This is a genomic window from Desertibacillus haloalkaliphilus (genome assembly GCF_019039105.1).
Lineage (GTDB): Bacteria > Bacillota > Bacilli > Bacillales > KJ1-10-99 > Desertibacillus > Desertibacillus haloalkaliphilus.
The window spans coordinates 247,204-304,874 of sequence record NZ_JAHPIV010000003.1; the positions used below are offsets into that span (position 1 = coordinate 247,204).

The 57,671-nt window shown below is 42.1% G+C and carries 42 protein-coding genes (2 of these 42 only partly in view); 35 read left to right on the forward strand and 7 right to left on the reverse strand.

Going from position 1 to position 57,671, the window contains the following annotated elements:
- The 7 genes from KH400_RS05030 to KH400_RS05060 all read left to right on the forward strand — a co-directional run.
- Positions 1-912 carry the 3' portion of a polysaccharide deacetylase family protein gene (locus KH400_RS05030; RefSeq protein WP_217222522.1) on the forward strand. 228 nt of this gene lie to the left of the window's left edge, so the window shows 912 of its 1,140 coding nt (coding positions 229-1,140); the start codon falls outside the window, past its left edge; the stop codon is at positions 910-912.
- A gap of 200 nt (positions 913-1,112) precedes the next feature.
- Entirely contained in the window at positions 1,113-2,477 is a 1,365-nt protein-coding gene (locus KH400_RS05035; protein ID WP_217222524.1) for a TolC family protein, read from the forward strand.
- Between the two features lie 187 nt (positions 2,478-2,664).
- Positions 2,665-4,065 (forward strand): efflux RND transporter periplasmic adaptor subunit, encoded by a 1,401-nt coding sequence (locus tag KH400_RS05040; RefSeq protein ID WP_217222526.1) that lies wholly within the window; start codon positions 2,665-2,667, stop codon positions 4,063-4,065.
- 1 nt (position 4,066) lies between these two features.
- Complete coding sequence (locus KH400_RS05045) at positions 4,067-7,180, forward strand: efflux RND transporter permease subunit (RefSeq protein ID WP_217222528.1); 3,114 nt, start codon at positions 4,067-4,069, stop codon at positions 7,178-7,180.
- Positions 7,161-7,733 carry a TetR/AcrR family transcriptional regulator gene (locus KH400_RS05050; protein WP_217222530.1) on the forward strand — a complete coding sequence of 191 codons (573 nt, stop codon included), beginning with the start codon at positions 7,161-7,163 and terminating at the stop codon, positions 7,731-7,733. Before KH400_RS05045 ends, KH400_RS05050 begins: the two co-directional genes overlap by 20 nt.
- 130 nt (positions 7,734-7,863) lie before the next feature.
- Entirely contained in the window at positions 7,864-9,600 is a 1,737-nt protein-coding gene (locus KH400_RS05055; RefSeq protein ID WP_217222532.1) for a copper amine oxidase N-terminal domain-containing protein, read from the forward strand.
- Between the two features lie 268 nt (positions 9,601-9,868).
- Positions 9,869-13,039, forward strand: coding sequence for a carboxypeptidase regulatory-like domain-containing protein (locus KH400_RS05060; protein ID WP_217222535.1), 3,171 nt, complete (start codon positions 9,869-9,871; stop codon positions 13,037-13,039).
- A gap of 528 nt (positions 13,040-13,567) precedes the next feature.
- Here the strand turns inward: KH400_RS05060 and KH400_RS05065 are convergent.
- Together KH400_RS05065 and KH400_RS05070 are read right to left on the reverse strand one after the other, a co-directional pair.
- A complete protein-coding gene (locus KH400_RS05065; RefSeq protein ID WP_217222537.1) occupies positions 13,568-14,044 on the reverse strand; it encodes a copper amine oxidase N-terminal domain-containing protein in 477 nt (158 codons plus the stop codon).
- Between the two features lie 348 nt (positions 14,045-14,392).
- Positions 14,393-15,580, reverse strand: coding sequence for an acyltransferase (locus KH400_RS05070; protein ID WP_217222539.1), 1,188 nt, complete (start codon positions 15,578-15,580; stop codon positions 14,393-14,395).
- A gap of 367 nt (positions 15,581-15,947) precedes the next feature.
- Here KH400_RS05070 and KH400_RS05075 point away from each other — a divergent pair, with 367 nt between their 5' ends.
- The 3 genes from KH400_RS05075 to KH400_RS05085 all read left to right on the forward strand — a co-directional run bounded on the left by KH400_RS05075 (position 15,948) and on the right by KH400_RS05085 (position 22,359).
- Complete coding sequence (locus KH400_RS05075) at positions 15,948-18,224, forward strand: S-layer homology domain-containing protein (protein ID WP_217222541.1); 2,277 nt, start codon at positions 15,948-15,950, stop codon at positions 18,222-18,224.
- A 215-nt stretch (positions 18,225-18,439) separates the two neighbouring features.
- Positions 18,440-20,314 carry an S-layer homology domain-containing protein gene (locus KH400_RS05080; protein WP_217222543.1) on the forward strand — a complete coding sequence of 625 codons (1,875 nt, stop codon included), beginning with the start codon at positions 18,440-18,442 and terminating at the stop codon, positions 20,312-20,314.
- 179 nt (positions 20,315-20,493) lie between these two features.
- Entirely contained in the window at positions 20,494-22,359 is a 1,866-nt protein-coding gene (locus KH400_RS05085) for an N-acetylmuramoyl-L-alanine amidase (protein WP_217222545.1), read from the forward strand.
- Positions 22,360-22,433: 74 nt separating this feature from the next.
- On the opposite strand, the gene KH400_RS05090 is transcribed toward KH400_RS05085, so the two are convergent.
- Together KH400_RS05090 and secA2 are read right to left on the reverse strand one after the other, a co-directional pair.
- Entirely contained in the window at positions 22,434-23,345 is a 912-nt protein-coding gene (locus KH400_RS05090; RefSeq protein ID WP_217222547.1) for an accessory Sec system S-layer assembly protein, read from the reverse strand.
- The gene (gene secA2, locus KH400_RS05095) at positions 23,345-25,720 is read right to left on the reverse strand and encodes an accessory Sec system translocase SecA2 (RefSeq protein WP_217222549.1); all 2,376 of its coding nucleotides are present in this window, start codon (positions 25,718-25,720) and stop codon (positions 23,345-23,347) included. Before secA2 ends, KH400_RS05090 begins: the two co-directional genes overlap by 1 nt.
- Positions 25,721-26,102: 382 nt before the next feature.
- Between secA2 and KH400_RS05100 the strand changes: the two genes are divergently transcribed.
- The 7 genes from KH400_RS05100 (at position 26,103) to KH400_RS05130 (ending at position 37,119) form a co-directional block, all read left to right on the forward strand.
- Positions 26,103-26,840, forward strand: coding sequence for a WecB/TagA/CpsF family glycosyltransferase (locus tag KH400_RS05100; protein ID WP_217222551.1), 738 nt, complete (start codon positions 26,103-26,105; stop codon positions 26,838-26,840).
- Positions 26,837-28,408: a putative polysaccharide biosynthesis protein gene (locus KH400_RS05105; protein WP_217222553.1), complete on the forward strand. Its 1,572-nt coding sequence runs from the start codon at positions 26,837-26,839 to the stop codon at positions 28,406-28,408. The genes KH400_RS05100 and KH400_RS05105 overlap by 4 nt, the downstream gene beginning before the upstream one ends.
- Positions 28,409-28,412: 4 nt before the next feature.
- Entirely contained in the window at positions 28,413-30,374 is a 1,962-nt protein-coding gene (locus tag KH400_RS05110; RefSeq protein WP_217222555.1) for a DUF5693 family protein, read from the forward strand.
- On the forward strand, positions 30,371-31,441 hold the full coding sequence (gene csaB, locus KH400_RS05115; protein WP_217222558.1) for a polysaccharide pyruvyl transferase CsaB: 1,071 nt from the start codon (positions 30,371-30,373) through the stop codon (positions 31,439-31,441). The genes KH400_RS05110 and csaB overlap by 4 nt, the downstream gene beginning before the upstream one ends.
- 532 nt (positions 31,442-31,973) lie before the next feature.
- Entirely contained in the window at positions 31,974-33,020 is a 1,047-nt protein-coding gene (locus KH400_RS05120) for a glycosyltransferase family 4 protein (RefSeq protein WP_217222560.1), read from the forward strand.
- 282 nt (positions 33,021-33,302) lie between these two features.
- A complete protein-coding gene (locus KH400_RS05125; RefSeq protein ID WP_217222563.1) occupies positions 33,303-35,156 on the forward strand; it encodes an FAD-dependent oxidoreductase in 1,854 nt (617 codons plus the stop codon).
- 127 nt (positions 35,157-35,283) lie between these two features.
- Positions 35,284-37,119 carry an LTA synthase family protein gene (locus KH400_RS05130; RefSeq protein WP_217222565.1) on the forward strand — a complete coding sequence of 612 codons (1,836 nt, stop codon included), beginning with the start codon at positions 35,284-35,286 and terminating at the stop codon, positions 37,117-37,119.
- 283 nt (positions 37,120-37,402) lie between these two features.
- On the opposite strand, the gene KH400_RS05135 is transcribed toward KH400_RS05130, so the two are convergent.
- Both KH400_RS05135 and KH400_RS05140 read right to left on the reverse strand, forming a co-directional pair.
- Entirely contained in the window at positions 37,403-38,368 is a 966-nt protein-coding gene (locus KH400_RS05135) for an LCP family glycopolymer transferase (protein ID WP_217222567.1), read from the reverse strand.
- 147 nt (positions 38,369-38,515) lie between these two features.
- Positions 38,516-39,157 carry a YigZ family protein gene (locus tag KH400_RS05140; protein ID WP_217222568.1) on the reverse strand — a complete coding sequence of 214 codons (642 nt, stop codon included), beginning with the start codon at positions 39,155-39,157 and terminating at the stop codon, positions 38,516-38,518.
- Between the two features lie 176 nt (positions 39,158-39,333).
- Here KH400_RS05140 and KH400_RS05145 point away from each other — a divergent pair, with 176 nt between their 5' ends.
- The 18 genes from KH400_RS05145 (at position 39,334) to KH400_RS05230 (ending at position 57,146) form a co-directional block, all read left to right on the forward strand.
- A complete protein-coding gene (locus KH400_RS05145) occupies positions 39,334-40,467 on the forward strand; it encodes a sensor histidine kinase (protein WP_217222570.1) in 1,134 nt (377 codons plus the stop codon).
- A gap of 146 nt (positions 40,468-40,613) precedes the next feature.
- Entirely contained in the window at positions 40,614-41,318 is a 705-nt protein-coding gene (locus KH400_RS05150; protein WP_217222572.1) for a response regulator, read from the forward strand.
- 273 nt (positions 41,319-41,591) lie between these two features.
- Positions 41,592-42,440: a DegV family protein gene (locus KH400_RS05155; RefSeq protein ID WP_217222574.1), complete on the forward strand. Its 849-nt coding sequence runs from the start codon at positions 41,592-41,594 to the stop codon at positions 42,438-42,440.
- Positions 42,441-42,513: 73 nt separating this feature from the next.
- Positions 42,514-44,016: an ATP-dependent helicase ComFA gene (locus KH400_RS05160; RefSeq protein WP_217222576.1), complete on the forward strand. Its 1,503-nt coding sequence runs from the start codon at positions 42,514-42,516 to the stop codon at positions 44,014-44,016.
- Positions 44,016-44,738 carry a ComF family protein gene (locus tag KH400_RS05165; protein ID WP_217222578.1) on the forward strand — a complete coding sequence of 241 codons (723 nt, stop codon included), beginning with the start codon at positions 44,016-44,018 and terminating at the stop codon, positions 44,736-44,738. The genes KH400_RS05160 and KH400_RS05165 overlap by 1 nt, the downstream gene beginning before the upstream one ends.
- 98 nt (positions 44,739-44,836) lie before the next feature.
- Positions 44,837-45,277 (forward strand): TIGR03826 family flagellar region protein, encoded by a 441-nt coding sequence (locus KH400_RS05170; protein ID WP_217222580.1) that lies wholly within the window; start codon positions 44,837-44,839, stop codon positions 45,275-45,277.
- Between the two features lie 173 nt (positions 45,278-45,450).
- Positions 45,451-45,711, forward strand: coding sequence for a flagellar biosynthesis anti-sigma factor FlgM (flgM, locus tag KH400_RS05175; protein WP_217222582.1), 261 nt, complete (start codon positions 45,451-45,453; stop codon positions 45,709-45,711).
- A gap of 28 nt (positions 45,712-45,739) precedes the next feature.
- Positions 45,740-46,237 (forward strand): flagellar protein FlgN, encoded by a 498-nt coding sequence (locus KH400_RS05180; protein WP_217222584.1) that lies wholly within the window; start codon positions 45,740-45,742, stop codon positions 46,235-46,237.
- Between the two features lie 21 nt (positions 46,238-46,258).
- The gene (gene flgK, locus KH400_RS05185) at positions 46,259-48,235 is read left to right on the forward strand and encodes a flagellar hook-associated protein FlgK (RefSeq protein WP_217222586.1); all 1,977 of its coding nucleotides are present in this window, start codon (positions 46,259-46,261) and stop codon (positions 48,233-48,235) included.
- A gap of 22 nt (positions 48,236-48,257) precedes the next feature.
- Positions 48,258-50,033, forward strand: a complete 1,776-nt coding sequence (gene flgL, locus KH400_RS24000; RefSeq protein ID WP_246589371.1) for a flagellar hook-associated protein FlgL — start codon at positions 48,258-48,260, stop codon at positions 50,031-50,033.
- Between the two features lie 19 nt (positions 50,034-50,052).
- Positions 50,053-50,607, forward strand: a complete 555-nt coding sequence (locus tag KH400_RS05195) for a DUF6470 family protein (RefSeq protein ID WP_217222588.1) — start codon at positions 50,053-50,055, stop codon at positions 50,605-50,607.
- A 117-nt stretch (positions 50,608-50,724) separates the two neighbouring features.
- Positions 50,725-51,177, forward strand: coding sequence for a flagellar assembly protein FliW (gene fliW / locus KH400_RS05200; RefSeq protein WP_217222590.1), 453 nt, complete (start codon positions 50,725-50,727; stop codon positions 51,175-51,177).
- Complete coding sequence (gene csrA, locus KH400_RS05205) at positions 51,178-51,423, forward strand: carbon storage regulator CsrA (protein ID WP_217222592.1); 246 nt, start codon at positions 51,178-51,180, stop codon at positions 51,421-51,423.
- Positions 51,424-51,534: 111 nt separating this feature from the next.
- Complete coding sequence (locus tag KH400_RS24005; RefSeq protein WP_246589372.1) at positions 51,535-51,987, forward strand: coiled-coil domain-containing protein; 453 nt, start codon at positions 51,535-51,537, stop codon at positions 51,985-51,987.
- A 322-nt stretch (positions 51,988-52,309) separates the two neighbouring features.
- Positions 52,310-54,442 (forward strand): YecA family protein, encoded by a 2,133-nt coding sequence (locus KH400_RS05215; protein WP_217222594.1) that lies wholly within the window; start codon positions 52,310-52,312, stop codon positions 54,440-54,442.
- A gap of 173 nt (positions 54,443-54,615) precedes the next feature.
- Positions 54,616-55,566, forward strand: a complete 951-nt coding sequence (gene hag, locus KH400_RS05220; protein ID WP_217222596.1) for a flagellin Hag — start codon at positions 54,616-54,618, stop codon at positions 55,564-55,566.
- A gap of 385 nt (positions 55,567-55,951) precedes the next feature.
- Positions 55,952-56,638 (forward strand): hypothetical protein, encoded by a 687-nt coding sequence (locus tag KH400_RS05225; protein ID WP_217222598.1) that lies wholly within the window; start codon positions 55,952-55,954, stop codon positions 56,636-56,638.
- 139 nt (positions 56,639-56,777) lie between these two features.
- Positions 56,778-57,146, forward strand: coding sequence for a DUF8042 domain-containing protein (locus KH400_RS05230; RefSeq protein WP_217222600.1), 369 nt, complete (start codon positions 56,778-56,780; stop codon positions 57,144-57,146).
- 444 nt (positions 57,147-57,590) lie between these two features.
- Here the strand turns inward: KH400_RS05230 and KH400_RS05235 are convergent, their stop codons facing one another.
- On the reverse strand, positions 57,591-57,671 hold the final stretch of the coding sequence (locus KH400_RS05235) for a response regulator (RefSeq protein WP_217222602.1). The gene runs 630 nt beyond the window's last position; the window shows 81 of its 711 coding nt (coding positions 631-711); its start codon lies off the right edge, out of view — the gene reads right to left on this strand; its stop codon occupies positions 57,591-57,593.

Here is a 57,671-nt window from a genome sequence, read left to right on the forward strand (position 1 = left end):
TATTTAGAAAAAGAAGATCGAATCCTTACAGTGGATCATACAACCAATGAATTGACGACTGATGATGGTGAGACGCTAAATCAACATATTTTTATAACGGATGGACGAACGGTCGCACCGTATCGTGCGATTTCCGAGTATTTTGGTTATCAAGTGTCATATATTCCCGAAGGCTTAATTGCCCGTGTAGCAAGCCCGGAGGCAGAGCTTTCAAATGAGCAATTATACATAAAATATGAAGAGGAGATTGATACGGCAAAGGAGGCATATCAGGAATCACTTCGTCCGAAAAAGGTCGCCTACTTAAGCTTTGATGATGGACCGAACCGATATACGAGAGAGATCCTAGATTTGTTAGAAGAGTATGACGTACAAGCTACATTCTTTATGATGCGTAATCATATTTATAATTACACAGCAGATGTCCAGAAGATGGCTAAAGACGGCCACGCTCTAGCGTGTCATGGTGTCACCCATAATAAATCAAGTTTCTATCGCTCAGCACAATCAGCCGCCGATGAAATGACAAGCTGTCAACAGGCAATCAAGGATGTCACCGGTGAAACGTCGAAACTTATTCGCGTTCCATATGGCAGTGTCCCGCATTTAACGACGGCACAGTATCAGGCTTTTGAAAATCGAGATTATAAGATGTGGGATTGGAATGTTGATAGTGAGGATTGGAAATATTCTAATCCAAAAGCATTAGCGAACGACACGATTGCAAAAATTAAAAATCTTGAAAGCAGTGGACAAGCGCCTGTCGTCCTCTTTCATGACCGCAAGCCAACCGTTGCTGCACTCGACGAGGTTCTCAACTATTTAACCACCCACGGCTATGAACTTCTCCCATTAACAGAAGAGATGAGACCATTTAACTTTTGGGATCGTTATTGTATTGGCTGTGAATGAATAAATAATGCTCCTATTTAGTAGGAGTATTATTTTTGTCCAAGCAAAGAGGTGAAGGGTGAAACATTCATGCCTGTAAAAATGTATAAATTGTTGATGTCACCAGTTCGACATGGTGTTTATATTGAGCAATTAAGATAACCCATGGTATAGTAGGAATTATTAGGCAGCAAAGGAATGTGCATAAGGAGGAGAAAACCATGAAGAAGTTAGCAACTATCGCTTTAGGTACAAGTTTATGTTTTTCTAGCATGCAGTTAACGACGTTGGCCGATGGAATTGACGATCAAATTTTAGATGAAGAGATACAGGAAGTTGATGGAGAGCAAGAAGGAATGGACGGTGAAGAAGTGAATGAGGAGGTCGAAGAAGAGTTACTCGAGGAAGTTACATCGTTATCGCTAGAAGATGTAATTGAACGTGGCTTGGAAAACAATTCAATGCTTTTGCTACTCCGCTATGAGCAGGAGCGTTTGGAAAATCAAGACGGTCAAACACGTAAGGACTTGCGTGATGCAAAAAATGATATTGATGATGCTGAAGACGCCTGGGATAATCTTAATGAGATGAGAAGGATGTTAAATCGGCTGTATACAGAAGATAGAGAAGGATTTCAAAGTACACATGGAGATTTTGGGGAAAGTAGACAAGAGCTTCACCAACAGCGTGAGGGGATTGAGAATCAACTTGAGCAGCTCGAGGACTTAATTGACCAATTAGAGCTTGGTTTAGAACAAATTGAATCAGGACAAATTCAATTAAACTACCAAAAAGAAGAAGCGGAACTTATGATGAAGTTAATGTTAACAGCTGACTATGTTGAACTTGTTTCATTAGCAGATCAAATTGCTTTCTTAGAAAATAGCTTGAAGCTACTACAGAATGATATTGAAAGAACGAATCGACAATATCAGCTTGGGCTTGTTTCACGGGATGAGCTATCTAAGCTTTACCGTGATGAAGAAAGTCAGGATGTAGAATTAGAGCAGCTTAAAAAAGATTACCAAAATAAACTTGCGAGATTAACACTTGATATTGGAGTAATGTACAATCCTGAGATTAAACTTGAGCCAATTCCAGTCAATGAGGTTGAAGCCATTGAGCGAGACGAAGACATTGACGAATTAATCGAACAATCATATGAAATGAAGAAAGCAGAAGAGCACTTACGTTTAGCTAAAATTGAGCGAGAAGACGTGTATGAGGATGAAGATGCAAGTCAGTATCAAAGAAATCAAGCAGATATTGATGTCGATATTGAAATAGGGAATGTTGAAGAAACACAAGTAGAATTAACGCAAGCAATTAATGAACTTTATTTTAACCTTGATGAGGCAGTACAATCGGTTAAGGACGCCGAGCGTGAATTAAACTATACAATCGAGGATCACGAGAAGCTTAAGTTACAGCATCAGCTTGGACTAATCTCCACATTCGATGTTAATCAAGCTAGTTTCCAAATAGAGCAAGCGCAATTTGAACTAGAAATGTCAAAAGTGAGCTACTTCATGGTTGCTGAACAAGTCAAGGCGATGGAGGAAGGATTAATACAAGTAAATAGCTAGTAGATTAGGAGGGTGTCTAGATTTGGTGACATCCTCCTTTCTACGTTCACATAATAGCCATAGTGGAATCATAGTTTAAGATTGACTAGACCATTGTACTCAGATTAAAATAAGGTTTGTATACTCAGAACCGACCGGTCAGTCGGAGTGGCCGTTTAAGGATGAAAATATCGGAGGGAGAAGTTGGATGGATCTTGTGAAATCTAAGTCTATGAAAGTAGTATTTTTTACCGTAGTTGCACTCGTTTTTGCGGCTGGCTGTAGTCAGACCGAAGAAGTTGTTGAAACTGTGCATGAAACACCTGTAGAGGTAGCGGAAGTAGTAACAGGAGCATTAAGTGGCAGCAACCAATTTACCGGCACAGCGCATGCAGGTTCAGATGTTCAAGTTATACCTAAAGGATCTGGTGAACTTGTCGATGTCCAAGTGAGTAAAGGTGATAACGTCGAGAGAGGACAAGTGTTAGCGCGAATCAACGATGAAGATCAACGTATTGCACTTCGCCAAGAACAAGCGACATTAAGACAAGCACAGTCAGGCTTGCAACGTGCTGAAAATGGCTTAGCACAAGCAAAAGGTAATTACAATCAAGCGGTAGCAAGCTTAGAGCAAGCAGAGGCTGGATTGAAAGAAGCAAAAGAATCAAGGGACTTTAACCTAGAAAACCTTGAATATGACCTTGATCTAGCCAAAGATCAATTAGAAGAAGCGGAAAAGAATCTGGATCGAATGGAGCAACTCTATAATGAGGGGCTGATTTCAACGGTTGAGTATGACGAGGCAGTTAATGCTGAAAAGCAAGCTCGCTCCGCTGTTGAGCAATTAGAGGTAAATAAGCGTCAAGCCGAAAGTGAAACTAGTCTATTATCATTACAATCTTCAGTCGATCAAGCTCAAATCGGTGTTGATTTAGCTCAATCAAGTGTTCGTGATGCTGAAATCGGTGTAGAAGATGCAAAGATCTCAGTTGAACAAGCAAACATGGCAGTCGAAGCAGCACAAAAGCGTGTCGATGATATGGTGATTAAAGCGCCAGCCAGTGGCGAGGTCGTTTCACTTGAGTCTGACCTTGGTGAGATGGTAACGAATCAAAGTCCGTTTGCACGATTAGTGACGTTAGATAAAGTGAAGGCAACTGTCAATGTATCAGCCGAGCAGTTAATTTTATTTGAATATGGCGATGAAATTGAAGTTGATTTTTCAGGCCTTGAAGAGACAAGAACTGGTACCGTATCTTATATTTCTCCAACAAGTAATGATTCAGGCTTATTTACAGTCGAAGTTGAAGTTAATAATTCTGAACGAGAGATTCGTCCAGGTATGGTAGCAACTCTTGTTATTGAAGAAGTTCTTGTAGAAGATAGTATGATTGTGCCAACAACAGTAATCATCGAGCGTCAAGATGATATTTTTGTCTATATCGTTGATGGCGATCAAGCGGTACGTAAAGATGTTGAAGTCATTCGCTACGATACAGAATTTTCTGCTGTCGTTGGTGAAATTAATGAGGGAGATGAGGTCGTTACAAGAGGACAGAACCTCCTTAGTGACGGTGATTTAATCCGAGTGATAAAGGAGGACGACTAACGTGAAGCTAGTTGATGTTTCCGTAAAACGTCCAGTCGGCGTCATCATGATCGTCATTGCGGCGTTAGTCCTCGGTGCGATCTCATTGAAAAACCTAGCGATTGATCTATTTCCAGAGATGGAAATTCCAGTCGCAGTTGTAACGACAAACTATGATGGCGCTGCTCCACAAGAGGTTGAGCAGCTTGTCAGTCGGCCAGTTGAATCTGCGGTCGGTGGCATTGAAGGGGTGACATCGGTTGAATCCGTATCTTCACCAGGGTCGTCACTTGTGGTTTTACAATTTGATTGGGGAAGAAATATTGATGAATCGATGAACGATATCCGTGATCGCATCGACCAAGTAGCTGGGATGTTGCCTGATGGCGCGGACAGACCATCAATTTTACGCATTGATCCGCAACAGATGCCAGTGATGTGGATTGGCTTATCAGGTGCGGACCCACAGCGCCTCACAGAAATTGCTGAAGATGAAGTTGAACCATTCTTTGAACGTGTCAGCGGGGTCGCCTCTGTAGGTCTTGAAGGCGGGCAACAGCGTGAGATTCAAGTCGAGTTAAATCGAGCTCAACTCCTAAATTACGGTTTAACAGGCTCTCAAGTTGTCCAAGCAATTAATACTGAAAACAATGCAACCTCAGCGGGCAATTTAACAAGAGGTTCGCAAGATTTACAGCTACGAATTGACGGTGAGTTCACCTCAATTGAAGATATCGAAAAAACACCGATCCCCCTACAGCAGGGCGGTAGTGTCAAAGTTTCAGATGTTGCGATCGTCAATGATACGTATAAAGATGTAACTTCGAAATCACTCGTTCACGGTGAGGAAGCGATCGTTCTTTCCATTATGAAACAATCTGATGGTAACACCGTTGAAGTGTCAGATGCGATGTATGGTGCGATTGAGGCGATGCAAGCAGAATTAGAGGCTGAGGGAATATCGCTATCAATCATCATTGACAGTGCTGACTTTATCCGTGATTCGATTGATAGTGTTATCAATAATATGCTTATTGGTGCAGTAATGTCGATTGCGGTTCTTCTCTTGTTTCTACGAAGCATTCGCACGACACTTGTCATCGGGATTACAATTCCGATTGCGATCATCTCAACATTTACACTTATGTATTTTACAGGCGAGACGCTAAACATTCTTTCGATGGGTGGTTTGGCGCTTGGGTTAGGGATGATGGTCGATAGTGCGATCGTTATAATCGAAAATATCTTTAGTAAACGACAGCAAGGCTATTCGATCATGGAGGCAGCGAGAGAAGGGGCTTCAGAGCTTGGACCGGCCGTGCTTGCGTCAACATTAACAAGTGTTGCCGTGTTCGTACCGATTGTCTTTGTCGAAGGACTGGCAGCCGAATTGTTCCGGCCGCTCGCCTTAACGGTGGCATTTGCCTTGTTTGCTTCACTCATTTGCGCTTTAACGTTAATTCCGATGCTCTCTTCGAAGATGCTCGGCAATTCAAAGGCATTGGAGGAGGAAGAAGAAAGTCGTGGTTTTAATAAGTTACTTGACAAGCTTAAAGCTACTTACAAAAAAGTACTTGAACGCGCATTGCGCCTTCGCAAAACGGTTGTTGCCGTAACAGCAGCGCTTGTTGTAGGTAGTTTAGCGTTAGTACCGTTTGTTGGCTTTGAGTTTATTCCAGGAGCCGATCAAGGACAGCTTGAAATCCGTGTAACGACGAATACGGGAGCGAATTTAGAAGAAACGGAATCTGTCGTTCATCAAGTTCAAGCAGAAATTGAGCCGTATAATGATATTGTCCAATCGAACTATGTTTCGATTGGTGGCGGTGGCGGAGCGCCAGGGATGGGTGGCAGCTCGAATGAAGCAACTTTTACCATTCAACTTGTCAGCCCTTCCGAACGAGAAATGACAACAGATGAGTTTGTAGCAGCGATTGAAGAAGGAACCCGTGACATTGCAGGTGCTGAAATTGCAATTGTGGGCATGGAAGCTGGTATGGGGGCCGGATCACCGATTCAGTTAAACATTGCGGGTCCTGATCTAGACGTCTTAACTGATTTATCTTATCAAGTGATGTGGCTGTTAGAAGAAATTGATGGTACGACAAATATTGATAGTACCGTGTCAGAAGGACGACCTGAGCTTCAAGTTGTCGTTGATCGCGACCTAGCAGGGCAATATGGTCTCTCTTATCAACAAGTCATGACTGAAGTGTCACTTGCCTTTGAAGGTCAACTAGCGACGCAATACCGTACGGATGGTCGTGAATATGATGTACGAGTGATCTTGCCGGAAGATACACGGCAAACGATTCGTGATTTAGAGACAATGGCTGTTCGCTCCAATCATGGTGTTGACGTACCGTTATCGGCTGTTGCTGACTTTAAGCAAGTGCAAGGTCCGACAGAAATTAACCGTAGTAACCAGCAACGTGAAGTTCGTGTAACAAGTGATATTGCTGATCGCGACCTAGGGAGTGTCAATCAAGATATTCAACAGCGCCTAGCAAACGTCAACTTACCAGATGGTTATAGTATTTCCGTTGGTGGGGATGCTGAGGATATGCAGGAGTCGTTCTCGCAATTAGGTCTTGCGTTTATATTGGCGATTTTCCTTGTTTATCTTGTTATGGCTGTTCAGTTTGAATCATTTGTACATCCATTTGTCGTGATGTTTTCACTTCCAACGATGATTATTGGTGTATTTGTTGGTTTATTTGTGACCAATACTCCATTAAGTGTTACGGCGTTAATTGGGCTGATCATGCTTGCAGGTATTGTTGTTAACAATGCGATAGTTCTTGTCAGCTACATTAATATCCTCCGTGACAAAGGAATGGATCGTTATGAAGCAATTATTGAATCGGGTATAAGTCGTTTACGTCCGATCTTAATGACAACGATGACGACGGCTCTAGCGATGGTGCCTCTAGCGTTAGGCATTGGAGAAGGTGCAGAGATGCAAGCACCTATGGCCATCGTGATTATTTTCGGTTTACTCTTTTCAATGGTGTTTACATTAGTGCTTATTCCTGTTATGTATGTGATAGTTGATAACTTCTCGAGCAAAGTTAAGGGGTTATTCTCAAGAAAAAAAGATGCAGGGGCTGTTGAAATTGCAGACGAAAAAGAGTAAGCGTGAGCGAATCGTTGAAGCGGCCCTAGATGAGTTTTTAGAACTGGGGTTTGACAGGGCAACGATACAAGCGATCGCAAAACGAGCAGGGGTAGGAAAAGGTACAACCTATGAATACTTTTCTAGTAAAGAAGAGTTGTTTAGTGAAGTTGTTGAAACTAATGTTGATTATCTTGTTGCTGAACTCATAGAAGAATTGGATGATTCAGTGCCTTTATATGAAAGTGTACGACGATTTTACCAACGAAATTTGAATTTTGTTTTATCGGAGTCGAAATTTAAGCAAATTTTACTTCAAAATTTCGGTAAGATCCCTGAGGACTTGCAGCAACGTATGGTTAGTAAACAACAGCAGCTTACGATCAGCATTGAAAAGCTTTTAGAAAAAGCGATAGATCGAGGGGAGATTCGTGAGCTAAACCCTCGCGTAGGTGCTTCGATGCTCTTAAAGGGACTACAAGTAATCTATCATTATCAACCTAAACAGGGTGAAACTTTAGCAGAAGTGATTGAAGAACAATTGGAGATTATGTTCCGAGGTATGAGACCATAACTCTTCCCTATGAAAGCCTGCAGAATTGAATACTGCAGGCTTCTCAATTACACAAAATCATTGCCAAAGTTTGCTAATGCTAGTAAACTAGTTAAGAAAAATGTAAAAAATCCCGGAAAGGGGTGTGTTAATGCGTAATATATTGACGATTGTTGTCGTATTTTTGATGTTTTTCTCTTTTACAAGTATGTCATTTGCGAATCAAGAAAGAAAAGTTACGTTGCTTATACATACATCACAAATCTATGAAGGAAATTCTGTCACGCTAGCACAGGCTCCTCACATCATTCGCGATGGTGTCACATATGTGTCGATTCGCTCGATGGCCAATTATCTTGGTTATTCAGTGTCTTACGATCCATTAACAAAAGAATATGTGATTAGAAGTAATCAAGGTGAATTGAGGTTTATTCCAGATGGACAAACGTATCGCGTGGATGGCGAGCGTCACGCATTTTCACATGGCCGAGCGTTAATTGAAGATGGTTCTATGATGATACCGCTTCGAGTCGTTGCTGACCATGCTGGCATTAAACTGGTACCGAAAACAGCTGAAAATAAGGTTGAACTCATTTGGAGAGAAGGTGAGGCGTCACAGTCAGAGCCTGAGCCTGTTTTTGAAGCTAACTTTGTAACCGATAAAACAACGTATAAAATGGGTGAACCAGTTATCTATCGCGACATTAGTAAAAATGGGACGAGCGAAATCGTCCGACGTACGTGGCATAATAACGAATGGGCATTTTTTGAGCCAGGACCACAGACGATCATGTTAGAGGTTGAAAATAAAGACGGTGAGATAAGTACAGCTACTCGTACAATCACGATCACAGATGAACAGTTATATACGATTGAACAGATTAATAGTAGATTTACACCATTGGGTAGTAAATTCCCGATTGAGCGTGATTATGTATTGAGCTTCCCAACGGTTCCGTATGAGGTTGAAAATAAGGAGTCACCTGTCTTTCGAAGCAATAGCCCTGAACGAACGGTAAGTGAAGGTGTCTATTATCGTGATGAGGCTGAAGGTGATGTGCGTTTCATCATCCATAAGCAAAATGCAAGACCACAGCCTGTACAAGTTTATGTTGTCGCCCGAAATATCGGGGATCAAGATGCCACGGTAACAGTAAATAATGTTGGTGTTAGTGGACCGCGAAACTATGTATCTAGTGCTGGTCGTTCTGCGATCGCAGACTATTTACGATCGTATGCAAGTAACATTCCTGAGGGCGAGTTTACGATAAGGCCAGGTGAGACGAGAGCGGTCATACCGACAATTAGCGCCCAGACGCTAGCTCCAGAACAAATTTTGACGGCATATGCAGATCTTCATTCAGATGAAAACGTACGCTATGAAGTGATTGTCTTGGACGAAGAGAATACGTTATTAAGTACGCTACCGTATTTGCAACGTGTTTCAGCGGCACAAGATGGTATTCACATTCGTGGTACATTTGCTGAAGGTGATCGCCACATGCGTGTCAATGAACGAATCGGTGACGAGAAAAGTCGAATTGCGATTGGTGATGGTACAACTGATCCGTTTATTACCGGTGTCGATAAGCTAACTGGCAGTGAAGAAGTGAACCGTGGCAATTTTGGTGTGATGTATCACCTTGAGTTTGAGGAAGTTGCACCTAATACAGCAATTGTGGTCAATCCACGTGGTGGTCATTATGCCGGAGCATTTTTAGTAAATAACAACCTTATCTATGCGCCAGCTGCAGGTATTCTATCAGGCCCGACAGAAGCTGGAGTGATCTATCGCACAGGCAATCGTGCTGAAGAAGTGACGATTTCATTTAGTCCAGCAGCAGGAAGTAACCTACCAATTAATGTTGTGTTTATTCCATATCAATAAAAGTAATGATAGACGGTTATGCAATGATAAGTTGCTAGCCGTCTTTTTTATCCCCCTAGTCCAGTACGTGAATATCCGTGAGAGAGGTAAGATAACCTAGTCCTCTCTCTATTGGAAATGATAAGGTCTATTTACCAACACCCTCCTATAGCTTAGCGTTCGAAAATCTTATAAAGTATTACTTGTGAGACAGAGACAACAACGTCTTACAAAACAGTTTACTTCTATAAATACTTTATATATATATTCCAAGGGGGAAATTACATCAATGGGTTATCAACCAAAAAACTTTCGTAAATTTTTAGCAACATCAGTATCGGCAGCAGTCGTAGCAACAGTCGCAGCACCAATGGGAGCGGTACAAGTAGCAGCTGCAGAGAATCCTTTTTCAGATGTTGTTGAAGGTACTTACTACTATGATGCTGTTACAAAAATGGCTGAAGCTGGTTTTATTAACGGAATTGGAAATGGCCAGTTTGGTACAAACCTCGAACTAAAACGAGGAGATGCAGCAGTATTATTCGCTAACTCATTATTATGGGACACAGATAATGTCTCAGACAACCCATTTACGGATGTTGAAAATATTTACTACCATAATGCAATTGTTAAAGCACAAGAGCTTGGCGTGATCAACGGACGTACAGCAACAACTTTTGCTCCGCAAGATAGCTTAACTCGTGGTGAAATGGCAGCTCTTTTAACGCGTGCGTTTGATTTAGAAGCAGATTTAACTCAATCAGTACCATTTACTGATATTGAAAATGAATACTTTAAAGAAGATATTATCGCTGTATACCAAGCAGGTTTAACTGAAGGTGCTACTGCAACTACATTTAACCCTAAAGGCACAGTGACAAGAGCACAATTTGCAACATTCCTATATAGACATGCAACAGTACAAGAAAATGTTGAAGCACAAATTAATGTAGAAACACCTGAAATCACAAGCTTCAATGCGATCGCTAACGATGACCAAACAATCGTTGTTAACGGAGCTGCAACAGATGCAGAACGCGTAGAAGTAAGCCTTGATGGTGAAAACTTTGTTGAGGCAGAGTTAGATGAAGAAGGTAACTTCACATTCACTTCTGATCAATTAGATCCTGGCGTTTATTCAGTATCAGCGATCGCTTACAATGGCGAGGTTGCTTCTGAAGTAGCTACAGAAGATGTAACAATTGTTTCAGCTGAAACTGGAGTTGCAGGTTTTGTATCATTAAGTGGTTCAGGCGATGTTGACGGAATTACGGTTTCTGTCGATGGAAAAGAAGCAAAAACGAATAAAGATGGCTATTTTGCTATTGAAGGAATTACGGCTGGAGAGCATACAGTAACAGTTAGTAAAACTGGTTATGAAACAGAAGAATTAACAGTTAATGTCATTGAGGACAAAGCTTCAGCTATTTTCGTTGAATTAACTGCTTTAGCTAAAGCTGACATCGAAATTAACGCAACAGTTGTTGACAGCCAATCAGCTGCTCCAGTTGTCAATGCAGATGTTGTTCTAGAGCGTTATGACGAAGATGAAGACGAGTGGGTTGCAGTTGACTTAAATGATGCAGCAGAAACTAATTCAAATGGTCAAATTGTGATTGCTAATAATGCAGAAACAAATGCAAATGGCGCACTAAACTATGGTGACGAACTTCGTTTACAAGTAAGCAAAGACTACAACGATGGAAACCTTGATGGTGCATATCATGCAACAGACTGGATCGAGTTCTCATTACCAAAAGACCGCAATGTAACAACAGTTCTTGATGGAATTGAAATGGATGCTGTTGAAGCATTAACAATTGACGGTACGGTATTAAATGCTGAAGAAGACGCTGTAGCTTCACAAACAGTTCAATTATTTGACCAAGGTGGAGAAAATCTATTAGCGAATGTCGACACAAACGCTGAAGGTGAATTTGAATTTGACGGCTTAACATTACCATCAGGCACTTACTTTGTAAAAGTTGATACAGGTAGTGCAGAAGACGCAATCTACACAGCTGAGCTAGAAGTTGTTGAAGGTCAAGATGTAACAGCTGACATTAACCTAGAAGCTGGTTTCGATGTTGATGTAACAATCGGTGCAGCTGGTGTTGCGAATGAATTAAAAGCTGATGACACGTATAAAGCTCAAATCGTATCAAATGGTGTTGTTGTAGCTGAAGACGAAGCAGAGATCGCGCTAGATGGTGATGCTAGATCATTAGGATTCAACTTTGATCGTATCCCATCAGGAGACTACACAGTTCGTGTATCAGGCGACTACATTTTACCAACTGAGTTCACTGTAACTGTTGATGGTGATGACGCAACAGCAGAAGGTAATGTAACAACTGCTGGTGTGATCGAAGGTTCAATCTCAGGCGTAAGTGAAGATGCACTAGTTTCATTAGTTGATGCAGACGGTGAAGTAGTTGATACAGTTGAAACTACTGACGCTTACAAGTTTGCTAGCGTAGCAGCTGGAGACTATACAGTCGAAGTCAGCAAAGCTGGTTTTGAATCAAAAGCATCTGATGAATTTACTGTAGAAGCGAAACAACAAGTAACTGGGGTTGACTTCACATTAGAAGCAATTGAAGAAGTAACTTCAGCAACTATCTCTGGTTATGTTCGTACTGAAGGTTCTCTAAATCCAGCAGCAGGCGCTTCTTTATCATTCTACGCAATTGCTGTTGAAGATGAAGAGCCAGGTGCATATGTAGATTCAGTAGCTGTTGAATCTAATGGTTCATACAGCAAGGAACTAGAAGAAGGAACGTACCAAGTCGTTGTTCGCGATGGTGGAAACCACGAAACATTTATGACAACATTAAATGTAACTGCTGATAGAGACCGTGAAAATGTTAACTACACATTAGAAGCTGGTGGCGAAGCTAGCCTTGAGTTAACATTAGTTGACGAAGATGGTGAAGAATTAGATCCAACTAACATCACATTTGACACATTAGCTCTATATGATTCAGAAGCTGATGCAAGTGATGAGTCAACTGACCCAGCTCTAACAGTAAATAGTGCTGATGTAACAGAAGAGACAATTACGTTTGCTGATCTTTCAGCTGGAACGTACACATTAGTATTAGAAGCTGATGGCTACAATGATGTTTCTCGTTCAGTTGAAGTTACGAAAAATGACGATGCAACTCTTGAAATCTCATTTACAGAAGTAGTTGAAGCTGAGGAGCATTCAGTAAGCCTACGTGCGATCCATGCAGACAATAATGCAAACTTTGATGGTGCTACAGTATTAGCATTTGATAAAGATGGTGAAGTTGCTGCACGTACAACTACTGACGCTTCTGGTGAAGCAGCATTATCACTAGTTGATGGAGCGTATACAATTGCTGTAATCGCTGATGGTTATGTTGTTTCAAAACAAACAGTAACTGTTGATGGTGATGATGTAACAGCTGCTTTAGTACAATTAGCTCAATACTAAGACTCTTTGAAATAAGAGAGAGCATTTGAGTGATTAAGATTATAGAAAGCCCTTTGGAGCAATGTCTCCGAAGGGCTTTTTAGTTGTAAAGGGTACGGAGTGCGCTAGCAAGGGTGAATAATCAGTGAAGTGGGCTTACTCACGCCGCCTTGGATTGGAATATGGGTGAGAACACACTGGTGAGAAGAAGTGTAATCAATGAGGGTGGTAAAGGGTACGGAGTGCGCTAGCAAGGGTGAATAATCAGTGAAGTGGGCTTACTCACGCCGCCTTGGATTGAAGGAAGAGGGAGAGCGCCCTGAAGAGGAGGAGTGTATTCGATGAGGGTGGTAAAGGGGCCGGAGTGTGCTAACAAGGGTGAATAATCAGTGAAGTGGGCTTACTCACGCCGTCTTAAATTGCAGAAAGAGAGCGAGTGATCGGGAAAAGAGAAGCAGGTTCAAGGGGGGTGAGTTTATTGGGTAGCAAAAAAGAGGCTAGAATAAAAGGTTGAATTTTTTACCTTTTATCCCAGCCCGTTTTTCGTAGTTACCAAATATCAATTACTTCTGGAGCAAGTCCTTCATCTTCTTCCTCACTAATTACTGTTTCAATCGTTACTGTTTGCGTTTGTTGATTCCAGCTTACATCGGCTCCGGTTGCTTCACTAATAAAGCGGAGTGGGACGAGAGTTCTTCCTTGTAAAATCTGAGCTGGGACATCTAATTGCTGCGCATCACCATTTACATAAGCGGTTGTTTGATTGATCGTTAAGGTGATGTTCGTTCCAGGCATCTCACCAGTAACTTTTTGCGTAGCTTGTTCCCAACCTACAGACATACCGAGTGCTTCAAAGATGGGGCGGAATTCAACGATTGTGCGGTTATTTTCTAATAGTGGATCATTTGTAAATTCTAGTTTTTCTCCATCAACAAAAACTGTTATCGGAGACGATGCATCAGCTTGTACAGGTGCAATCGATAGAATCAGAGCGAAAGCAAGCATCGTCAATATTCTTTTCATCATAGTGATTTCCTCCTCTAGCATAATTAACCTCTATTAGAGTATATCATCATTTGTAAGGTTAGTGGTTAATTGTTTCAGTGGGACCCTAGGTGCGCTATTTTTGAACAAAAGAGTGTTTATAGGGAGGAAGAGGACAGAGGGTTCGCTAATGGCCCGAGATGAATTGGAAAATGGGTTAGGAATAGCAAATAACGGAATGAGAGTCCATATAGCCTCTAAAAAGTGCTAGATTTGGGGAAATAGCGGATCTAGGGTCCTCATCTCTCCTCGCCTCTCCAGGCTTGTCTTTTTCAACGCAAAAAAAGGACCAAATCGCCACCGATTTGATCCTTCCTTATTCCCAAATCATCACCCTGATAATGTGTTTGATTGGTTTTGGTCTTGATATGGGTTTCTTTTTTCGACTTCTCGGTACGGTACTTTCTTTGGTGCTGCTCCGAAAATCATCCATGAGCCTTTAACGTATTTTAATGTTAAACCTACGACGATCCATGAGATGAATAGTGCGGCTAAAAATCCACCAACAATCCAAGCGTGATAGATGATTGGGTTTCCGCTTACCTCCATGCGACGGTAATAGAAGAGTACGAGTGGATGGAACAAATACACACCAAACGATGCTACTCCTAAGTGAATCATCGCATTAACGATACGTGCGGACCATTTTTCATAGATCCAATACGATAGCTGCATGAGCACGAGTGCTGAAGTGATCGTATGAACATTCCATAATCCCGTATAGAGCCTTGAATCTGCCCATAAACCAGTCGTTCGTGTCCAATAATAGAGATAGACGTGGGCAAGTCCGGCCCCAATCCAAACGATCCAGAGTAGAACCCAGAACAAGCCTTTCTTTGTCATAAAGTTTTCCTTCTTCACTTTCAGCCAGTCAATCGCTGTGTTGTAATGAATGCCAAGGAATGCCCCTAGGAAGTAGTAAGACATATACGAAATCGAAAGACTTCCAGTTCTTGCATAGCCAATATAGAGGTTGTTGATAATAACGAAGCCCCATTGCAATACAAATCCAATCAAAATCGAATAGGTGACGAATTTTTTACTCGCTTTAAACACCCATAGAAGCAGTGGGAACAGGATGAAAAATTGAATACTGATAAATACAAAATAAAGATGCGTATATGCACTTCCTGTTAAAAGCTTTTGTGTAAAATCAAAGAATCGTTCGCTATACGTGTAATGTCCATAGTAATAGTAAACAAGGATGCTGTAATACAAGATTGAGAACAGCAAGTACGGAACGAGAATATAGAGCAGACGCTTTTTGTAAAACCGTTTAATCAACGATTTGTCTAGTGGTCGGTTGAAATAGTTGTAAAACAAGACAAAACTGCTCAGTAAAATGAATGTCGGTGTACCAAACTTAAAAAAGATATTTATAAAATTATAGAGTGGATAATAGGTAGAACTTTGATCAAGGTCAACGACAATTTGTGAGGTTGAGTGAACAAGCAACACACCTAAAATCGCGAGCGTACGGACAATATAAATTTCATTGATTTGATTGTTGTTTGCCATTCCGAGTCCTCCTTTTAGAGTCTGTTCAAAAAGGGGTGTTTCTTCCCGTTTGAAAAGACTTAAAGCAATGGGCAGAGCCGCTGCAGGCGTGCAGCGAGTGGAGCCATTGCATAACACTTTTTAAATACGCTTTTTTAGAGGTTCTTTTATATCAATCTACAATATTACTATTATAACGAGCGCCACTGTCGAAAACAAAGGTATTTTTTGCTGGTCTAGGAAAGCGTACTAGAAACTATTGATTTACCGCTTGTCATTACGACAGCGTAATCAATTTGTAACCTTATTCTTATGTGCAAGTTTGCGTTTTTCTTGTAGAATAAATAAAGTGATTGACGTATGTTGTAAGAATATAGGAGATGAACATATGAAAGCTTACCAGTTTACTAGAGTTTTATCACTCGTGCTTGTTTTGACACTTGTTTCGATGCCGTTATATGGTACGGGTGCTGCAGCATCAACGTATGGCGATCAAGATTCGCTCTTTACGTCTGAGTTGTCACCAGGCGTCAACTATGAAAATGACTATTACCGAGGAGGGAGCATACAGCGATCGGTTCACCAGCTCACTGTCGATATGAATCATGCGGATACGAGCATCGCTCTTGGGATACCGTCACCGCTTAACCGCTTAACAACGACAACTCAACAAGCGGTAGCCAATACATATGAAGGTCATTATGTCGTCGGCGCGATTAACGGAGGTTTTTTCAATCCGACATCACGCTTTCCTTCAAGCATTGTCACAGTGAACAATCAACTCCGTTATTTTGGGCTAGCATCAGAAGATGATGATGGACCGATCCATCAGTCGGCTGCCTTTGGGATGAAAACCGATGGTACAGCGCTGATTGATAACTATGATGCAAGTCTCTCAGTATCTATCAATCAAGTCGACTTGCCAGTGACGACGATTAATCACGAGCGTTTATATGGTGAAACAGTCGTTTACACACCAGATCATTCAGAATCAACGGTAAAGGCTAACCAATATGTGACCGATGTTGTGATTACCGGAGCTTCAAAAAATCCAGCAGAGCTTTCATTTGGTGATACGATTACAGGAACTGTTGCTGAAATTGCTAGATTTGGTGAAGGTGTTGATCGTTCGATTCCTGAAGATGGATTTATTATTTCATCACATGGACAGGTGTTATCTGACCAGCTTGAAAACGTAGAAGTTGGTGATACAGTCACACTTACTGCAGAAATCGATGATCAGTGGAAACAAACCGAATTCATGATTGCAACAGGGCCAATGCTTGTAAAAGATGGGAACGTAGCGATTAGTATGAATACAGAAAGTTCATTTGCCCAGAGCCGCCACCCACGTACAGCCATTGGCGTTTCCAAGGACGGTTCAGAGCTATTCATGGTCACAGTTGACGGCCGTCAAACAGGGTTTAGTGATGGAAGTAGTTTACGAGATCTAGCAAACTATTTAATCGAGCTCGGGGCTGATCGCGCGATTAACCTCGATGGTGGTGGATCAACGACAATGGCAGCGCGCCTCCCGAGGCTTGCGTATCCAGTAGTCGTTAACAGCCCATCAGATGGACGAGAGCGTGCGGTTTCAACGACGCTTCAAGTCGTAAGTACAGAACCACCAGTTCGAGTTGATGAGGAAATGATCATTATTGACGAATTTGAAGATGTGAGCGATTGGCGTGCGGATACGGCACGTGCATCAGCGACACTTGAGAGAAGTGGAGCTTATGATCCCGTACGTCTTGGAAACTATTCCGCGAAACTTGATTACGACTATTCGACAGGTGATGAGGGAACTGCAGCAGCTTATGTAGCAGCAAGAGATTCTCAGTATTTACAAGGGCAACCAGTCGAGATTGGTGCTTGGGTGTTCGGTGATGGCAATGACCACTGGCTTCGTGGTCAAATAAGCGACCGTACCGGACAAAATCATACGATTAACTTCACCGCTGAAGACGGAATGAATTGGAGTGGCTGGCGCTACGTAAGAGCAGATATTCCAGCTAACGTTCCACATCCAATTTCATTTAATCAAATTTATGTGGCGCAACCAAATGCAGATAAGCAAGGAAAAGGGACGATTTTTATCGATCAAATCGAAGCGATCTATGACTCAAGCTATCATGTCGAGCGCTTTAGTGATATTGATAGCGAGCATTGGGCATACGGTGGTGTGATCGCTCTCAACGATCGCCATATTATTACCGGATTTACTGATGGTTCGTTCCAACCTGGTGTAAGCATTACTCGGGCACAGGCAGCTACGATGTTAGTGCGAGAGCTTGGGCTTGATACAGAGAATCGCCCGGCGCCTGATTTTAACGATGTCCGTGCGACGTCAGGTTACTACGATGTGATCGCAACGGTTGCTGATGAAGGTTTACTAACCGGAAAAGCGGAGAAAACCTTTGCCCCAAATGAGTCATTAACACGTGCGGAAATGGCCGTGATCATGCAACGAGCTTACAACCTAGTTGGTGAAACTGAAGAGCAGTTTAGCGATGTGAACACGGAACATTGGGCACATGGAGCAATTAACACGCTAGCGGCTAATGACCTTGCTGGTGGATACCCAGATGGCACATTTGGTCCGAGCAACGAGATTACTAGAGCTGAGTTTTCTGTATTGATGTACCGAGTCATTGATGATCTATAACAGCACTAGGGAAAAAGGTAGAAATTGCGACAAAAATACCTATGTTCACTGAGTGCATTCTGCTACAATAAGTAGTAGTTTGATATTTTTATACAAATGAGTACAAGCGTATACATATAGGCCGTTCCGTCATTATAGGTGAGGGTATTGGGCCTGTATGTAAAACGTAGAATTATAGATCGTCTGAACCTTGATTTGTGAAGGGAGTTTTTAATGTGAAAAAGGTTATCGCCTTTTGTTTGATCGTGGCACTCATTGTAGCAATGCCATTTTCAGTAAGTGCTAACCAAAACGATGATCTCGTTGACCACTCGCTAGAAGAGGAAATGAGATCAGTGATTGATCGTGGCATTATGAGAGGCTATCGTGACGGTGTCTATGGGCCGGATGATTCGATCACACGTGCGCAATTTGCGACATTTATTGCCCGGGCACTAAATCTACCAACAGGATCATCTGATTTTGATGATGTTGCTGATGATTATCTATTAAGAGGTGGGATATCAAGAGCAGCATCAGCTGGTATCGTTGGTGGTTACCCCGGTAATGTCTTTCATCCTGATGAAAACATTACGAGAGAGCAAATGGCTGTCATGATTGACCGTGCGTTAGAGTATCAAAATGTTTCACGAAACACGGTTCACCTGTCATTTACCGATGTCGACAACATTCATCCGATGTATCGCACAGCGATCGCTCATAATGTTTACTTTGGAATTATCCAAGGAATGCCACGCGGCGATGGCACATATCAGTTTGGACCAAAAGATCATGCGACACGCGCCCATGCGGCAGCGTTTATTGACCGAATGTTACATGTTGCGGAAAATGATGGGGAACGAATCGTCCATTATCAGCTTGCGACGATTGATCAACAAGGAAATGTTCAATTTGCACCTCAGCAGTATACAAGTTTTGACGATGCGAACAATCAACGTTCGAATCAACAAGTGATTTATTTGGGACAAGACATGATTAAGATGAATGATGGAATCGTGACCGCAGCACCGTCAGAAGGGAACTTCATTGTGATTATTTATGATGAAGATCGAAAAACTCAGCTGGCTTATGTAAATGCTGGTGCTGAAATGGAGTACCTAGATGCTGATGAAGATTTCGTAAAAGTTCAGTTTGCTGATGCGGTTGGCTATGTTGAGCAAACGGAAGTGATGCTCACACCGACAGCACTACTAGAAGGTCAATCATATTATAAAAATGTTGATGGTGACCTTTTACACTATATTTATAACCCGCTAACGAATCGTTACGTATCTTATATGTATGGACCTGCTCCTTCATTTTTAGAGGAGAACCAAGAGTATACGAGCATCAATGGTTGGGAGTTTTATAATCGTGCGAACCAAAAGGTAGGCGAAGCACGTCAATATTTTAATTACTTGCCACTACGAACAAAAACTAATTATTCAGCAGAAGAGTTGAACGAGTATATCAAAGCCGTACGTCCTGACAGTCCATTAGCGGAATTAGGGCATGTCTTTAAAGAGGCAGAAGAAGAGTATGAGCTCAATGCACTATACTTGCTAGCAAAAGCGATCCATGAAAGTAACTATGCTCAAAGTCAAATTGCACAAGAAAAGTACAACCTATTTGGCTTACGTGCAACGGACAGCGATCCACTGCGTAATGCAGAGACATTTGATAGCTTTGAAGATTCAATTATGTATATCGCTGATTATGTATCACAGCGTTATGTCGATCCAAATGGATGGTATTTTAATAGTGCCGTTCTTGGTAACAAGAGTATTGGCTTGAATGTTAGCTATGCTTCTGATCCATTCTGGGGTCAAAAGATTGCTGGTCACATGTACCGTGCCGACAAGTTTTTAGGTCAAAAAGATCTAAACTACTACACTATTGGCAAAACAACTAGTTTTTTAAATGTTAGGCATGAGCCAAATACAAACATTGCAGCACAGTTCACATATCCGAATCCAGGCGTGTATCTTGCCATACTAGAAGAAAGCACGCAAGCGGATGGAACGTGGTACAAAATTTATTCAGACCATATGGATTTTACACATGCACATGTTCATGGTGATTATGTAACTGAAATTACAACGGTGAGATAAGAGAGATCTTGTATTTGTTCATTGTTTTAGTTTTATAGAGGGAATGCACTGCATATGCAGAGGTGTTTCCTCTTTTTCACTTATAGATTCTGTTCAAAAAGGGGTGTTTTCTCCGTTTGAACAGAATCTATAAACAAGCTCTTATATAGTAGTTACAATTTTATTAAGGAGGGATTCATTTGAGTGTCAGGAAGGTTTTGCTGCTAACTCTTAGTGTGTTGCTGATATTGTCCACCTTTGCCCTACCATCGGTTCTAGCAGCAGACAAAGGTAAGGTGACAGGCAGCAGTTTAAATGTTCGTTCGGCACCTGATACAACAGCTGAACGTGTCGGAAGCTTAAGCCATGGCGCTACCGTGACGATTACAGATGTCGTTGATGAATGGTATGAAATTGATTATGACAATGCGAGCGCCTTTGTTCACGGTGATTTTGTTGAAGTAGCACCACAAGCAAATCCATCGAATGAAAACGCTACGAATGAGCGCAACACGATTAAAATTTTTGTTGATGAAGTTCAAGTGGAGCTTCCATTTGATGAGCCACCAATGGTTGATAATCATTTATTAGTGCCATTCCGTGCAATTGGTGAAGCGTTAGATATTGACGTTCGCTGGATGGGGGAATCTAAACAGGTATGGTCATCGAATACAACAACAGAGGTCCTATTTACGATTGATGATGAGATCACTAGAGTAAATGGTGATTTTATCTCCGTAAGTCCGGCACCACGTATTGTTGAAAGCAGTACCGTCATTCCGCTTCGCTTCTTTGCAGAAACATTTGATGCTGACGTGAATTGGAATCAAAGCACACGTGAAGCGCATATTAATAGCCCTGCAGAAGTGAAGGATGAGTCAACCGAGGAAGTTGTTGAAGAAACGGAAGAAGAACAGCGTGATGAAGAGAAGGTAGACGAGCCGCCAGTTGCTGAGGGCCCAGAGGTTGACATTGAGGACCTTCCTGAGGTTGAGGCTAATGGTGAGTATGCAGCTGTTGTTAATGCATCTCCACTCAATGTGCGAGCTGGACCTGGGACAGATTATGAATCAGTTGACCGTTTGACAAGAGGGGATCAAGTCATTGTTACAAGCTTTAATAATCGCTGGGTAAATGTTGAATATGATGAGGGCAAGGAAGGGTATGTCCAATCATTGTATTTAGATCTGTATAAAGATGATGAGGTTATTAAGCTCCTTGGTGAGCCTACGGTTGAACAAGCGGAAGGTCAGACGACGATCACACTGCCGAAAATTGGTGGAAGTATCCGTTCATCTGATCGAGAAGTTGCCGATCAAGTCTATCAATTATCTGTATCAGCATCAGAAACATTTGAATTTCCTGATCGAGTTAGAGGACTTGAACGAACACAATATGTAGAAGAAGGTCACCGCACTCACATTTATTTATACATAGAAGATGATTATCACCCGGTCATTCAACATTCGGATGACGATGTGATCATTACACTAAGCCATGGTGATTTCACTGAGGCTCCTAATCTTGGAGGTCAGAAAATTGTGATTGATGCTGGTCATGGTGGTAAGGATCCAGGCGCCATTGCCAACGGATTAGAGGAAAAAGAAATTGTTCTAGATGTTAGCTTGCGCGTTCAGCGATTGCTTGAAGCGGCTGATTTCGATGTTACGATGACTAGAACAGATGATACGTATTTAACATTGGCAGAACGAGTACAAATCGCTCATGACGTTAATGCAGATTCATTTGTAAGTATTCATGCGAATGCAGCAGAGAATACAAACGCTTCGGGAACGGAGACTTACTGGAATGCCACGCATTCGAGCGAAAATAGTCACGCTCTTGCTGAAGTGATTCAAGAAAAGTTACTTGAAAAGCTCGACACAAATGACCGTGGTGTCAAAGACGGTTCGTTCTATGTGATCCGTAATGCGAAGATGCCAAGTATCCTCGTTGAATTAGGGTTTATGACAAACCTTGGGGATGCTGAGATCTTAAGGTCCGATCGTTACCGCGAGTATGCGGCTGAGGCGATTGCTGAAGGATTAATAGAGTATTATGAGTAGGTAATTAAAAAGGCTGAAGTGACTGCTATCTCGTTTAATGAGATGACTGTCACTTCAGCCTTATTTTTTGCACTTTATTTCTTTTGTTCAGGTGGATATGCTTTCCACTTACTTAAATCAATTGATTCTTTTGTAATTAAGGATTTCGGGAAGATGAATGTCCATGGCTTACTTGTGTTTGCTTTGACCTGCAGCTTTTCAAGCTTGAAGCCACCTTTAGCAATCACTTCGCCGCTTGCATCTTCAACTTGTAATGGTAGTTGCTCTAAATTAACATTCTTCTCACTACCGTTACGGATTAATAGCGTAACATGAAGGTCACCATTCTCCGCTTGGTTCGCTTTTAAGCCCATAAAGTTCACTTCACCAGCTTTTGGTGGTGTAAGCTTGTTCACCATTTCCTCCAGTTGCTGCTTGCTTTCTTCTGCTAGTGACTTCTCCCAGCTTTCAGCAAGTTCTAATGAGTGCTTTCTTGATGTTGGCTTCAGTTGGAAGGCAAGTTTCCAGCCTTCAGCAGGAAGTTCTGTTGTAAACAAGTCTTTTGATGTAAATTTGAAATTCCACGGACGAGCGCTTTTTGCTGGGATTTCACCGACATCAGCAAGGTTGAACGCTTTGCGTCCTAATACTTCATCATTATCATCTAATAAAACAAGTGTCGCATCTTCTAATTTAATCGCCTTATCTAAACTGTTACGAACGAATGCAGCGATTCGGTATGAACCGTCATCACTTTGCATAATATTGATGCCTGAAAGTGACAATTGGTTCGGCTTAAGTGGAGGTAATTCCTGATTTAAAAACTGAAACGCATAGCGATCTTCTTTTGGAATGTTCCACTCAGGGTGAATCGATAGCTCTGTATAAATCTCGTCATCACTGCTATCTGTTGATGTTTCATCAAGTAATTCCTCCGATGAAACTGTACTTTCGCTTCCTTCCATTTTCGGGCTTTCCCCATTTTTCTTTTTAAAAAAAGGTAGCATTATTGTTCCCCCTCGTTCTCTTTAAAGTAAGGCTTTGTCACCTTTGTTAAATGGATGCTGGCATCACGCTCTAAGGAGTGATACATGATCGTAAATAGCTCGTAGCCTTCGCGCGTATAGATACGCATAGGATCTTCTTGGCTATAGCCACGTAAGCCAATCCCCTCTTTCAGACGATTCATCTCTTCGATGTGTTGTAGCCAGTGAAAGTCAATCGTCATTAATAAAATGCGGTTGCATTTCGCTTGAACATTCTCATTATCTGAGAGTTGTTTTAATTTTTCAATATAGTTCTTTGATTTTTCAGCAACGATTTCTTTTACTTCACTAACATCGACCACGTCCTTGCCAAATGAAATGTTGGCGTCTGCAAGAATGTGGTTTAGGCGGGTTGATAACTCAGTTAAGTTCCATTCTTCTGGGAGCAGTTCTTTCGGGCAATATTGCTCAACGAACTGTTCAGCACTTGATTCGATCATTGGTAATAAGATCGATAGTGGATCATCACTTTCAAGCACACGGTTACGTAATTCGTAAATGACATTTCGCTGTTCGTTGACGATGTTATCGAGTTTCAACGTATATTCTCGTGCTGCATAGTTCGCATCTTCACACATCCGTTGAGCACGGTCAATGAGCGTGTAGATGTCTTTATTGGTAATTACACCATCGCTATCGGTTGTTAGCTTGTTTTCATGTTTGAACTTGTCAATATCATCACGACCAAAGCGCTGAATCATCTCATCTTCAATCGAAATGAAAAATTGCGTCTCACCTGGGTCACCTTGACGACCTGAGCGTCCTTTTAACTGATTATCGATTCGACGACTCTCATGACGCTCTGTCCCGAGCACAAACAATCCGCCAAGTTCGGCTACGCCTTCACCGAGCATAATATCTGTTCCACGCCCAGCCATGTTTGTCGCGATCGTTACTTGGTGTTTCTGTCCGGCAAGTGAAATCAGCTGCACTTCGTTTTCAACACTTTTCGCATTAAGAAGTTCATATGGAATTTCAGCCTCATCAAGGTAAGTAGCCATCGTTTCAGACTGAATAATCGATGCTGTTCCGATCAGAACTGGTTGCCCTGTTTCATGACGCTTTTTCACTTCATTGGCAACGGCCTTGTACTTTTGCTCTGTTGTCGCAAAGACGATGTCCTGCTTATCTTCACGGATACGCGGTTTGTTCGTTGGTACTTGGATAACATCCATACCGTAAAGCATTTGGAACTCTTTTTCTTCCGTTTTTGCTGTCCCAGTCATTCCGGATAGTTTCGGGTACATACGGAAGTAGTTTTGGATCGTAATCATCGCTTGTGTTTTGTTTTCTTCGGTGATCTGTAGGCCTTCTTTCGCTTCAAGCGCTTGGTGTAGACCATCGCTAAATGTACGACCTTCCATCACACGTCCGGTAAACATATCAACAAGCTGAATTTGCCCTTCTTTTACGATATAGTCGACATCGCGACGGAACATCACGCGTGCACGTAATGCTTGTAGGACAAAGTGATAGAGTGTTTGATGTTCAAGGTCATACAGGTTATCAATTCCAAATGCACGTTCAACCTTTGTAATCCCGTCATCGGTTAAGTTTGTTGATTTCGTAATGGGATCGTATAAATAATCCTCATCCGCTTTGAAGCTACGCGCCATTTTCGCACAAATGTGGTAGAGACTTGGATTGACCTGTGTTTTTCCGGCAATGATTAATGGTGTCTTTGCCTCGTCGACAAGGACACTGTCAATTTCATCGATAATCGCAAAGTGGAATGGACGCTGAACGCGTTGGCCAACGCTATATACCATATTGTCACGTAAGAGGTCGAAACCAAATTCATTACCAATACCGTACGTAATATCCGCTTGATAAGCCGCTTTCTTTTCGGCGGGTGGCAATTGTGAAATATTCAAGCCAACCGTTAACCCTAAAAACTCATGAACTTGTCCAATCAGCTCACGGTCACGTTTGGCTAAGTACTCATTAACTGTAATGACGTGAACGCCTTTGCCTTCAAGGGCACGCAAATAACTTGGAAGTGAAGCAACAAGTGTTTTCCCTTCCCCTGTTGGCATTTCAGAAATATCACCTTCATTTAAAACAAGTCCACCGATGAGCTGGACATCATAGTGACGTAGGCCAAGCACACGCTTTGACGCTTCGCGGACGACAGCAAATGCTTCAGGTTTGATGTCATCGAGCGCTTTTCCATTGGCTAGTTTGTCTTTAAATTCAGTTGTTTTCGCTTGTAACTCTTCATCTGATAGCTTTTCGATTTGAGGTTCAAGCTTATTTATGCGCTCAACGATTTTTTGGTACTTCTTCAATTTTCGCTGTTGTTCGTCACCGATTAACTTTTTTATCGTACCGAGCATAGTATTCTCTCCTTAAAATTAGCATCCTGATCAAGCTGTTCAAAATGGTTCGTTAGTAGGTAGGTATTTTGAACAGACCTTACACTTTTTTACACGCTCTAATAGTATAACATGAATTAAATATTCAATAACAGTTGTGAAATTATAGTAAAACCGGCCGTTGACCTTTTAGAGTCTGTTCAAAAAGGGATGTTTTTCCCTAGCAGGCGTGGCAGCGAGTGGAGCCATTGCATAACACATTTTAAACATGCTCTTCTAGGGTAGGAGGTCAAAATGAACGGAAATTACAAGCTTTCACATACGGATTCGATTCCCAAGTTCGTGTTTTTTTGATATGATTTGCTAGGAAGTATAAATCTAGAGAATAAGATGGTGATTTGATTTGTCTTATGAGAAAGTGTCGATTCTTGGGGTCGATTTTATTAATACAACAATGAATGAAATGATTGCAAGGTTAGGGGATCATTTGGAAAAGGAAGAAAAGGCGTTTGTCGTCACGGCTAATCCTGAAATTGTCCTTGCTGCACACAATGATCAAGACTATCAAAAGCTGCTAGCAAAGGCAAACTATATTACAGCTGATGGGATCGGTGTCGTCAAAGCCGCTCAATTGTTAGGTCAACCACTGCCTGAGCGAGTCACGGGCTTTGATATGTTTATGGCGTTATTACAACTCGCAAACGAAAAGTCGTACAAGCTTTACTTACTCGGAGCAAAGCCAGAAGTGCTTGAGAAGACGAAGCAAGCGGTTGAAAGCCAATTTCCGAATGTAACGATCGTCGGCTCTCATCACGGCTTTTTTGAGTGGGACGAGCCAACGATTGAGAATGAAATTAAGGAGACAGAACCTGATCTTGTCTTTGTCGCGCTCGGCTTTCCGCGTCAGGAAAAATGGATCTCAGAACGAATTTCTTCCTTTAATAAGGGAATCTTCATTGGTATCGGCGGGAGCTTCGACGTTTTAGCAGGAGAAGTAAACCGTGCGCCTGAAATTTGGCAAAAGCTTAATGTCGAGTGGCTATACCGACTGATTCAACAGCCGTCGCGGTGGAAACGGATGATGGCATTGCCGATTTTTGCAGGCAAAGTGATTGGTCAGAAAGTTAAGGGTAGCAAATGAGTCAAACATTTGTAAAAGGTGCACTGCTGTTAACGATTGCGACGTTTCTGTCGAAGGTGCTAGGCAGTGTCTTTCGAATTCCATTACAAAATATTGCTGGTGATGAAGTATTAGGAATCTTTTCGATTGTTTATCCTGTCTATATGACGGTGTTAACGATCTCTGTTGCCGGTATTCCAATTGCGATCTCGAAATTGATCTCTGAAGCGCGGGTCAAAAAGGATGAGACCGAGGTTCGCAACGTGTTTGTGACCGCAAGTATTTTAGCGTTTACGTTAGGTTGTACAAGTTTCATTATTTTATTTAGTTTCGCCGATTATATTGCCGTTGTCCTTGGTGGAACGTATGCGACGTATTCGATTATGGTCGTATCCTTCACATTAATTATTGCGCCGTATATGGCTGTCTACCGTGGGTTCTTCCAGGGCTATGACATTATGAATCCGACCGCATATTCACAAGTGCTTGAGCAATTTGTGCGCGTCGCCTTAATATTAGTCGCGGCTTACTATTTGGTCGCGCAACAGGCGCCAAATGACGTTGTTGCTGCTGGAGTTATGATCGGTTCTTCGATCGGTGCGCTTGCATCACTCTTGTATTTGCGGGTGACGTTTACGAAGTCAGGGCTAAAGCCAGGGGCTAGCGAAAAATATAGTTGGTCAACATTTAAAACATTTGCAAAGCGAATTTTAGTATTATCCATTCCGATCTGTGTCGGTGCCTTGACGATGGCTCTCTTAAACCTCGTCGATTCCGTCACTGTCTCAAACCAACTTCGTGCTGTTGGCAATAGCGAGGCAGATGTTGCCTTTTTATATGGGATTTATGGGCGTGGCTTGGCGCTCGTGCAAATCGCTGTTGTGTTTGCGAGTGCGCTCATTTTACCGTTAATCCCGTTAATTACAGGGGCGCTAGCGAAAAATGAAATTGAGCGAACGCGGGAGATTACGGAAAAGGCATTAAAGTTTACGCACTTAACGGCATGGCCGGCAGCGATCGGTTTACTCGCATTATCGATTCCGATAAACCTTGCATTATTTACGGACTTAGAAGGGAATGCCGTTATTGCGGTGCTTTCTTTTAGTGCGTTGTTCACTGCATTTTCCGTGTTAACAACAGGGGTCTTGCAAGGGATGAATCGCCCGAATCAAGCCGCTGTGATCGTGATGATTGCGGCGGGGTTAAAGGTTGTTTTAAATATTATCCTCGTGCGCCAGTTTGGTTTAATGGGGGCGGCGGTATCGACGTTAGTGACGTATATCGTCCTCACTAGTTTAAACCTGTGGATGATGCACCGCACGATTCCTTTTAAAGTGGTGAAACGTGATGTGTTTGTCTTTAGTGGTGCGAGCCTTGTCATGGGTGCAGTGAATGCAGCGCCGCTTGCGTTTGTTGATGTGTCGGACTGGACGCGTCTGACCGCGTTTTTATATGTTTGTGGAATGATTTTGGTCGGTGCCGTTATTTATGGCTTGCTGATCGTAGTAGGAAAAGGATTTTCAAAGCAAGAGTTAGAAGGATTACCGCTTGTAGGGAAGCTTGTCGGCAAGCGTCGAAAGGGTGTATAGATGAATGAAAAAGTGGTTATGGGGCATTGTCATCATTGCCATGCTCGTTGGAATCCCATCTTTATATGAACGAATCGCTGTAGAAGATGAAAACCGCAACTATGAAGTCGCGATTCCGTATGATGAGATTGAAGAGATGGTTACTTTCGGGCAGCAGGTGTACCCGAAGGAAGAGGTGTACCGCCAGCTTCATCAGGCGGGTGTGCATTCGGTCGGAATTGAACCGATGACGATTAGTGATTTGGAAAGTGAAGACCTCGGGATTATTAGCGAGGTTTCTCAAGCCGAGCTAATCAGCGATTATCCGTTGATTAGTACTCATATTGAAAATGATGTTGGCATGTATTTTAAAGTATTTGATGAAGATCATTATGGAATTCAGCTGCTTGTTGAGGCGTTTAACAATGAATATGAATTGCAAAATGAACGACTAAAAGCAGAAGGAAGGCCAATTGAACGGGACTTGAGCGTAAATCGCTTCACGGTCGGAGATGATACGATTTACTTTTTTCCGTACGCGTACAGCAAATCGAAACCAATTGGTTATGATATTGAAATTGTTGAGGAGTTAATCGATGCTGGGTTTTCCATTGTGCCGAGACTTTCGAATAACTATCCTTATATAGAAGAGGAAAACTACTATATTTATGAACAACTTGCGCAAATGCGTGAGCTTGGCGCAGAGCATTTACTGTTCACAGGCACTGAGGTGCCAGGCACCGGTGATGTTGAAATCATCCGGGCGTTCGCTGAAAACATCGATGATCTAGGCTATAACATTGTTACTGTTGAATTTAATCCACAAGCAGGTATGCAGACGCTACTAGCCACTGGTGACTTTGATGTTATTCGCTTATTAAGTGTTGATTACCTTGAAAAAAATAATTTCGAAGAGCAGCATGGAGAAATGGAGAAGTTCGTTCGTGGGGTGAAGGAACGTAACATTCGCATGTTTTACATTAACCTCTTAGGTGATGATCAGCGTTATCATTCACTTTCAGAAGGGATTCAAGGGATTGAAGGTGCGGTTACATTTATTGAGAAGCTTCATGAGCGCGTACCCGATCAATTTAAGGCAGGCTCAGCACAGCCATTCTCTGAGCTCGTTCCATCAACGCTTGTGAAGATCATTTCTCTCGTTGGTGTCGTTGCCTTTATTACACTGTTCATGCAAACTGCATTGCCGTCATTAACGAAGCTAGTGACAGCCGGAATGGCCCTACTCGTTCTCTTGCAACTAGTGACTGGTAGCAGCATCGTTCTCCAAGGGGTTGCACTGATTACGAGTATCGTTGGTGCGATGTTCGCGGTGCTAGCGATTAAGGATGTCCGTGATTGGAAGGATCTTATCCTGCAATACGTAAAAGCGGTGGCGATTGCTTTTGTCGCAATTTGGTTTATTGTTCTGCTGTTATATGGAACAGAGTATCTTGTTAAAATCGCTCAATTTAGAGGTGTTAAAGTTCTTGCAGCTTTACCAATGCTCATTGGGGCACTTCTCTTGTTCCGAGACAAGCTAAAGTGGTTCTTCTCATTAACTGTCCGATACTGGCATGTGGCGATTATGGTCGTATTAGGTGCTGTTTTATTATTCTACGTTGGTCGGACTGGTAACGAAGGAGTGGCATTGCCACTTGAAATGCAGTTTAGACAAATGCTTGAGAACATTTTATATGTGCGCCCACGAACAACCGAGTTTTTAATTGGGTTTCCGTTCTTCTTCCTTGGCTTGTATTTAATGAAGGAAAAGAAGGCATTTGCACCGATCTTTTTACTACTCGGGTTTATCGCCTTCTCATCAATGATTAGTACATTTACACACTTGCATACGCCGTTCTTGATTTCCGGCTTACGGACGATTTACAGCATCGTCTTCGGTGCAGGGATCGGTCTTGTCTTAATCGCTGTTTATAAAGTGGTTGAGAACCGACTCTATCCGTGGGTGAAGGCGAGGTGGAGTGAATGAGAGTAGTGCTTTCAGGTTATTATGGCTTTCATAATGTTGGTGATGAGGCGATTTTGTTCTCGATTATTGCTGCGTTAAAAGCCGAACAGCCGGACATTGAGATCGTTGTTTTATCGAATGATCCTGACTATACGAAAAAAACGTATCAAGTGGAGGCGGTGAATCGCTGGCAGCTAAAAGAAGTGTCACAAGCGATCCGTTCAGCCGATGGTGTCATTAGTGGTGGTGGCAGTCTCTTGCAAGATAAAACCGGAAATCGCAGTGTGATTTATTATAGTGGCATTATGATGATTGCTCGCGCTTATAAAAAGCCATTTGTCATTTATGCGCAAGGAATTGGACCGGTCGATAAAAAGGTGAACCAGCGAATCACGAAAGTAGCCATATCAAAAGCAAAGCTCGTCACTGTCCGTGACGAGGCATCTAAGCAATTTTTGAAGGACATTGGCTTGAAAAATGAGGTCAGCGTCGTCCCAGATCCTGTGCTTGGGATTGATGTTAATACTCGTAGCAGTGACTGGGTTCAAGAGCAGTCACTAAAGCAACCAATGCTTGCCGTTTCTGTTCGCGATTGGCCGAGCAGTGATAACTACAAAGAGGCGATCGCTGGAGCGCTTGATCAAGCAGCTGGATTAGGATACAAGGTTGTGTTTGTGCCGATGCATGGCGAACATGATGCCGAGACGTCCAAGGAAGTTGCAGCGATGATGAGTGCAGAGGCGCTGATTTCACCTCATGACGCTTCGATTGAAGAAAAAATTGCCGTCATTGGCGAATCTGCTATGTTGGTCGGAATGCGTCTCCATGCGTTAATCTTTGCCGCGGTCGTTGAAACGCCATTTTTAGCGTTATCGTACGACCCAAAAATCGATGCCTTTGCTGACCTTTGCCAACAACCTGTCGCAGCTGATGTTCATGATCGATTATCAGCTGAAGAGCTGTTTGAAAAAATCAAGCAACACAGTGAGCAACTTGAAGAAGAAAAGCAAAAGATGAACGTCTATGTAGCACAAGCTAAACAAGAAGCGAAACAAACCGCAGCACGTGCACTTGCATGCTTTCGTTAATAAATCCTACGCGCCGATTGTTATCTTAGGATAGCAGCCGGCGCGTTTTTTATGTAACATGGTATTTTTCCTAGGAAATGTGAGAGCAACAGTAACTGACATTAAGAAGGTGATCTTTGTAAAGCACGGGCGGGCAGGAAGTCGAGACCCCTACAAAAGAAGAGGGTGCCAACAAAGAGCGTAGTCCCCAAACGGTGCTAACCGTTTGCGGCGACGATAGTCGACGTAGTGAACCGATGGAGAGTGCGGTAAAAGCCTGCTATTGGCTTTTACAAGCGCTCGCAATCGGGTCACGTAAGGGACAAAGCGGCTTCACTTCACTTGATTGGTGAAGATCTCTATCTTCCCTAATTTGATGCGAAGTTCAAAATTGTGTGAAAGTGTGTAGATGGAGTGAATTTATGTAAAAAAGAATATTCAAGATATCAAGTCTATGATATAATCCTATCTGTGCTAGATTGAGAGCAAGTCCAATTTTTTTATAAATAAAAACTAAACTTTTGGGAAAAGGTAATGAAAAGGGAGGGTCAATATGCAGTACGTTTTGACGTTATTGATCTGTTTTTTATGTGCATTGTTTATTACACCTGTAGTTAGAAAATTTGCCATCAAAATTGGTGCGACAGATAAGCCAAACGAACGAAAAGTTCACCAAAAATTAATGGCGCGCCTTGGTGGTCTAGCGATATATATTAGCTTTTTACTCGGTATTGTCATTTTGCAGCCGGAAAGTACGTACACGATTCCGATTCTAATCGGTGGTTTCATTATTATTGTGACCGGATTTTTGGATGATATGATGGAGTTATCAGCGAAATGGAAACTGTTCGGGCAGATCCTTGCAGCAGTTGTCGTGATCATTGGCGGGGTTCAAGTTCAGTTTATTAACTTGCCATTTGAAAACCAACTTCATCTTGGCTGGTTCAGCATTCCGATTACGTTATTATGGATCATCGGGATTACGAACGCGATTAACTTAATCGACGGTCTTGATGGGCTAGCTGCTGGAGTGTCTTCGATTGTCTTAATTACGATTACGGCGATGGCGATGTTAGATGGAAACTTATTTATCGTTGCCCTCGGTACGATCTTACTTGGAAGTACGCTTGGATTTTTAGTGCATAACTTTAATCCAGCAAAAATTTTCATGGGCGATACGGGTGCGTTATTTTTAGGGTTTATGATTGCCGTGATTTCGTTGCTCGGATTTAAAAATGTTACGGTGTTCTCGTTATTAATCCCAGTCATCATCTTAGCCGTTCCGATTTCAGATACGTTCTTTGCAATCATTCGTCGTATCGTGAACAAAAAGCCGTTATCGGCGCCGGATAAATCACATTTACACCATTGCTTATTACGTCTTGGTTTCTCGCATAAAAAGACGGTCTTACTTATCTATGCAATGAGTGCATTTTTCGGACTGGCGGCTGTCCTACTTACGCAATCAACATTATGGGTATCACTACTGATTATTACAATCATATTAGTAGCGATTGAATTGATTGTTGAGCTTGTTGGCTTAGTCAGTACGAAATATCAACCGATGTTGAATTTTTTCCGCCGCATTGCGCGGATGTAATGAAATAAGTATCTTTGAAAGGGACCCCTCCTCCTGTTGGTGGGGTCTCTTTTTTTTGCCCTTTTGGGGGTGCCTGGCACCTTAGTTTTGTCTTCTCTACGTCGACTATCGTCGCCGCAAACGTTGGCACCGTTTTGGGACTCGCTACACTCATAGTTGGTGCCTGGCACCCCAACAACGGTGCCAGGCACCAACATCTGCACCAACATCTTTCATTGTTTAACTTTGGAGGAAGAGGATCAAAATATTGGTAAATTGATTTTGATCGGGGGTTGGAGTGAAATGAGGGGTAAAGCGTTCCTTATAATTTTCCTTTTGGTAGCGACTGTTGGTATTTATAGTATTGTCTATGCGAACGGAAGTGTTGAGCAGTCACAGGTTCAAGAGCGATATGATGTTGTTGTTATCGGTGGTGAGCCAGAAGGGGTGGCAGCAGCGGTTGCGGCAGCTCGTAATGGGGCAAAGACGTTACTTGTTGAAGATCGTGAAGCGCTAGGTGGCTTGATGACGTTAGGGATGCTCAATTATTTAGATACATACAGTGGCGTTGATGGAAAGCCTGGTGTTGCTGGACTATTTGCTGAGTGGCATGAGCAAGTTGGTGGGAAACAAGCCTTTTCAATCGATGAGTCGAAAGAAGCTTTTTTGTCACTCGTTGAAAATGAAGAGAACTTGTCATTAGCCTTACAAACCAACTTTATTGACGTTATAAAAACCAACGATGGCAAGACTGTCGTTGGGGCGAAATTACGAACGCAGGAAGGCACAGAGGTTAACGTTTATGCAGATCGTTTTATTGATGCGACTCAAGATGCCGATTTTGCGGCTTTTGCTGGTGCTCATTATTTTGTCGGCGGTGAAGATATTCTTGAAGATGAGCGTGTCATGGGCGTGACACTTATGATCCACCTAAGAGGAGTCGATTGGGGGAGAGTGAAGGAAACAGCGAGAGCTGAAACTTTCGGTGTGGCACAAGTAACAGAAGACGTTGCCTGGGGTTTTAGTGACTTGCACGATAGGTATGAACCAACGGAAGAAAATACACGTTTACGAGGGTTAAACCTTGTTAAAGTTGGTGATGAAGAGGATGCCGACTATTATATTAATGCTTTACAGATCTTTGGTGTCAATGTATTTGATCAACAAGCAATTGAAAAGGCGATTGAAAAAGGGAAACGTGAAACCGAAGCGATTGTTAGCTACTTACAGGAGGAGTTCCCCGGGTTTGAGCAAGCCGATATAGCAAGCTTTCCGAACGAATTGTATGTTCGTGAATCAAGGCACATCCTAGCTGAGTATCAGCTACCGATGGCTGATGTTTGGACGAACCGTGACCATTGGGATGGGATCGCTTATGGCGGTTATCCAGTCGATGTACAGGCAACATCCGTTCATGATTTCGGCTATATATTAGCCAACCCGAGGCAATATGCGATTCCTTTTCGCTCACTCGTTCCACTAGACATTGAGGGAGTAATTGTCGTCGGACGCTCTGCCGGTTACTCATCAGTCGCAGCAGGAAGTGCGCGCGTGATCCCTACAGGAATGGCAGTCGGTGAAGCGGGTGGTGTAGCTACCGCGCTTTCTATCGAGCAAGGGGTCAGTTATCGTCAGTTAGCCTATGATAAAGGATTAGTAACTAAATTACAAACCCGTCTGAAAAAACAAGGGGCGAAGCTAGGGCAATTTGAGGTCGATTACCCGTACCAAGGGGAATGGTATGATGAAGCTGTGCAATCTTTAATCAATCTTGGTTTACTCGTTGGAGGTTATGATAATGATCTTGGCGTTGATGAGGAGCTAACAGTAAAGCATTTCAAACAGACGCTGCTTCTAAACGGGTTGAAGCGTACGAATCTTGATGCGTATGATCAATATAAACAATCGATTGAAGCGGTTTTTGGAGATACGTTAGCCAATGACGCGACTCTATCACGTGATCAGCTGGCCGAGGATTTATTAGAAATTTTTGTTCCTCACACTCGAGTGAATGATCAGCCTTGGCAGCAGGCCTATGAAGAGGGTCTCATTGATGAGGAGTTATATAAGCGCGTACAAGAAGATCGTGTGCTGTTACGAAAGGAAGGTATCTACTTAGTAACAACTATAATAAATGATAGGAGAGAGGGTGCCTGACACTATGGTGTCAGGCACCCTCTTTTAACCATTCTTGTCGAATAAACCATAATTGAATGCATGTTTAGAGTGTAACTAGAGTACACTTTTTATAAGCTTGTTTTATTCTTCAAGGGAGTTGAACACTATGGTAGAAAACAGGTTGTCGTTTTTATACAGTCATTTTTTCTACTTCCTTATCACGTTGTGGGCGAAAATTTTTTTCATGCGTTTGTTGATTTTTGAAGATCAATACCCATTTTACGCTCTGTTATTTGAAATGCCAGTCATCGTATTGCTTTTTCTGATGATTGAAGTAAGTACAGATAAATGGAAAACATTCGTTTATTATGTCACCAACTTTATCGTTACGACAGCTTTGTTATCCCTGGTTGTTTATTATCACTTTTTTGAAACGATTCCATCGATCTATACTCTTAGTAACATCAATCAACTCGGGGCCATACAGGACACGATTATGGCATCTGTTAATCCAATCTATTTGTTATTTTACCTCGATTTTATTTTATTGGTTTTATTCTATCTTGTCGGTAAGTATCCGTTAACGAACAACATAACGTTTGCAAAAATCCCACTTGTTATCACTGCATCGGTTGCCTTTGTGATCATGATTGGAAATAGCATTGGTGTGACGACCGATTATATTTTAAACCCAATAGAAGTTTCTAGGTCAAGTGGTGTCTTTACGTATCAATGGGTAGCTGCACAAAACCAAATTGAACGTAAGCATAGTGAGGACGACATCACGATGAAATCGGTCCAACAGTTAAAAACTGTTAATCAAGTGAGTGAACCTGATTACTTTGGTTTGGCCGAAGATAAACATATCATTATGATACAATTTGAAGCGTTGCAACAGTTTGTGCTTCATCAAACAATTAACGGTCAAGAGATTACACCTACTTTAAATCAATTAACAAATAAGGGCGTTTATTTTCCAAACTTCTATCAACAAATTGGTGCTGGGAATACCTCTGACGCTGAATTTATTGCAAATACTAGCCTTTATCCGCCTGGTGGTGAAAGCGCATCGGCAGCTTACGGAAAAAAGGAAATCCCAAGCCTTCCACGTTTGTTGGAGGGATATGACACATTGACATTCCATGCTAATGATATTTCCTTCTGGGATCGTGATCAACTGTATGAAGCTCTTGGGTTTGATTCGTATTATGACAGTGATTTTTTTGGTGAGGAGGACGTCATTGGGATTGGACCATCCGATGACATTCTTTTTCAAAAGGGTTTTGAAGTATTACTTGAACGGCACGAGCAAAATAAAAAATTTTATAGCCAGTTTGTCACATTATCAAGCCATCATCCCTTCAACATCCCTGAACGAAAAGAAAAATTTCCACTCCCTGCCGATGTTGAAGGAAGTTATATCGGTAACTATCTACAATCCATTCATTATACAGATGCTGCGATCGGTCGTTTTCTGGAAAAATTAAAGCAGTATGAACTTATGGATGAGATACTGCTTGTGATTTATGGTGATCATTTTGGATTAGCAGAGGGTGATTTAAAAGAAAACGATCAGGAACTCTTAACAACACTTATTGGTCACGAATATCATAAGCTTGATAAATACAATGTTCCTTTTATCATTTATTCATCTGAAATTAATGAGGGAAAGAAAGTGGACATTCTTGGAGGGCAAATAGATATTTTACCGACAGTTGCGAACGTTATCGGACATGAACTTGATGACTTCCTTCACTTCGGACAAGACCTGATCAATTCGAAGACCAATCTAATTACAATGAATTATTACCTCCCGCCAGGATCATTTTTAACAGATGAACTTTATTTCGTTCCCGAAAATGGGTTTGAAGACGGTAAACTGCTAAATTTCCAAAGTCGGACGAGGATCAATGAAATGAGTGAATACGAACACTTATACAAACGTTCACTTGAATTGCTTAAAGCCTCTGACCGTTATGTGCGAAGCTTACCCGAGCGTTAAAGAAATGGTGCCAGGCACCCATCATTTCTTGGCACCATTTCTGGGCAATGAGCGGAGTAGCTACCTTTTTTGAAAGTCCTACGATGAGTGGGTTTCTCATCGTAGGACGAGTCGCGGACGAAGCCATTGCCGTCCTTTCATCATACTTGAGATATCCACAGAGGTGGTGCTTTTTTTGGTGCCAGGCACCAGCACTACGGTGCCTGGCACCAAAAAAATGGCATCAAAAAAGGTGATTGAAGAGGCCTGCCTCTTTCAATCACCTTTGATTTATCCTTTTGCTTTAGTTGTCTAAGCCTAAATGGTTGCGGAATTCATTTGATAATTCACGAATGGATTCGTCGTGAGGATCGTAGTAATAAATTCCACCAATGCGTCGGTCGCTTCCTTCAATGCTGAGTGACTCAATCTCATTTAAGGCACCGGCATAGTTGTGAAGTGAAATCAAGTTTCCGAAGCTCAAGTTCATCGAAATATGATTCTCGATACTATCTAACACGTCACCATAGCTTGAGATTGATGATAATGACGCCCCTTTATTAATGATCCCTTTGATGATTTGTTGCTGACGCTCACCGCGTCCGATATCACCGCGTGGATCAGACTTACGCATTCGTGCATAAGCAAGAGCTTCCTCACCATCAAGCGTTTGTAAGCCTTCTTCAATCGTAATGGCATCAAAGTTGTCATAGCTATCCATCTCGGTAAAACCAAATGGAACGTCAACCTCAACCCCATCAAGGGCATCTACGATCTCAATAAATGCCTGGAAGTTTAATTTAACATAATAGTCAACGGGAATATCAAACAATGACTCGACGGTTTCAACCGCTAAGTCCAATCCGCCAAACGCGTGGGCATGATTAATCTTATCCTTATTGGATCGCCCTGGAATCTCAACACGTGTATCTCGTGGAATACTTGTCATTTTAATCGACGATTCCTCTTTATTAAATGTTGCTAAAATCATCGCATCGGTTCGTCCGCTTAAATCACCATCACGATCATCGACACCTAAAAAAAGGACGGAAATATTATCTTTACTCGGAGATACGGCCTCTTGACGCATCTCTGATTTATCTCCACGTTCTAATTCTTGGTTGGCACCAGAGGTTACATCTGCAAGCTTAAAGACGAAGTACCCAGCAGCACCGCCAAGGATAATAAAAGAAAGCACGCCGATCACGACAAATGTTTTCAAAATTCGACGCAGCCGTCTCTTTTTACGTTCAAGTCTCGATCTTGACATCGATTAACTCCTCTTTTCTTTTAGAATAGCATAGATGTTGTAGATTGGTAGACTACATATCTATCCTATTTTAGCCCAAACGACATTAGCACGTAAATAGTAGAGTTATGGATAGCTGCGATAACTTTGTGTCAAAATAGGGAACAATTAGCTGAGGTTGACATCAACTTCTAGGTATTCGACGTCACCTTCATGGATGTCGGCTTGTCCATTCGTAATATTTGTCATCCATTCGACAAATTGTGACGATTCTTCGGCATTGACATAGGTTTGCACTTCAACTTGATCGAGGTAGTTGATTTCTTTGATTAAATAATTTTCATTACGTAATTCATTTTCCACTTTACCGAGCCATGTGTAATCAATTTTTGTATGAACGACTTGCATTAGTTTACGTTCCACAATCCCAGTCGCATTAAGACCTTCACTTGTTGCGCTACCGTATGCGCGAATTAAGCCACCAGCACCGAGCTTAATCCCACCGAAATAGCGGGTGACGACAACGACGGTATCTTTTAACTGGCGTTTTTTTAACACTTCAAGCATCGGGACACCAGCTGTTCCACTCGGTTCACCATCATCATTCGCTTTTTGAATATGGTCTTGCTCGCCAATTAAATAAGCCGAGCAATTATGGGTCGCATTCCAATGCTGTTTTTTTATTTTTTCAATAAACGCTTGGGCGTCTTCTTCCGTTGTGACACGCTCGATATAGGCGATGAAGCGTGACTTTTGAATAACGATTTCGTGTTCGCCGTAGCCTTTCACAGTATAATAAGACGTTAACATGTGATAGGCCCCCCTCTCTGATTCAAATAATTTTTACAAACAGAAAACAAATGTGTAACATTATGGTGACTTGCTAGAATTGTCAATGATATTGATCATAAATGTGATAAAATAATCATATCTGATCAACTTCACTTGATCAAATCATCAACGTTAGAACTGAAGGTTGGTGTCTCATGCCTACTAAAAATTTGGATATGATCATCGAAAAAACGATTGAAACGGTAGGAAATAGCCGTGAGCAAATTTTTGAAATTGGTGAGCATTCACGTAAAGAGTACCGAACATTAGAACAGGAATTAAAAGATGTCCGCATAAAAGTAGCAACCGTCATAGAAAAGGCCGATCATACCGAAACCAAGTTACGCCTTGCCCGCAATCGTCTTGCCGAAGTGAGCAAGCATTTTCAGTCATATGGCAATGAAGAAGTGCGCAAGTCCTATGAGAAAGCAAACGAGTTTCAAGTTCAATTAGCTGTCCTTCAGCAAGAGGAATCGCAATTACGAGAGCGTCGTGATCAAATTGAACGTCGTTTGCTCTCACTAGAAGATACGATTGAACGAGCCGAAACATTGGCTGGTCAAATGAATGTTGTTTTTAACTTTTTGACTGGTGATCTACGCGAAGTTGGAGAAATTGTAGACGATGCGAAGGAAAAGCAACAATTTGGGTTGAAAATTATTCAAGCGCAAGAGGAAGAACGTAAGCGTCTATCTCGTGAAATCCATGATGGACCCGCGCAAATGATGGCCAATGTGTTATTACGCTCGGAATTAGTTGAGCGCATTTATGAGGATAAAGGGATTGATCAGGCTCTTCAAGAAATGCAGGATCTCAGAAAAATGGTGAAGGCCTCGCTTGCCGAGGTACGCCGGATTATTTATGACCTGCGTCCAATGGCCCTTGATGACCTTGGATTGATTCCGACGCTGCAAAAATATTTACGGACATTTGAACAGCATACAAACATTCCAATTGATTTTAAAAGCTTTGGAAAAGAGCAACGAATGCCCCAGCAGTTAGAGGTGGCGCTGTTCCGTCTCATTCAAGAAGCAGTACAAAATGCTCAGAAACATGCTAATCCAACGCAAATTAACGTCAGAATTGAAATCAAGCCAACGAAGGTTATAATGATTGTAAAAGATGATGGCAAAGGCTTTGACGTTGAGACAACCAAAGAAGGTTCTTTTGGTCTAGTTGGCATGAAAGAGCGGGTCAGTATGTTAAAGGGTCAAATGACGATTGACTCTACACCTGGGAGTGGAACGCTCGTAGCCATTTCAATACCATTAAATGAAAGACAAGCATAACAAGCACAGTCATGTACAGGGGAGAGAAGTAGATAGAAAACTTCTCCGAAAAGATCCTGCTAGTCGTTATAGCAGATAGAGAAAAAAACAGAAAAACAAACACAAACACGAGATGTTATATTTCTACGTGGAGAGGTGGATTTTTTATGAATAGTAATCAGAATGAAACGCGCATCGTCATTATTGATGATCATCAGTTATTCCGCGAAGGTGTCAAACGAATTCTTGCGATGGAGCCGGGATTTGATGTTGTCGCGGAAGGGTCTGATGGCGAAGAAGCGGTGAAGCTTGTAGAAGAGCATAATCCTGATGTCGTCTTAATGGATATCAATATGCCTGGCGTCAACGGTGTGGAAGCGACACGTAATTTAATCAATGTTTTTCCAGATGTAAAAGTGTTGATCCTATCGATTCATGATGATGAGACCTATGTCACACACGTATTAAGAACCGGAGCGGCAGGCTATTTATTAAAGGAAATGGATGCGAGTGCACTCATTGAAGCCGTAAAAGTTGTTGGTAGTGGAGGAGCCTATATCCACCCGAAAGTGACGCACAACTTGATTAGAGAATACCGCCGTTTAATCAATGAGGATCAAGTTGACGAGTCAGAAGTTGGCTTCCGTGAAGTCGAATACCGTAAGCCGCTTCACATTTTAACGCGACGCGAATGTGAAGTCCTGCAGCTGATGACAGATGGATATAGCAACCGAATGATCGGAGAAGCCCTCTATATTAGTGAAAAAACGGTAAAAAACCATGTGAGTAACATCTTACAAAAGATGAATGTAAATGACCGTACCCAAGCAGTCGTTGAATCAATTAAAAACGGTTGGGTAAAAGTAAGGTAAAAGAGGCCGGAACAAAAGGTTGTTTTTTACCTTTTGTTCCGGCCTCGAAGTAGTGAGCGTAACCGCCACAATCTTTTAAAAGCTCGTTGTGAGTGGGTTTCTCACAACGAGCATGTGGCGAGTGAAGCCATTACCAATATTTTAATTAGTTTTGTCCCTGTCTCGAAGAGTTCTGTCACTCAGATACTTTGAATAGAGTAAAAAATAAGAGGTTGTTTCATCGCCTCGATTGGTTAGCTGTTTAACTTTATTGATAAAAGCGAGGATACGTTCATGAGTAAAATAGCAATTGTAACAGACAGTACAGCGTACATTCCCAAGGAAAGGCGAGAGGAATTAGGGGTCACGATGGTTCCTCTGAATGTTGTTTTCGGTGAGGAGTCTTACGCGGAAGAAGTTGAAATCTCGACTTCACAGTTTTATGAAAAAATGAAATCAAGTGAAGAGCTTCCGAAAACATCGCAGCCAGCGGTTGGGTTATTTGCTGAAACGTTTGAACGCTTGCAAAACGAAGGCTATGATGCGATTATTACGATTCATTTGTCAAGTGGGATTAGCGGCACGTATCAAACTGCAATCACGGCTGCAGGTATGGTTGATGGCATCGAGGTGTTTGGCTTTGATTCGGAAATTAGCTGTATGATTCAAGGCTACTACGTCATTGAAGCAGCAGAAATGGCGGAGGCTGGAAAATCAGTCGATGAAATCTTCACACGACTGAATCAAATGAAAGAAAGCATGCGCGCTTATTTCATGGTTGATGATCTCAATCACTTGCACCGCGGTGGTCGCTTAAACGGCGCTCAGCTTGTTGTCGGCAGCCTCTTAAAAATCAAGCCGGTGCTTCACTTTGAAAATAAAGTGATTGTCCCGTATGAAAAAGTGCGCACAGCAAAAAAAGCGCTAAGCCGCATTTACAGTTTACTTGATGAAGATGCGAGCACAGGCGCACCGATCCGCGCGACCGTCATCCACGCGAACCGCCCGGACGAAGCCAAAGAAATAGAAACTGAACTTGAGAACAAGTACGACAATGTTGACATTGAAATTAGTCACTTCGGACCGGTGATTGGCACTCACCTCGGTGAGGGTAGTCTCGGCATCGGCTGGTATAAGAAGTAAATTAGGATAGCCACCGCGCGCCATGAAATGTGCGGTGGTCGCCATCCTACTGACTTGAAAAGGAGGCGGACAGATGAAGTTTGTTGCTTACTCCGATCATGACCACATTTTTATTGCCCCAATTCACTACGCCCCACCGAAAGAACAATGGTGCACACCACCGACCGCGATAAGTAAACTCCCTAGCTTTGAAACCCCACTACTTAATCTTCAATTTCCCTACTCACACGATCTCCAAACCACCCTCTCTGGTAAACAACTTCTCTTATCTGAACTGTCATTCGATCTTGACCACATTCATCACCATTACATCCACGGTTATCTAGCTTATCACGCAGGTATCACCACTGAAAAAGGACGAACCTACTGCCAAAGGTGTGGCAATGATGATCCCCAGCTATTTGCAACCTACCGATGTGCGCGCTGTGATGACATGTGCACGTATTGTCGCAACTGCTTAATGCTCGGACGAGTGAGTGAATGCACACCGCTCGTGCGCTGGTGTGGACCAGAACTGAAGTTGCATCCACCACAAAAACTGCTGACGTGGACGGGTGAACTTTCAACAGGACAAGCGCGGGCATCGCAAGCGATAAGGGAAGCCGTCGGTAGCGGGTGCGAGCTGTTAATCTGGGCGGTGTGCGGTGCCGGGAAAACAGAAGTGCTCTTTTCTGGGATTGAGGCAGCCTTACGTCAAGGACAAGCGGTGGCGATTGCGACACCGCGTACCGATGTCGTGATTGAGCTCGCACCGCGGTTGCGGAGTGTTTTTCCTGACGTGGGTGTAATCGCCCTCTATGGAGGTAGTGAGGACCGTGGTAAGCAAGGGCAGCTCGTAATCGCCACCACCCACCAACTCATGCGCTACCGTGAACAGTTTGACTTCGTTGTCATTGATGAAGTCGATGCCTTCCCTTATTCTGTAGATCAAAGTTTGACATATGCCGTCAGCAACGCGAAGAAACCCCAAGCGACCACCGTCTATTTAACTGCAACCCCCTCACCTGAATTGAAGCGGAGAGTCAGAAAAGATGAACTTGCCGCCATTAAAATCCCAAGACGTTATCATGGTCACCCTTTACCGGTTCCGCGGTTTTGTTGGAGTGGCAACTGGCAAAAGCGTTTGAAAAAAGGTAAGCTCCCATCCATCGTGCGTAAGTGGGTCGAGGAAAAATTAGCTGATAACAAGCAAGCATTTTTATTCGTTCCGTCGGTAGAGGCACTGCAACGATTAGTTGACGTTTTACAAAAAATTGATTCAAGAATCATCGGGGTTCATGCAGAAGATGAAGAGCGGCGCGAGAAAGTCGCGAGCTTTCGTGAGGGACGGACGCCGATTCTTGTGACGACAACGATTTTAGAACGCGGGGTGACCGTCGCCAATACGGATGTCGCTGTCCTCGGTGCGGAAGAAGCCATCTTCACTGAAAGTGCCCTCGTGCAAATCTCCGGCCGTGTTGGCCGCAGTGCCAACCATCCTCGTGGTGACGTCCTATTTTTTCATTATGGTAAAACGAAAGCGATGGTTGAAGCACGAGCGCATATCGTCGCGATGAATGATGCGGAGGTGAGGTGATGCAACGCTGTTTATGGTGTAGTGAACGGTTTTACCAGCAAGCAAAATGGCGGTTTATTTTTGGAAGAGAAAAGGAAGTGAAGATTTGTAACCGATGTGAGAGTGGGTTATCACCGATCAAGAAGGGAGCTCCGATTTGTCGTGGATGCGGACGTAGCCTCGCAGAGCTTGAACCTAGATTTTGTCAAGGCGAGCACTGCACCGATTGCTTGCGCTGGGAAGAGTCCGACGTGTGGCGTGGAGTGCTCGTGAAAAACCGCTCACTGTACTCGTATGATTCTTTTTTAAAAGAATGGATGGCCCGCTTTAAGTTCCGTGGTGATGTCATCTTGGCTGATGCTTTGGGTGATCAGTTTCGCGCGTTATATGAAAAAGAATGCCCGAACCACCTGATTGTGCCCATCCCCTTAAGTGATGAACGCTTGTATGAGCGCGGGTTTAACCAGGCTGAGGTGCTTGCCCGTCTCATTGCAGAACCGCTCCCGGCACTGATGCGAACCGAGCATGAGCAAAAGCAAAGTAAAAAGAATCGCAGTGAGCGACTCGCTTTGATGCACCAGCCGTTTGCTATAAACGAGGAGTTGCGAGGTGAAATCAGCGGCCAGAAGGTTGTCCTCATCGATGATATTTACACGACAGGGGCGACGGTTCGCCAAGCTGCTGTGGTGTTAAAACGTAATGGAGCAGCCTCGGTTTCGTCATTGACGCTGGCGCGTGGCTAAATTGGCGAATTTTTCAATAAAAACGGTAGCATTTAGGGCTTATCAAACCATGACACCGACCGATATAATAGATAGAAAGACAATGAGGGGGAGACGGCATGCAAAATTTAGAGAATTGCCCAAAATGCGGGAAGCTCTTTGTAAAAGGGATTCGCACGGTTTGTAACGATTGTCATAAGGAAGTTGAAAAGATGTTCGAGACGGTTTATCAATTTATTCGCAGACGTGAAAACCGAGCAGCGACGATGGAAGAAGTCGTTGAAGCTACAGGTGTCTCTGAACAGCAAATAAGTCGTTTTATCCGCGAAGGACGCTTACAGCTCGCACAATTTCCGAACATCACATATCCATGTGACTCATGCGGCAAGCGCATTCGTGAGGGGCGCATTTGTAGCAGTTGTCAAAGTAATCTTGGCAAGGACTTAAAGCAAACAACTGAGGTCGAAAAAGTGAGTGAACGAAACCGACGTGAACAAGAGGAACGAGCGAGAAAAGCGTCAACGTATCATTCATTGGGCGACCGCTTTGACGAAAATTAAAGAGTCTGTTCAAAAAAGGGTGTTTTTCCCCGTTTGAACAGGTGCGCAGCGAGTGGAGCCATTGCAACACACTTTTTAACAACACTCTATTAACAATTTCATTCAACTAGCCGATAATAGGAGTAAGGTGATTTTGGGGTCTAGAGCAACCGTAATCAAGCGAGGTGAATGAAGTGAAAATCAATCCATACCATTCGGTTCAGAACAACCCATACCGTAAACAAGTCAGTCATCAGCAGATGAAGACGGATGCGGTCAAGCAGCGTGATAAAGTCGAAATCTCACCAGCTGCCAAGCAAATGCAACAAGTATCGAAAATTGAAACCGAACGCCAAGAAAAGGTCGAGGCGTTAAAAGAGAAGATCGCTTCGGGAGATTACAAAGTTGATCCTGAAGCCATCGCAAGAAAGGTCTATGACTTTTGGTCGAACTAACAGACTGACTTATTAGGAGGAAACAGGCATGTCAACAACCAAAGCAATTATTGACGTCATCGCAAAGCTCGTGAAAGCACATCAATCGTTAAATGAGTTAGCAAAACAAAAAACAGAAGTACTAAAAAAGGGTGATATGCCTGCTCTTGATAAGATTTCACAGCAAGAAATGGCGCACGTGCAGCAATTACAAAAGCTAGAGCAGGATCGCCTTGATTTTGTCGACCGCTACGTAAAGCAAAAGGGATTGATGACAGAAGGCGTAACGATGGATATCTTACTTGAGCATGTCCCGGTAAACGAACGAGTCATCCTTAAGAAGCTACAAGATGTATTAGTTGCCGAGGTTGATACACTCAAACAGCAAAACGAGTTAAACCAGCAACTGATTGAAGATTCGTTACGGTTTGTGAATCTTTCCCTTGATTTAGTGATGCCAGAACCAGATGAAGTGAACTACCAACGTCCAACGACGAGTGAGCCTGAGCCTCAATATGGACGTTCTCTTTTTGATTCAAAAGCGTAAGTAGAAACGGAGGAGCAAACAATGATTTCAACCTTTCATGGGCTTGAGACCGCCCGTCGCGGCATGATGACTCAACAATCAGCCCTGCATACAACCGGCCACAACATTGCCAATGCCAATACAGAAGGCTACACGAGACAGCGTGTGAATTTTAACCAAACAGAACCATACCCATCGATCGGTATGAACAGCCCGAAGATTCCAGGTCACATTGGTACAGGGGTAGAGGCTGGTTCAATTCAGCGTGTTCGCGAAGAATTTTTAGATGTACAATATCGTAATGAAAGTAATAAAAGTGGTTATTGGACGGCTCGTTATGAGGCATTAACGAAAATGGAAGATATTATGAACGAGCCGTCAGAAGAAGCTCTTGCAAATACGATTGATCAATTCTGGAGCTCATTACAAGACCTTGCCGTACACCCTGAAGATCCTGGTGCACGTTCAGTTGTGCGTCAGCGTGGAAATGCGGTCGCAGAAACGTTCCGCTATGCCCATGATTCACTGTCGTCAATTCGAGGTGATTATAAGGGACAGATTGATACAAACGCGTTAGAAATGAATTCAATTATTCGCCAAATTGATACAATCAATAAACAAATCGGAGAGATTGAACCACACGGCTATGTTCCAAATGACTTATATGACGAGCGAGATCGTCTATTAGATCAGCTTTCGGACTATGTTAACTTTAAGACAGAGAAGGTAGCAAGTGGTGGTAAGCCATCGCCAGCAGCTGAAGGGAAAGTGTCGGTAAAACTTATTGATAATGCTGGTAATGAACTAGATCCACCCGGGGCAATCATCGATGGTTCTGGGGAAGGTAATCCGCAGGGGATAGCGATTAATTATACTGATGATGGTGGTTACGTTGATTCGATTAGTTTTGGTGAGCTTAATGATAGCAATCAAGTTGAAGGTGGCGGTGAAGGCCTATCAGGTGATGAATTTCCCCAAGGGAAAATTAAAGCAGCGGTACAAGCGTATGGTTTTGTGTCCAATGGCAATCAAAATGAAGGTGATGATGAAGAGCAAGGCGAAGACGGCCCTATCATTAAGGGGGATTACCCAGAAATGTTAGCCAACCTTGATGAGATGGCATATGTGTTTGCAACTGAGTTTAATAAAATTCATCAAACGGGTTGGAGCCTCAATGAAATTAATGATGGTTCCAAAGCCAATAATGGTGAAGGGATTCCGTTTTTTGAAGTTAAAGAAGATGAAAATGAAGGTGACGACCCTAGAAGTGGTTTTGCCGGGAAGATCAAACTTTCGGATGCAATTAATGAATCAGTTAATAACATTGCCGCTGCTGGTGCTGGTGAGAATATTTACACAGGTATTCCTCTTGTTGAGGGTGCGAATGACAACGTTGGCAACCCAATTTTACGAGGTGTGTTTACGGGTGTGCCTGATGATGTTGCTAATGGTAGAGATATCGATGAGATCAAAATTGATGTTGAATATGATGGTGATAAATGGGGTTATGTGGTTCGGGATGAATTTGGTGCAACACTCCATAATGAGGAAGAATTTGCTCCACCGACAGCTTCAATTTACGGACTTACAATTGACATTACAGAGCTTAACCTTACAGATGAAGAGGGATCATATAGTTGGAGCATTGATGGTCTCACTGTTGGAACTAGAGAGGGTGCATTCTCTGGTGATGGCAGCAATGCGCAAGCACTATCTAACATAAAGGATGAACGCTTTAATTTTGCGGGCAGTACAGGAAATGTGCAAAGTTTTTATCGTGGAGTGATCGGCGATATGGCAGTCGATACATCGGAAGCAAAACGGATGCAAGATAACTCCAATACGTTACGAGATAGCGTTCAGTTCAATCGTGATTCAGTTAGTAATGTTTCTCTAGATGAGGAAATGACAAATATGATTCAATTTCAACACGGCTACAATGCATCAGCACGGATGATCACATTGGTGGATGAAATGCTTGACCGGATTATTAATGGTATGGGTGTTGCGGGTAGATAAGAAAGGGAGTAGGTGAATCGTTTTGCGTGTCACACAAACGATGTTAACAAACAATACATTACGTCATATAAGTCAAGGCTACGATAACCTTGGTCGCATTCAAGATCAACTTACAAGTGGTAAAAAGATTACAAGGGCATCGCAAGATCCAGTTATAGCGATGAATGGAATGCGTCACCGGACTGAGGTAGCTGAAATTACACAATTTAAACGAAATGTGAATGAATCGTATCAATGGTTGAATCAAGCAGATTCTGCACTAGACGAGGTAACGCAAGCGCTACAACGGATTCGTGAGCTAACTGTACAAGCAGCCAATGATACGTATGATAAGTCACAACGGGCTAATATCGCTAAAGAAATTATTCAATTAAACGATCATATCGCTTCAATTGGTAACACTCAAGTTAATGGGCGCTATATTTTCAATGGTACAAACACACAAACACCACCAGTTGACTTAACGAAATTAAATAACTTTAGAAATATGCCTACTGAAGTGAGTGAGCGGTCGGTGGAACAAGTAATTGACAATGTTGGAAATCCATTTGGCCTTGATGGTAGTACAATTGAGTATGATAATCAAACGTTTATCGCAGACCTCAGTGGGTTTGATGTGGCAGCTGGGGATGAAATAACAATTTCGTTCCCTGAGACTAATGAACTTCCAGAAGCGACATTTACAGCCATTGTCGATGAAAATGGACAAATTGAGTTAAGTGGAGAAGAGGTCAACCAATATTTCAATTATTATTATGAGAATAATGGTGAATTAGAAGATGTTATCCTCGAACTTCCAGGCGGGGATACAATCCCATTTATCGGTGATGGTACAGTTGATGATGCAGGTGGAGAACTCCGCCGAGAGGCACCTATTAACGTTAGCTTTCCAGCCGATCAGATTGCCGCTAATCTCAGTGATGATATCAACCTAGATACAGATAGGGATACGGTTTATTTACAGACTGATCATGGAAAGATAAAACTTGATTTAGTTGATGGAAATTATGTCGCTTCTATTGATGACAACTTCGAAGACTACCGTGATGGCGGTCTCATTGATCAAGCAGAGATTCTCGTTGAGAAGCCACAATTTAATTTTGAATTTAAGGCTGAAGTTGATACTGATAAAAATGTAGATTTAAATAATTACTATGTTACAGCGGAAATTAACGGTAGAGAGCATCGATTCATCTATGTAGGAGATGCGGACGGAAATGGAGTGTTTAAAAATGAACGCCCAATTTATTCTAATTTAAGTTTAGAACAATTAGAAGAAAAAATTAGCAAGCCGTCAATAGGCAACGAAAAAGAAGATTTAGTAGCTGTTCAGTTAAAACCAGATGCATCGCCAACATCAACGAATATCGATGAGGTTAACATGGAGCTTCTAAAAGGGGTTAGTATGTCAGCTAACATTAAGCCACAAAATGCATTTTCATCTAGTTTCTTTGCAGACCTCCAAGAGATGGTCGAGGAAATTAGCGATTTGGGTGATGATTTAGAAGACGGTGAGGCTCATGAAATCTTGTCTGGTTATTTAGGAAGACTTGATGGCCATATTGATAGTGTCGTTGCAGAAAGAGCTGAACTTGGTGCCCGTACTAATCGTATTGAATTAATGGAATGGCGTATCATGCAGCAAGAAGTGACGGCAAAACGAATCTTATCGGAAAATGAAGATGCTGATATGGAACAAGTGATTATCGATTTAACGACACAAGAGAGTGTTCATCGTGCAGCATTATCTGCTGGGGCGCGCATTATCCAGCCGACGTTAATGGACTTTTTAAGATAAATTGAGGCGGTGATTGAACATGCAAGTACCCTCAATTCAAATTTCAACGACAAATGCAAAGATTGGTATTCAAACGAATCGCCCGACTCTTGAGATTAAACAGCCTCATGCTGATGTTCAGATCCGTCAAGAACATTTTGATCATGTACACATTAGTAGACGAGCCGCAAAGCTTTACATTGATCAAAGTGAGGCGTTTGCTGATGCTGGTTTAAAGAGTGCGATGCGAGTAAATGAAGAAGCTTTTGAAAAAGGTAAACAAAAAGCGTTGCAATACATGGCAAAAGTGTCACAAGAAGGCGATCGACTTATGAAAATCGAAAACGGCGGTGGCCAAATTCCACAAATCGCTAAAGCAAACAGTGATCTAATGATGAAAGAATTAGGCTTAGGTTTTGTGCCATCATCACCGTTTAAAGTGAAATTTAATTACGATCCAGGTGAGCTATCATTTAATTACCGTCGTAGTGATCCTGAAATCAATATTACAAAGAATGATCCAATCATTAATATCCCAAAATGGCAAACAGATATCTACTTGCAACAAAAGCCATCGATCTCGTTTAGCGTTTAAATGTTTAAAGGGGTCTGACCCCATTAATGGACAAATGTAGCAATAATATCTACTGTGAGAGGACAACCTATTAGGGAGTCCTCTCTCTTCAAATTTAAAATAAAGTGGTGAAGATAGATGAAAGTACAGTCAAAGTATCTCGGTGAAGTGGAAGTAAGCGATGATCGTATTATTCACTTTGAGAGCGGATTACCGGCATTTGAAGATAAGAAGCAGTTTGTGATTTTACCATTCGGTGATGAGGCACCGTTTTTTATTTTGCAATCGATCGACGAGGTCGAGATCGCGTTTGTGATCGTGAATCCGTTCGACTTTTTCAATGAGTATCAAGTGAAGCTCCCAGATTCGACAATTGAGATGCTTGAGATTGAAAAGGAAGAGGACGTTGCGATCTTTGCGATGCTGACCGTTCAAGAGCCATTTGCAAACACGACTGCAAACTTACAAGCACCAGTTGTAATTAACGCCAAAAAACAAAAAGGAAAGCAAGTCGTTCTCAGTGATAGTGGATATAAAACGAAGCATCAACTTATGCCAGTGACTGCCTCAAGTAGTCAGGAGGGAAGATAAATGCTTGTCCTCACACGCAAACTCAAGGAATCAATCCAAATCGGTGATGACATTGAAATTAAAATTGTCGCGATTGATGGCGACCAAATCAAGATCGGTATCGATGCCCCAAAGCACGTTGATATCCACCGCAAAGAAGTCTATCTTGCGATTCAAGAAGAGAATAGTGAAGCCGCGAATACGACCGTCGATGCATTGCAGCAATTGTTGCAGGGGTCTGACCCCTTTAAAGGACAAAATCGCTAATAATGTCTTTGTGTAGTGCACACTTATCAAGAACATCTGTGCTATAATGTAAGCAACATAAATCATCTACATCTCGGTGCCTGTGATTAAAATTGAAGGGGGAGCTTCACAATGAGTAAAGAAGTGATTCAATTTTTGCAGCGGCTAGAGGAAAAAGTGGACAAGGGGTTTGAGCAGGTAGACAAGCGTTTTGAGCAGATTGATGAACGATTTGAACAAGTAGACAAACGATTTGAGCAGGTTGACGAACGGTTTGAACAAGTAGACAGGCGTTTTGAGCAGATTGATGAACGATTTGAACAAGTGGAGAAGCGGTTAGACCAAGCTGATGATCGCTTTGATAAAGTGGACAACCGTTTAGACCGTCATGAAGAGATGCTGAAGCAATTGATTCATATAGTCGGGGTGAATAACCAAACATTAACTGAGTTTAAGGATGAAGCAAACATACGCTTCAACCGTCTAGAACGAAATTTTAAGTTGCTTGAGTCAGATATGGACCTTCTTCACCGTGAAAGCTCTGATCATAAACGAGAAATTAATCGCCTAAAGCAGATGCAATAATAAATAGACAAAAGGACTGATTCCTTGCCTGTAAATACAGGGGATCAGTCCTTATTTCGTTTATATATAACTTTTCCAGTTTGTTTAATTTCTTCTTTTGAACAGACTCTTAGCAATGAGTGAAGCCGCTACAGGTCTTAAGCCTCTAGGAGTGTTTTTCTTCTAGAGATGAGTAGCGTGCGGAACCATTGCCATCTTTTTTAACACGAATCTAAAGGTAAAAGCTTCCACCTCCCCCTCACTAACAAATCTTTGTACCCTGCTACGACACCGCGTATAATAGAGGAAAGTGAAAACCGAGAATTAAGGAGCGATTCATTCTATGTCGATCAAACGAAATGATCCTTGCCCGTGCGGGAGCGGTAAAAAATATAAAAAATGTTGCTTACAACAAGCAAATGTTATTGAACTATCCGAAGTGAAAGAACGCCGGTTTTTTGAGCAAAGAGATCACCTGACAAGCAAACTACTTCACTATGTATATAGCCATGTACCTGAACATGAGCAGAGGCAGCTCTACCGCAGTTTCACACACCAACTTGAAGGTCACCTTGATGAATCTCTGCTAGAGTCGTACTTTTCCTTTTGGCTCAGCACGGTGCACCGTTTTGATAACGGGAAACGCGGGGTTGAGATGTTTGTTGAAGAAGAAGCGAAGCGGTTTAGTCCAAGTGAGCAACGAATCCTTAACGAGTGGGGGGCGATTAAACCTCGCTTGATTCAATATATCGAACCAACAGATGGCGGGATTATCGTCCTCGACCTTTATAGTGACGAGCGTTTTTTCATGCCGTATTGTGAGACATTACCAGAAAATCTCGCCCCGTGGAGTGTAGCGGTTATGCTGCTAGAGCCCTTTAAAGACGGCTACTGCATGCACGGAATCGCCCTCTGGCAAGCACCGATTCAACTCTGGCAAGTAAAAGAATTTGTCGACGAAAAAGTTAAAACAAACAATAGCGACGTGACCACTGTACTCTCTGATTATTTCCTCGATATCTTTATGTTGTTAGATGGGGACGAGCAAGAGGAGATGCAAGACGAGCTGACGGAAACGACAGTGGTCTATGACATAACAGACTATGATGATGTGCTTACAACGTTTTTGAACGAACAAAGCCAACTGTTCATCGATAATTTTGATGGTGAAGTAGCAAGATGGAGTTGGTGCGGCGATTGGTACCGCTATGAGGATTACGCCAGCCCAGGCGCCATTAACCTCGCAAAAGTCAACGGCACGATCACGGTAACGCCAGAAACGTTAACCTTTAAAACGACAGATGAAAGCAACCTTGCTTCATTTAAAACATGGCTAGCAACGCTTACGCATTCGGTCGAATATATCGATGAAACAACACAAACGGTTGAGTCAGCTTTACCACAAACAGAAGAGATGAGATACTGCATGGCATTTGAAGACAAAGATACACCAGAACACTTCTCACTGTATGCACAATTGCACATGCAAATGCATGAACTTGAAAATGAAGTGATCGCAGCGATCGGTGACGAAACGGTTGGGACGTATCTTGAACGCGGTGAACGAGAGCGTGTCGACTTTTGGCTACAAGCCCAAGAACATCATATGTACATGCTCATGCGCCATAATGAGAACATCGATATTTTGCCTGACTTTAACTACGTCCGCAGGCAACTCGGTTTACCTAAATCGTACTTTGTTCCCTTTGAGCGTCATACAGCGTTAGTAGCTGCAGACAATCCAATGAAAGGCTTGCTTGATCCAGAAGAGATCGCGCTCTATGAAGCGCTCGGTTTCACACCTGAAACAGCATCAAGCTTTTACAGTGACGATGTGATTAATTTTTATAAAGAAAAAACAAGCGGAAAGTCACAAGCAACCGAAAGAAAATACCGAACCGGCCTTGAGACGCTAGTCATTTTCTTAGGTGAACATTTAATCTATGAAAAAGCTTCATGGAAAGCGATGACAGAAACAAAGTGGGATGACCTGTTCACACAAGAATTATATGACATGTACCCTAATTTATCACAAAATAAATTAGAAATGATTTTATCAACAGTAAAAGCATTTGCGAAATGGCTTGATAAAAAATATGACACCACTCACTATCAAACGATCACAAGCCTACTCAATGAGTACGGCACAGCGATGAAAAACAGTATCAAACTGATGGAGAGCTTTTACCCTCACAGAAGGCGCTATTATGATGATATCGATAAATATGTCCAAGAGATGATAAATGGTAGTGGAGACGACGAACACGAAGATGATCTCACTGGCATCTTCAAAATCGAAAAAATAAACAAAAACAGCATAGTCGGCGTTGATTGCTACTTCGACGACCAAGCCTATACCATCGCCATCAACGAAACAGACCTCCTAGAAATCGGCATGGTCCTAGAAGCAACAATCAGACAAACAGCAAAGAACCGCTATAAAATCGTAGAATTAGAATCGGTGTTTCCACGCTAAAAAAAAATAAAAAATATTTCTCAAAAACTATTAAACATTGCCCTATCACCGACGATATAACTAGTGTAAAAGAGAATAAGTAATACGGACGGCCGACGTAAGACTTATGATCTACTATATTCATCCAACCACAAGGACGTGGGCGGAACACACATTCAAGGAGGAATTTTAAAATGATTATTAACAACAATATTTCAGCATTAAACACACACCGCCAGATGGGAATCAACCAAAACGCACAACAATCTTCAATGGAGAAGTTATCTTCAGGTCTTCGTATTAACCGTGCAGGAGACGATGCAGCAGGACTTTCAATCTCTGAAAAAATGCGTGCTCAAATTAACGGTTTAGATCAAGCAAGCCGTAACTCACAAGACGGTATCTCTTTAATTCAAACAGCTGAAGGTGCATTAGATGAAACTCACTCTATCCTTCAACGTATGCGTGAGTTGACTGTTCAAGCTGGCAATGGTACTAATGAACCAGAAGACCTTCAAGCTATTCAAGATGAGATTAACTCATTGCAAGAAGAAATTGATGGAATCGCAGACCGTACTGAATTTAATGGTAAAACTTTGTTAGATGGTAGTTTTTCAGATGTAGGTGGATTTGATACTGCTGGAGCTGAAATTACTGATCCAGATACTGTTGATTCTGTTTTTCTTCAAATTGGTGCAAATCAAGACCAGCAATTACAACTAAACATTGGAAATATGAGTGCTGATACATTAGGATCAAATATTGATGCTACTGATGACACTAAAATCACTATTAATGATATAGATGTTACAAGTTTTGCAACTGCAGATCCTGGAGATAGTGTTGATGGTGGAGATGCTGCCGATGGATTCGATGTTCAGTTAGCGGCAATCGATGATGCAATTCAACAAGTGTCTGATCAGCGTTCTGAACTGGGTGCTACACAAAACCGTTTAGAGCACACAATTGCTAACTTAGACAATGCTTCTGAGAACTTATCAGCTGCAGAATCTCGTATTCGTGACGTTGATATGGCTGCAGAGATGATGGAAATGACTCGTTCAAACATCCTTAACCAAGCATCTCAATCAATGTTAGCTCAAGCAAATCAGACTCCTCAGTCAGTTTTACAACTACTAGGATAATGATTTGCAGGGCGTCTTACTTGGTAACGAGTAAGAGCATCACTGGGTGAATTGCTGGAACTTCCTAAAACTTTGTCAACCACAACGGAGTCGGAAACGACAAACGTGATGGTTTGAAAATGGCAGAAATAGATGGATAATCAGCAGCCAAGCTCCTGTTTCGAAAGAATGGAGAAGGTTCAACGACTAGGATAAACCGCCTAAAGCATTAGCCATGGTGATGAAATCCGTAGGGTATTGAATACTACTCGAAGTGCCCAGCCCCTATTCATCAGTAGGGTGAAGATATAGTCTAACCAATGATCGAAAGACATTGAGGCAGTGCAAGCCAACCAACAACCACAATCAGTATTACAATTACTTGGATAATAGGAAAGTTAGTTAGTTGGAAAGTAGAAAGTTGGAAAGAACAATCTTTCTAAAACAAAGAGGCTCTAGCTTAGGCTGGGGTCTCTTTATTTTTAAAATTAGAAGGGAATGTTTGAGTCTGAATATTAGAGAGTTGTTTCAAAATGTTATTACAATTGATAACTTCCAGGTTGTTATCCCTCTGATTGTTGTAATGATAACCCTATTATTTAACGCATTTAAAGAAAGAAGAGATCGCAATTATCAATTTCGACCAATACCAACAATATTCTCTATAGTTAGGCTAGAACCAGAACGAGGCATAGGTAAAACTAATATCCTTTATAATGATAATATAATGAATATAGATGTAATTGATGAGGGGCATTTTTTAAAAATAACCAATATATCAGAACCACCCATGTTAAGTGTTTCGGTTTCTGTAACTTATAAAAATGGGTATCAACCTGAGTTATATAATATCTACTTGATTGAGAAAGAAGAATCTTATATTATTCCTATTTCAAAAAAAGATTTGAAAGGGGAAAGTGAAAGAAAATTAGAGGAAGTTTTTTTAAAATATAGGTCACTTTCTGGACAAAAACTCTTAGCAAGGTTTAATCATGATGGTAAAATTGAAGTTGTTGCTAAACGATTTGGTTTTTTAAATGAAAAGTTTATTTCCATTAAATCAAGAGCCAAATCTGAATTTAAAAAACTTTAATTTTTTACTTACTTATCACAATTATAGTTCTGGTGATGTGGTACCTGTCACCGCCCGAAGATTGTAAGTTTTGTCGGTGGGCTTTAGGTTGATAATGCTATAATTAGAGCATCAAAGTTATAGAAAGTTGGATTGAAAGATGGAAAAACACATAGACGTAATGAAACAATCAGTTGAACTAACTGAAACAATCCTCGAAGGCTTACAACACATCCAGAAGCTACTTGGAGAAGGTAAGTTTGAAGAGACGATGTACTTATTTGAGGATGCAGTTGCTGGGTTCACAACTATAGTGCGATCAATTGGACCTGTACAGAAAGAGTTAAACAACGATGAGTTAGAAACTAAAATAAACAGTGTTAAAAATGCATTAGATCTGGTCGTTGGTACTTACGAATCGAATAGCCATGGGAAAGTACAAGAAATCATGCAATTTACGTTAGTACCTCAGTTCATGAAATTAAAGCAAGAGCTAGAACGTGCCTTTGAACCGTATTTGCTGTCTTAAGGTTTAGTAAGAAAATACTTCTGATTGGAGTTGCATTACTGTTGGTGTGTTGCACAATTGAATAATGCAAAGGAGGAGTTACCGAGGTAAGGAAAGGTGGCTCTTTTTCTTTTCCAAGTGCATTCTTTTGTTCCGTGAGTGTTAACTGCCTTATCTGCTTTCTATCAGGGTTCAGTTATCTTAATTTGGTAGTATAAATTCTGAATATATTATTAGTGAATTTTAATAGGGGAAAACTATCAACATTCAGCTGGCAACCAATTTTTCGTTATTTATCTTCAATATGACTAAACTCAACCTTTACTCCAAGTTTTATAAAAGCTTAATTTAAAAACACCTAACAAGTAAACAACATAGTTCACTTATTAGGCGCACGTAAATATCCCCCCCTAATGACTATACTATAACTCCCTCTTTAACTCCCAACGCTATTCACTCCCCACCCTACCTCTTAACCCGATACCTCCGCTCAGGCCTTCCCACAGCTCCATGTTGGAGGGTGATTTCTACGATTTGTTCTGAGGC

Coding starts and splice junctions, on each gene's coding strand:
- KH400_RS05130 (WP_217222565.1), top strand. CDS start 35,284: ATGGTAGAAAACAGGTTGTCGTTTTTATACAGTCATTTTTTCTACTTC.
- KH400_RS05155 (WP_217222574.1), top strand. CDS start 41,592: ATGAGTAAAATAGCAATTGTAACAGACAGTACAGCGTACATTCCCAAG.
- KH400_RS05120 (WP_217222560.1), top strand. CDS start 31,974: ATGCAGTACGTTTTGACGTTATTGATCTGTTTTTTATGTGCATTGTTT.
- KH400_RS24005 (WP_246589372.1), top strand. CDS start 51,535: ATGAGTAAAGAAGTGATTCAATTTTTGCAGCGGCTAGAGGAAAAAGTG.
- KH400_RS05195 (WP_217222588.1), top strand. CDS start 50,053: ATGCAAGTACCCTCAATTCAAATTTCAACGACAAATGCAAAGATTGGT.
- secA2 (WP_217222549.1), bottom strand. CDS start 25,720: ATGCTCGGTACGATAAAAAAGTTAATCGGTGACGAACAACAGCGAAAA.
- KH400_RS05075 (WP_217222541.1), top strand. CDS start 15,948: ATGAAAGCTTACCAGTTTACTAGAGTTTTATCACTCGTGCTTGTTTTG.
- KH400_RS05055 (WP_217222532.1), top strand. CDS start 7,864: ATGCGTAATATATTGACGATTGTTGTCGTATTTTTGATGTTTTTCTCT.
- csaB (WP_217222558.1), top strand. CDS start 30,371: ATGAGAGTAGTGCTTTCAGGTTATTATGGCTTTCATAATGTTGGTGAT.
- KH400_RS05150 (WP_217222572.1), top strand. CDS start 40,614: ATGAATAGTAATCAGAATGAAACGCGCATCGTCATTATTGATGATCAT.
- KH400_RS05090 (WP_217222547.1), bottom strand. CDS start 23,345: ATGCTACCTTTTTTTAAAAAGAAAAATGGGGAAAGCCCGAAAATGGAA.
- KH400_RS05140 (WP_217222568.1), bottom strand. CDS start 39,157: ATGTTAACGTCTTATTATACTGTGAAAGGCTACGGCGAACACGAAATC.
- fliW (WP_217222590.1), top strand. CDS start 50,725: ATGAAAGTACAGTCAAAGTATCTCGGTGAAGTGGAAGTAAGCGATGAT.
- KH400_RS05040 (WP_217222526.1), top strand. CDS start 2,665: ATGGATCTTGTGAAATCTAAGTCTATGAAAGTAGTATTTTTTACCGTA.
- KH400_RS05180 (WP_217222584.1), top strand. CDS start 45,740: ATGTCAACAACCAAAGCAATTATTGACGTCATCGCAAAGCTCGTGAAA.
- KH400_RS05035 (WP_217222524.1), top strand. CDS start 1,113: ATGAAGAAGTTAGCAACTATCGCTTTAGGTACAAGTTTATGTTTTTCT.
- KH400_RS05165 (WP_217222578.1), top strand. CDS start 44,016: ATGCAACGCTGTTTATGGTGTAGTGAACGGTTTTACCAGCAAGCAAAA.
- KH400_RS05065 (WP_217222537.1), bottom strand. CDS start 14,044: ATGATGAAAAGAATATTGACGATGCTTGCTTTCGCTCTGATTCTATCG.
- KH400_RS05215 (WP_217222594.1), top strand. CDS start 52,310: ATGTCGATCAAACGAAATGATCCTTGCCCGTGCGGGAGCGGTAAAAAA.
- flgK (WP_217222586.1), top strand. CDS start 46,259: ATGATTTCAACCTTTCATGGGCTTGAGACCGCCCGTCGCGGCATGATG.
- KH400_RS05105 (WP_217222553.1), top strand. CDS start 26,837: ATGAGTCAAACATTTGTAAAAGGTGCACTGCTGTTAACGATTGCGACG.
- KH400_RS05125 (WP_217222563.1), top strand. CDS start 33,303: ATGAGGGGTAAAGCGTTCCTTATAATTTTCCTTTTGGTAGCGACTGTT.
- KH400_RS05060 (WP_217222535.1), top strand. CDS start 9,869: ATGGGTTATCAACCAAAAAACTTTCGTAAATTTTTAGCAACATCAGTA.
- KH400_RS05070 (WP_217222539.1), bottom strand. CDS start 15,580: ATGGCAAACAACAATCAAATCAATGAAATTTATATTGTCCGTACGCTC.
- KH400_RS05135 (WP_217222567.1), bottom strand. CDS start 38,368: ATGTCAAGATCGAGACTTGAACGTAAAAAGAGACGGCTGCGTCGAATT.
- KH400_RS05160 (WP_217222576.1), top strand. CDS start 42,514: ATGAAGTTTGTTGCTTACTCCGATCATGACCACATTTTTATTGCCCCA.
- KH400_RS05170 (WP_217222580.1), top strand. CDS start 44,837: ATGCAAAATTTAGAGAATTGCCCAAAATGCGGGAAGCTCTTTGTAAAA.
- KH400_RS05230 (WP_217222600.1), top strand. CDS start 56,778: ATGGAAAAACACATAGACGTAATGAAACAATCAGTTGAACTAACTGAA.
- KH400_RS05110 (WP_217222555.1), top strand. CDS start 28,413: ATGAAAAAGTGGTTATGGGGCATTGTCATCATTGCCATGCTCGTTGGA.
- KH400_RS05145 (WP_217222570.1), top strand. CDS start 39,334: ATGCCTACTAAAAATTTGGATATGATCATCGAAAAAACGATTGAAACG.
- hag (WP_217222596.1), top strand. CDS start 54,616: ATGATTATTAACAACAATATTTCAGCATTAAACACACACCGCCAGATG.
- csrA (WP_217222592.1), top strand. CDS start 51,178: ATGCTTGTCCTCACACGCAAACTCAAGGAATCAATCCAAATCGGTGAT.